At 59.3% G+C, this 55,152-nt stretch carries 56 protein-coding genes, 4 tRNA genes and 1 pseudogene; 28 read left to right on the forward strand and 33 right to left on the reverse strand.

Annotated elements, in window-relative coordinates; all coding sequences use genetic code 11:
- A complete protein-coding gene (tuf, locus tag AF71_RS08545; protein WP_018857113.1) occupies nucleotides 1-1,176 on the reverse strand; it encodes an elongation factor Tu in 1,176 nt (391 codons plus the stop codon).
- 266 nt (nucleotides 1,177-1,442) lie between these two features.
- On the opposite strand from tuf, the gene AF71_RS08550 reads away from it, so the two are divergent.
- Complete coding sequence (locus AF71_RS08550) at nucleotides 1,443-1,952, forward strand: hypothetical protein (protein WP_169681013.1); 510 nt, start codon at nucleotides 1,443-1,445, stop codon at nucleotides 1,950-1,952.
- 63 nt (nucleotides 1,953-2,015) lie between these two features.
- Here AF71_RS08550 and AF71_RS08555 read toward each other — a convergent pair.
- Nucleotides 2,016-2,089 (reverse strand) — tRNA-Gly (locus AF71_RS08555).
- A gap of 26 nt (nucleotides 2,090-2,115) precedes the next feature.
- Nucleotides 2,116-2,200: transfer RNA gene (locus tag AF71_RS08560), tRNA-Tyr, on the reverse strand.
- A 206-nt stretch (nucleotides 2,201-2,406) separates the two neighbouring features.
- Between AF71_RS08560 and rlmB the strand changes: the two genes are divergently transcribed.
- The 3 genes from rlmB to AF71_RS08575 all read left to right on the forward strand — a co-directional run bounded on the left by rlmB (nucleotide 2,407) and on the right by AF71_RS08575 (nucleotide 4,020).
- Entirely contained in the window at nucleotides 2,407-3,297 is an 891-nt protein-coding gene (gene rlmB / locus AF71_RS08565; protein ID WP_018859847.1) for a 23S rRNA (guanosine(2251)-2'-O)-methyltransferase RlmB, read from the forward strand.
- A gap of 166 nt (nucleotides 3,298-3,463) precedes the next feature.
- Nucleotides 3,464-3,619: a hypothetical protein gene (locus tag AF71_RS08570; RefSeq protein WP_018859846.1), complete on the forward strand. Its 156-nt coding sequence runs from the start codon at nucleotides 3,464-3,466 to the stop codon at nucleotides 3,617-3,619.
- A 325-nt stretch (nucleotides 3,620-3,944) separates the two neighbouring features.
- A tRNA-Thr gene (locus AF71_RS08575) sits at nucleotides 3,945-4,020 on the forward strand.
- Nucleotides 4,021-4,090: 70 nt separating this feature from the next.
- Here the strand turns inward: AF71_RS08575 and ilvD are convergent.
- A complete protein-coding gene (gene ilvD, locus AF71_RS08580) occupies nucleotides 4,091-5,764 on the reverse strand; it encodes a dihydroxy-acid dehydratase (RefSeq protein ID WP_169681015.1) in 1,674 nt (557 codons plus the stop codon).
- A 234-nt stretch (nucleotides 5,765-5,998) separates the two neighbouring features.
- Nucleotides 5,999-6,100, reverse strand: a pseudogene (locus AF71_RS08585) (recombinase family protein); the annotation flags it as partial.
- Between the two features lie 64 nt (nucleotides 6,101-6,164).
- Here AF71_RS08585 and AF71_RS08590 point away from each other — a divergent pair.
- Nucleotides 6,165-6,962: a lytic transglycosylase domain-containing protein gene (locus AF71_RS08590; protein WP_169681017.1), complete on the forward strand. Its 798-nt coding sequence runs from the start codon at nucleotides 6,165-6,167 to the stop codon at nucleotides 6,960-6,962.
- A 223-nt stretch (nucleotides 6,963-7,185) separates the two neighbouring features.
- On the opposite strand, the gene AF71_RS08595 is transcribed toward AF71_RS08590, so the two are convergent.
- Complete coding sequence (locus AF71_RS08595; RefSeq protein WP_029792832.1) at nucleotides 7,186-7,638, reverse strand: pyridoxamine 5'-phosphate oxidase family protein; 453 nt, start codon at nucleotides 7,636-7,638, stop codon at nucleotides 7,186-7,188.
- Nucleotides 7,639-8,051: 413 nt separating this feature from the next.
- Here AF71_RS08595 and AF71_RS08600 point away from each other — a divergent pair, with 413 nt between their 5' ends.
- From AF71_RS08600 to AF71_RS08615, 4 genes are all read left to right on the forward strand, one after another.
- On the forward strand, nucleotides 8,052-8,570 hold the full coding sequence (locus AF71_RS08600) for an Hsp20/alpha crystallin family protein (RefSeq protein WP_029792831.1): 519 nt from the start codon (nucleotides 8,052-8,054) through the stop codon (nucleotides 8,568-8,570).
- Between the two features lie 95 nt (nucleotides 8,571-8,665).
- Complete coding sequence (locus AF71_RS08605; RefSeq protein WP_018859840.1) at nucleotides 8,666-8,959, forward strand: hypothetical protein; 294 nt, start codon at nucleotides 8,666-8,668, stop codon at nucleotides 8,957-8,959.
- A 398-nt stretch (nucleotides 8,960-9,357) separates the two neighbouring features.
- Nucleotides 9,358-10,131 (forward strand): NAD kinase, encoded by a 774-nt coding sequence (locus tag AF71_RS08610; protein WP_018859839.1) that lies wholly within the window; start codon nucleotides 9,358-9,360, stop codon nucleotides 10,129-10,131.
- A gap of 3 nt (nucleotides 10,132-10,134) precedes the next feature.
- On the forward strand, nucleotides 10,135-10,650 hold the full coding sequence (locus tag AF71_RS08615) for a hypothetical protein (RefSeq protein WP_025661208.1): 516 nt from the start codon (nucleotides 10,135-10,137) through the stop codon (nucleotides 10,648-10,650).
- A gap of 98 nt (nucleotides 10,651-10,748) precedes the next feature.
- Here the strand turns inward: AF71_RS08615 and prfB are convergent.
- From prfB to AF71_RS08630, 3 genes are all read right to left on the reverse strand, one after another.
- Nucleotides 10,749-11,880, reverse strand: a protein-coding gene (prfB, locus tag AF71_RS08620; protein ID WP_169681019.1) for a peptide chain release factor 2 whose coding sequence is annotated in 2 segments (ribosomal slippage) — nucleotides 10,749-11,810 and nucleotides 11,812-11,880 — 1,131 coding nt in all. Because the reading frame shifts where the segments join, the coding sequence is not laid out codon by codon here.
- 100 nt (nucleotides 11,881-11,980) lie between these two features.
- Complete coding sequence (locus tag AF71_RS08625) at nucleotides 11,981-14,428, reverse strand: penicillin-binding protein 1A (RefSeq protein ID WP_018859836.1); 2,448 nt, start codon at nucleotides 14,426-14,428, stop codon at nucleotides 11,981-11,983.
- A gap of 241 nt (nucleotides 14,429-14,669) precedes the next feature.
- Nucleotides 14,670-15,824: an N-acetylmuramoyl-L-alanine amidase gene (locus tag AF71_RS08630; protein WP_245268031.1), complete on the reverse strand. Its 1,155-nt coding sequence runs from the start codon at nucleotides 15,822-15,824 to the stop codon at nucleotides 14,670-14,672.
- A 746-nt stretch (nucleotides 15,825-16,570) separates the two neighbouring features.
- Between AF71_RS08630 and AF71_RS08635 the strand changes: the two genes are divergently transcribed.
- Nucleotides 16,571-19,411 carry a ribonuclease E/G gene (locus AF71_RS08635; protein ID WP_169681021.1) on the forward strand — a complete coding sequence of 947 codons (2,841 nt, stop codon included), beginning with the start codon at nucleotides 16,571-16,573 and terminating at the stop codon, nucleotides 19,409-19,411.
- Nucleotides 19,412-19,468: 57 nt separating this feature from the next.
- Here AF71_RS08635 and AF71_RS08640 read toward each other — a convergent pair whose 3' ends face one another.
- The gene (locus tag AF71_RS08640; RefSeq protein WP_029792690.1) at nucleotides 19,469-20,200 is read right to left on the reverse strand and encodes an NYN domain-containing protein; all 732 of its coding nucleotides are present in this window, start codon (nucleotides 20,198-20,200) and stop codon (nucleotides 19,469-19,471) included.
- A 181-nt stretch (nucleotides 20,201-20,381) separates the two neighbouring features.
- Nucleotides 20,382-21,485, reverse strand: a complete 1,104-nt coding sequence (locus AF71_RS08645) for a COX15/CtaA family protein (RefSeq protein ID WP_169681023.1) — start codon at nucleotides 21,483-21,485, stop codon at nucleotides 20,382-20,384.
- 113 nt (nucleotides 21,486-21,598) lie between these two features.
- Between AF71_RS08645 and AF71_RS08650 the strand changes: the two genes are divergently transcribed.
- Both AF71_RS08650 and AF71_RS08655 read left to right on the forward strand, forming a co-directional pair.
- Nucleotides 21,599-21,808 carry a DUF2842 domain-containing protein gene (locus tag AF71_RS08650; protein ID WP_018859831.1) on the forward strand — a complete coding sequence of 70 codons (210 nt, stop codon included), beginning with the start codon at nucleotides 21,599-21,601 and terminating at the stop codon, nucleotides 21,806-21,808.
- 118 nt (nucleotides 21,809-21,926) lie between these two features.
- Nucleotides 21,927-23,168 carry a GNAT family N-acetyltransferase gene (locus tag AF71_RS08655; protein ID WP_018859830.1) on the forward strand — a complete coding sequence of 414 codons (1,242 nt, stop codon included), beginning with the start codon at nucleotides 21,927-21,929 and terminating at the stop codon, nucleotides 23,166-23,168.
- Here the strand turns inward: AF71_RS08655 and AF71_RS08660 are convergent, their stop codons facing one another.
- Nucleotides 23,169-25,313, reverse strand: a complete 2,145-nt coding sequence (locus tag AF71_RS08660; protein WP_169681025.1) for a Wzz/FepE/Etk N-terminal domain-containing protein — start codon at nucleotides 25,311-25,313, stop codon at nucleotides 23,169-23,171.
- A 192-nt stretch (nucleotides 25,314-25,505) separates the two neighbouring features.
- Between AF71_RS08660 and AF71_RS08665 the strand changes: the two genes are divergently transcribed.
- The 5 genes from AF71_RS08665 to AF71_RS08685 are packed head-to-tail and all read left to right on the forward strand — an operon-like array spanning nucleotide 25,506 to nucleotide 30,437.
- Nucleotides 25,506-26,081: a polysaccharide biosynthesis/export family protein gene (locus tag AF71_RS08665; RefSeq protein WP_025661216.1), complete on the forward strand. Its 576-nt coding sequence runs from the start codon at nucleotides 25,506-25,508 to the stop codon at nucleotides 26,079-26,081.
- Nucleotides 26,082-26,087: 6 nt separating this feature from the next.
- Complete coding sequence (locus AF71_RS08670) at nucleotides 26,088-27,257, forward strand: glycosyltransferase family 4 protein (protein WP_018859827.1); 1,170 nt, start codon at nucleotides 26,088-26,090, stop codon at nucleotides 27,255-27,257.
- Nucleotides 27,258-27,314: 57 nt separating this feature from the next.
- Nucleotides 27,315-28,874, forward strand: a complete 1,560-nt coding sequence (locus tag AF71_RS08675) for an undecaprenyl-phosphate glucose phosphotransferase (protein ID WP_169681027.1) — start codon at nucleotides 27,315-27,317, stop codon at nucleotides 28,872-28,874.
- Nucleotides 28,871-30,133, forward strand: coding sequence for an O-antigen ligase family protein (locus AF71_RS08680; protein ID WP_169681029.1), 1,263 nt, complete (start codon nucleotides 28,871-28,873; stop codon nucleotides 30,131-30,133). The genes AF71_RS08675 and AF71_RS08680 overlap by 4 nt, the downstream gene beginning before the upstream one ends.
- A 10-nt stretch (nucleotides 30,134-30,143) precedes the next feature.
- Complete coding sequence (locus tag AF71_RS08685; RefSeq protein ID WP_018116340.1) at nucleotides 30,144-30,437, forward strand: DNA-binding protein; 294 nt, start codon at nucleotides 30,144-30,146, stop codon at nucleotides 30,435-30,437.
- Between the two features lie 24 nt (nucleotides 30,438-30,461).
- Here AF71_RS08685 and AF71_RS08690 read toward each other — a convergent pair whose 3' ends face one another.
- The 3 genes from AF71_RS08690 to AF71_RS08700 all read right to left on the reverse strand — a co-directional run bounded on the left by AF71_RS08690 (nucleotide 30,462) and on the right by AF71_RS08700 (nucleotide 31,361).
- Entirely contained in the window at nucleotides 30,462-30,674 is a 213-nt protein-coding gene (locus AF71_RS08690; RefSeq protein WP_018859824.1) for a hypothetical protein, read from the reverse strand.
- Nucleotides 30,675-30,851: 177 nt separating this feature from the next.
- Nucleotides 30,852-31,067, reverse strand: coding sequence for a hypothetical protein (locus AF71_RS08695; protein WP_029792597.1), 216 nt, complete (start codon nucleotides 31,065-31,067; stop codon nucleotides 30,852-30,854).
- A 217-nt stretch (nucleotides 31,068-31,284) separates the two neighbouring features.
- Nucleotides 31,285-31,361: transfer RNA gene (locus AF71_RS08700), tRNA-Pro, on the reverse strand.
- Nucleotides 31,362-31,830: 469 nt separating this feature from the next.
- On the opposite strand from AF71_RS08700, the gene AF71_RS08705 reads away from it, so the two are divergent.
- From AF71_RS08705 to AF71_RS08715, 3 genes are all read left to right on the forward strand, one after another.
- Nucleotides 31,831-32,208 carry a hypothetical protein gene (locus AF71_RS08705; RefSeq protein ID WP_037090569.1) on the forward strand — a complete coding sequence of 126 codons (378 nt, stop codon included), beginning with the start codon at nucleotides 31,831-31,833 and terminating at the stop codon, nucleotides 32,206-32,208.
- A gap of 249 nt (nucleotides 32,209-32,457) precedes the next feature.
- Nucleotides 32,458-32,820: a CAP domain-containing protein gene (locus AF71_RS08710; protein WP_246733624.1), complete on the forward strand. Its 363-nt coding sequence runs from the start codon at nucleotides 32,458-32,460 to the stop codon at nucleotides 32,818-32,820.
- 168 nt (nucleotides 32,821-32,988) lie between these two features.
- Nucleotides 32,989-33,141, forward strand: coding sequence for a hypothetical protein (locus AF71_RS08715; RefSeq protein ID WP_018116344.1), 153 nt, complete (start codon nucleotides 32,989-32,991; stop codon nucleotides 33,139-33,141).
- A 4-nt stretch (nucleotides 33,142-33,145) separates the two neighbouring features.
- On the opposite strand, the gene AF71_RS08720 is transcribed toward AF71_RS08715, so the two are convergent.
- The 7 genes from AF71_RS08720 to AF71_RS08750 form a co-directional block, all read right to left on the reverse strand.
- Nucleotides 33,146-33,811 carry an HAD family hydrolase gene (locus tag AF71_RS08720; RefSeq protein WP_018859821.1) on the reverse strand — a complete coding sequence of 222 codons (666 nt, stop codon included), beginning with the start codon at nucleotides 33,809-33,811 and terminating at the stop codon, nucleotides 33,146-33,148.
- A gap of 125 nt (nucleotides 33,812-33,936) precedes the next feature.
- Nucleotides 33,937-34,479, reverse strand: a complete 543-nt coding sequence (locus tag AF71_RS08725; RefSeq protein ID WP_018859820.1) for a MerR family transcriptional regulator — start codon at nucleotides 34,477-34,479, stop codon at nucleotides 33,937-33,939.
- Between the two features lie 217 nt (nucleotides 34,480-34,696).
- Complete coding sequence (locus AF71_RS08730; protein WP_007531489.1) at nucleotides 34,697-35,035, reverse strand: integration host factor subunit alpha; 339 nt, start codon at nucleotides 35,033-35,035, stop codon at nucleotides 34,697-34,699.
- 107 nt (nucleotides 35,036-35,142) lie between these two features.
- Nucleotides 35,143-36,114: a beta-ketoacyl-ACP synthase III gene (locus AF71_RS08735; protein WP_026372141.1), complete on the reverse strand. Its 972-nt coding sequence runs from the start codon at nucleotides 36,112-36,114 to the stop codon at nucleotides 35,143-35,145.
- 19 nt (nucleotides 36,115-36,133) lie between these two features.
- The gene (plsX, locus tag AF71_RS08740; RefSeq protein WP_025661225.1) at nucleotides 36,134-37,180 is read right to left on the reverse strand and encodes a phosphate acyltransferase PlsX; all 1,047 of its coding nucleotides are present in this window, start codon (nucleotides 37,178-37,180) and stop codon (nucleotides 36,134-36,136) included.
- A gap of 103 nt (nucleotides 37,181-37,283) precedes the next feature.
- A complete protein-coding gene (locus tag AF71_RS08745; protein ID WP_018116898.1) occupies nucleotides 37,284-37,838 on the reverse strand; it encodes a DUF177 domain-containing protein in 555 nt (184 codons plus the stop codon).
- A gap of 10 nt (nucleotides 37,839-37,848) precedes the next feature.
- On the reverse strand, nucleotides 37,849-38,439 hold the full coding sequence (locus AF71_RS08750) for a ubiquinol-cytochrome C chaperone family protein (RefSeq protein WP_192241830.1): 591 nt from the start codon (nucleotides 38,437-38,439) through the stop codon (nucleotides 37,849-37,851).
- Nucleotides 38,440-38,618: 179 nt separating this feature from the next.
- On the opposite strand from AF71_RS08750, the gene AF71_RS08755 reads away from it, so the two are divergent.
- Nucleotides 38,619-39,155, forward strand: a complete 537-nt coding sequence (locus tag AF71_RS08755) for an outer membrane protein assembly factor BamE (protein WP_018116900.1) — start codon at nucleotides 38,619-38,621, stop codon at nucleotides 39,153-39,155.
- 70 nt (nucleotides 39,156-39,225) lie between these two features.
- On the opposite strand, the gene AF71_RS08760 is transcribed toward AF71_RS08755, so the two are convergent.
- The 3 genes from AF71_RS08760 to AF71_RS08770 form a co-directional block, all read right to left on the reverse strand.
- On the reverse strand, nucleotides 39,226-41,361 hold the full coding sequence (locus AF71_RS08760) for a sodium-translocating pyrophosphatase (RefSeq protein ID WP_018859200.1): 2,136 nt from the start codon (nucleotides 41,359-41,361) through the stop codon (nucleotides 39,226-39,228).
- A 207-nt stretch (nucleotides 41,362-41,568) separates the two neighbouring features.
- Complete coding sequence (nusB, locus tag AF71_RS08765) at nucleotides 41,569-42,051, reverse strand: transcription antitermination factor NusB (RefSeq protein ID WP_018116902.1); 483 nt, start codon at nucleotides 42,049-42,051, stop codon at nucleotides 41,569-41,571.
- A 3-nt stretch (nucleotides 42,052-42,054) separates the two neighbouring features.
- Nucleotides 42,055-42,510 carry a 6,7-dimethyl-8-ribityllumazine synthase gene (locus AF71_RS08770; protein WP_016553506.1) on the reverse strand — a complete coding sequence of 152 codons (456 nt, stop codon included), beginning with the start codon at nucleotides 42,508-42,510 and terminating at the stop codon, nucleotides 42,055-42,057.
- Nucleotides 42,511-42,842: 332 nt separating this feature from the next.
- Here AF71_RS08770 and AF71_RS08775 point away from each other — a divergent pair, with 332 nt between their 5' ends.
- From AF71_RS08775 to AF71_RS08785, 3 genes are all read left to right on the forward strand, one after another.
- Nucleotides 42,843-43,193: a hypothetical protein gene (locus tag AF71_RS08775; RefSeq protein WP_169681031.1), complete on the forward strand. Its 351-nt coding sequence runs from the start codon at nucleotides 42,843-42,845 to the stop codon at nucleotides 43,191-43,193.
- Between the two features lie 99 nt (nucleotides 43,194-43,292).
- Nucleotides 43,293-43,796 carry a cupin domain-containing protein gene (locus tag AF71_RS08780; RefSeq protein WP_018859197.1) on the forward strand — a complete coding sequence of 168 codons (504 nt, stop codon included), beginning with the start codon at nucleotides 43,293-43,295 and terminating at the stop codon, nucleotides 43,794-43,796.
- A 25-nt stretch (nucleotides 43,797-43,821) separates the two neighbouring features.
- A complete protein-coding gene (locus AF71_RS08785; RefSeq protein WP_169681033.1) occupies nucleotides 43,822-44,358 on the forward strand; it encodes a GNAT family N-acetyltransferase in 537 nt (178 codons plus the stop codon).
- Here AF71_RS08785 and AF71_RS08790 read toward each other — a convergent pair.
- From AF71_RS08790 to AF71_RS08820, 7 genes are all read right to left on the reverse strand, one after another.
- Nucleotides 44,321-44,941, reverse strand: coding sequence for a riboflavin synthase (locus tag AF71_RS08790; RefSeq protein ID WP_169681035.1), 621 nt, complete (start codon nucleotides 44,939-44,941; stop codon nucleotides 44,321-44,323). The genes AF71_RS08785 and AF71_RS08790 overlap by 38 nt on opposite strands.
- A complete protein-coding gene (gene ribD / locus AF71_RS08795; RefSeq protein ID WP_169681037.1) occupies nucleotides 44,941-46,050 on the reverse strand; it encodes a bifunctional diaminohydroxyphosphoribosylaminopyrimidine deaminase/5-amino-6-(5-phosphoribosylamino)uracil reductase RibD in 1,110 nt (369 codons plus the stop codon). The genes AF71_RS08790 and ribD overlap by 1 nt, the downstream gene beginning before the upstream one ends.
- Nucleotides 46,051-46,053: 3 nt before the next feature.
- Nucleotides 46,054-46,530: a transcriptional regulator NrdR gene (nrdR, locus tag AF71_RS08800; RefSeq protein ID WP_007531462.1), complete on the reverse strand. Its 477-nt coding sequence runs from the start codon at nucleotides 46,528-46,530 to the stop codon at nucleotides 46,054-46,056.
- A 9-nt stretch (nucleotides 46,531-46,539) separates the two neighbouring features.
- Nucleotides 46,540-47,838 (reverse strand): serine hydroxymethyltransferase, encoded by a 1,299-nt coding sequence (gene glyA, locus AF71_RS08805; protein WP_018859193.1) that lies wholly within the window; start codon nucleotides 47,836-47,838, stop codon nucleotides 46,540-46,542.
- 177 nt (nucleotides 47,839-48,015) lie between these two features.
- On the reverse strand, nucleotides 48,016-49,320 hold the full coding sequence (locus AF71_RS08810) for a L,D-transpeptidase family protein (protein WP_018859192.1): 1,305 nt from the start codon (nucleotides 49,318-49,320) through the stop codon (nucleotides 48,016-48,018).
- A 624-nt stretch (nucleotides 49,321-49,944) separates the two neighbouring features.
- Nucleotides 49,945-50,460, reverse strand: coding sequence for a MarR family winged helix-turn-helix transcriptional regulator (locus AF71_RS08815; protein ID WP_018116896.1), 516 nt, complete (start codon nucleotides 50,458-50,460; stop codon nucleotides 49,945-49,947).
- Between the two features lie 130 nt (nucleotides 50,461-50,590).
- Nucleotides 50,591-51,028, reverse strand: coding sequence for a DUF6163 family protein (locus AF71_RS08820; protein WP_169681039.1), 438 nt, complete (start codon nucleotides 51,026-51,028; stop codon nucleotides 50,591-50,593).
- 135 nt (nucleotides 51,029-51,163) lie between these two features.
- On the opposite strand from AF71_RS08820, the gene hemB reads away from it, so the two are divergent.
- The 4 genes from hemB (at nucleotide 51,164) to AF71_RS08840 (ending at nucleotide 54,555) form a co-directional block, all read left to right on the forward strand.
- Complete coding sequence (gene hemB / locus AF71_RS08825) at nucleotides 51,164-52,177, forward strand: porphobilinogen synthase (protein ID WP_018116894.1); 1,014 nt, start codon at nucleotides 51,164-51,166, stop codon at nucleotides 52,175-52,177.
- Nucleotides 52,178-52,252: 75 nt separating this feature from the next.
- Nucleotides 52,253-52,711 carry an RDD family protein gene (locus tag AF71_RS08830; RefSeq protein WP_018116893.1) on the forward strand — a complete coding sequence of 153 codons (459 nt, stop codon included), beginning with the start codon at nucleotides 52,253-52,255 and terminating at the stop codon, nucleotides 52,709-52,711.
- A 179-nt stretch (nucleotides 52,712-52,890) separates the two neighbouring features.
- Nucleotides 52,891-53,667: an arginyltransferase gene (locus tag AF71_RS08835; RefSeq protein WP_018116892.1), complete on the forward strand. Its 777-nt coding sequence runs from the start codon at nucleotides 52,891-52,893 to the stop codon at nucleotides 53,665-53,667.
- Nucleotides 53,668-54,555: a DMT family transporter gene (locus AF71_RS08840; RefSeq protein WP_018859191.1), complete on the forward strand. Its 888-nt coding sequence runs from the start codon at nucleotides 53,668-53,670 to the stop codon at nucleotides 54,553-54,555. It begins immediately after the preceding gene.
- On the opposite strand, the gene AF71_RS08845 is transcribed toward AF71_RS08840, so the two are convergent.
- The gene (locus tag AF71_RS08845; RefSeq protein ID WP_018116890.1) at nucleotides 54,494-55,027 is read right to left on the reverse strand and encodes an SRPBCC domain-containing protein; all 534 of its coding nucleotides are present in this window, start codon (nucleotides 55,025-55,027) and stop codon (nucleotides 54,494-54,496) included. The genes AF71_RS08840 and AF71_RS08845 overlap by 62 nt on opposite strands.
- Nucleotides 55,028-55,152: the final 125 nt, after the last annotated feature.

Here is a 55,152-nt window from a genome sequence, read left to right on the forward strand (position 1 = left end):
TTACTCGACGATCGAGGCGACGATGCCGGCGCCGACGGTACGGCCGCCTTCGCGGATAGCGAAGCGCAGCTTTTCTTCCATCGCGATCGGAACGATCAGCTCGACGTCTACAGTGACGTTGTCGCCAGGCATGACCATTTCCGTGCCTTCCGGCAGGGTGACGATGCCGGTGACGTCCGTCGTGCGGAAGTAGAACTGCGGACGGTAGTTGGTGAAGAACGGCGTATGACGGCCGCCTTCTTCCTTCGTCAGGATGTAGGCTTCAGCCTTGAACTTCTTGTGCGGCTTGACAGAGCCCGGCTTGCACAGGATCTGACCACGCTCGACGCCGTCACGGTTCACACCGCGAACCAGAGCACCGATGTTGTCGCCAGCCTGGCCCTGGTCGAGCAGCTTACGGAACATTTCAACGCCGGTAACCGTCGTCTTCGAGGTCGGGCGGATGCCGACGATTTCGACTTCTTCGCCAACCTTGACGATACCGCGCTCGACGCGGCCGGTCACAACCGTACCACGGCCCGAGATCGAGAACACGTCTTCGATCGGCATCAGGAACGGCTGGTCGATCGGACGCTCAGGCGTTGGGATGTAGGCGTCAACAGCTGCCATCAGCTCGCGGATCGCGTCTTCGCCGATCTTCTTGTCGGAGTCTTCGAGAGCGGCAAGAGCCGAGCCCTTGATGACCGGAATGTCGTCGCCCGGGAAGTCGTAGGACGACAGAAGTTCGCGAACTTCGAGCTCGACGAGTTCGAGAAGCTCGGCGTCGTCAACCTGGTCGACCTTGTTGAGGAACACGACGATCGCCGGAACGCCAACCTGGCGAGCAAGCAGGATGTGCTCGCGGGTCTGCGGCATCGGGCCGTCGGCAGCCGAGCAAACCAGGATCGCGCCGTCCATCTGCGCAGCACCGGTGATCATGTTCTTGACGTAGTCGGCGTGGCCGGGGCAGTCAACGTGGGCATAGTGGCGGTTCGGGGTCTCGTATTCGACGTGTGCCGTCGAAATGGTGATGCCGCGAGCCTTTTCTTCCGGAGCCGCGTCGATCTGGTCGTACGCCTTGAACTCGCCGAAGTACTTCGTGATCGCTGCCGTCAGAGACGTCTTGCCGTGGTCAACGTGGCCGATCGTGCCGATGTTAACGTGCGGCTTGTTGCGCTCAAACTTACTCTTTGCCATTTGAATGCTTCCTGTGAACGAAATGGATGACCCCGGCGAACCGGTTTAGTGCCGCCGTTTAAGGCTTTCGGGGAAATTGCGCAAGACCTATTTGCGGACCGTATTCCTAGCCTGCGGGCGCATATGGGAAGGAAGCGCCCGATCGGCAATATCCACCGGAGATGGCAGCGAAGATATATTCGCGAAGAACGGGCGCGACGGCGCCAAGGATATGATAGTACATCGTTTGCAGCCCTTACGCGGAAGCACTGCTCGGAGACACCGCAATGGAACCAAAGGAAATTGCAAAACGATCCGCAGGCAACTTTCTGATCTTTGCCGCTTGCGCATTCATATTGTGGGTTCTTGCCGCTGCGATCGACTGGGTCGCGCAGCTTGCACGCCTCTCCTCGCCCGAGCGGCTCCCGGCTCTGGCGACATCGATCGTCAGCTCTTCGACGCTGCAAGCGATCGTCGCAATATGGCTGCTCACAGCGGCATTTGCCATCGCCTTCCCAAAGATGCTGACGCCACTTTCGGCCACCACGACGCTGATGTTCGACGTGGGATACGGTATTCTCGGCGCCCTCACCGGCTTCGGCATCGCGATCGGTCTCTTCGGTGGCGGCTGGTCGATCCTGTTGCGCGCCGTGATCTACAGCGCCCTCATCGCCATCGGCTTCGTTGCTGTCCGCATATGGCTGTCGAGAGAGGATATCAGCACCAACACCCAAAAGCGATGGACGATCGCCGGCATCATCGCGCTGGCCTCGCCTTTCGTGCTGCTCTGGGGCTAGAGGTACGCATAGCGACCCGGCTCGCGCAAAGCGTTACAGCAACAACAGGACACTGCGAAAATCTGGAGCGGGTAGCGGGAATCGAACCCGCGTATTCAGCTTGGAAGGCTGCTGCTCTACCATTGAGCTATACCCGCGGGGTGGTATCCGATCCAATGACGAATGGTGGAGAGAGTTGGATTTGAACCAACGTAGGCTGAGCCAACGGATTTACAGTCCGTCCCCTTTAACCACTCGGGCATCTCTCCAGTCTTTTCGTCCGGATCGTGAGACCAAGCTCGTCAGACTTTCGAAGCGTTGCCGCCCCTCGGTCTGCGCCGCGTATATGACCGGACGATTTACGCATGTCAACACGATGACGACGGAAAAAATGTGAAAAATTTCATCGACCGTGGAAAGCCGGGGTCCTGAAAGAAATCCTATGCGGAAAGAAGCACGCTCGCTATAAAGCCGCATGAGCAAAGACAAGAAAACCGGTGGCAAGCCCACTGACGAAAAATCCGCCAAGGACACGCATTACGCAACCCTGCGCCGCGCGCATCGTGATAGCAAACGCGAACGCGGTGAGATTCCGACACCGCCGCCACAGAAGCGCCGGCGCGGTGCCGAGGACTGGAAGCCTCCTGCACTCGCGCCCGAGCAGGTCTATCTCTACGGCCTTCATACGGTTCGTGCCGCGCTTGACAACAAGGAGCGCCGGAACGTCAAGTTGTCGGTGACCCAGAACGCGCTTGCGCGTCTGGAGATCGCTGCCGACGCGCTCGGCATTCCGGTCGAAATCGTCGCTCCGCACGATATCGACAAGGTCCTCGGCCCGGATGCCATCCATCAGGGTGTCATGCTGGAAACGCGCCCCCTGCCCGTCCGCCGGCTGGAAGCACTGAAGGACAGCCCACTGCTTCTCGTGCTCGACCAGGTAACCGATCCGCACAATGTCGGCGCCATCATGCGTTCCGCCGTGGCCTTCAATGCAGGTGCCGTCATTACCACACAGCGCCACAGCCCGACCGAATCAGGCGTGCTGGCGAAATCAGCCTCAGGTGCACTGGAACTCATCCCCTATATCCAGATCACGAATCTTGCCGACGCTCTTGGAGAACTGCACAAGCTCGGCTTCTTCACGATCGGCCTCGATTCGGAAGGACCGGCGCCACTCGAGGGCACATTCTCGGGTGACAAGGTGGCGCTCGTGCTGGGTTCCGAAGGTAAGGGGCTACGCCAGAAGACGCGCGAAACTGTCAGCGCGCTTGCCAGGCTAGACATGCCGGGTGCGATCAAGTCACTCAATGTATCTAATGCTGCGGCGATCGCTCTTTATGCGGCGAGGCAGCATTTGAAAATTTGATAGAGTTGGGGGATCGCGGCGAAAGGCGCGATCTTTCTCTTCCATATGCGGGATGATAGCAGCGCCGCAAAGCAACTAGGAAGCCAGCAAACTGCTGCTCGTCTCGGTTTTGACTCTGCTCTTTTCCATGCTGCCCCGCATTCGAACAGGAGGAACATATTTCCATATGGCCATCCGCTCCCTCGTCATCGGCACTCTGTTCGTCGGCGTATTTGTTGCCATCATTCTCAGCATCGTCTGGATCGACAAGTCGCAGCCGATTCACGAACTCGCTCCGCTGGCGCCCGCCCCTGAACGCCCTATTCCAGCACCCGTACAGTAGATCGTGTAGCTATCATCAGGGGAACCGACGGTCGGCCCCGCGCGTTGGCTTCGCACGATTTAGGAGAGAAATGTGCGGGTAATGATCGCTATTATCGTTTTCATGGTTGCTTCGGTGCTGAGCATTGCAATCATGTCGCCGTTGGGTGCCGGAGAGACCGGTGACGCCTTGCAAACGAGCGTGCGGCAGACTGCGCCTCGGAACTAGCAAAGTCGGGTCTGCGGCGTTCGCAACGCAAACTCCGATGCAAGGTCGGACGAACGAAATCACGATCGCGCGGATTTCTTCTTTACAGGACGGCAGAATCTGGTACTTGGCAGGCATCGCCCTTGTAGCTCAGTTGGTAGAGCACCTGATTTGTAATCAGGGGGTCGCGGGTTCGAACCCTGCCGGGGGCACCACTAATTTTGCACGAAATCAGTGACTTGATAACTAATTCGCCTCAGTTGGCGCGTTTTTTTTCATGTGACCTCAACCCGTCACGGCTCCCTCGTTCGCTGGTCGGACCAAGGCCGCAAACTTGGCGAGGACGCCGTGCCTGTAGCGCGGCGGAGGCTGGCTCCAAAGGCTTCGGCGTCTCGCAATCTCTTCATCTGGGACGTCGAGCTGCAGAAGTAGCTGATGGGCGTCGATGGTGATTTGGTCGCCGTCCTTGACAAGTGCGATTGCCCCCCCCTCGAAGGCTTCGGGCGTGACATGCCCGACCACCATACCCCATGTGCCGCCGGAGAACCGCCCATCTGTGATGAGGCCGACGCTCTCTCCAAGGCCACGTCCGATGATAGCGGAGGTCGGGGCAAGCATTTCCGGCATTCCCGGACCACCCTTCGGCCCGAGGTAACGCAGGACCAGAATGTCGCCGGCCTTGATTTTGTCCGAGAGAATAGCATCCATTGCGGATTGCTCGTCTTCGAAGACGCGCGCCGGGCCGGCAATCACCGGGCTCTTGAGCCCGCTGATCTTTGCCACCGCCCCGCCCTCTGCCAGATTGCCTGTGAGTATGGCGAGATGTCCCTCGAGATACAGTGGCGCTGAGAGCGACCGGATAACGTCCTGGTCCGCACGAGGCTCGTCGGGCACGGCCGAGAGTTCGTCAGCGATCGTCTTGCCGGTGATCGTGAGACAATCGCCGTGCAGAAGGCCCGCATTCAACAGTAGCTTTAGGACTTGAGGAATGCCGCCGGCAGCGTGGAGATCAACAGCCATATAACGGCCGGATGGCTTGAGATCGCAGATTACTGGTACCCTACGGCGTATCCGCTCGAAATCCTCCAGCGTCCATTCCACCTCGGCCGCATGCGCAATGGCGAGATAGTGCAGCACCGCATTCGTTGAACCTCCAGTGGCCATGATGAGCGCCACGGCATTTTCAATCGACTTCCGCGTGACGATGTCGCGTGGTCGAATGCCGGCCTTCACCGCTTCCACCAAAACGCGCGCGGACTCGACCGTGCTATCGATCTTTTCTTGGTCGGGATTGGCCATGTTGGAGGAGTAGAGCAGCGACATGCCGATCGCCTCGAAGGACGAACTCATGGTGTTCGCGGTGTACATGCCGCCGCAAGAGCCGGTCGTCGGGCAGGCATTGCGCTCAATGCCCTCGAAATCCTCAGCGCTCATCTTTCCGGCCATGTAAGCGCCGACGGCCTCGAACGCGGACACGATGGAGAGGCTCTCGCCCTTCCATCGACCCGGCTTGATGGTGCCGCCATAGACATAGACGGCCGGAACGTTAGCGCGGAGAATGCCGATCATACCGCCCGGCATGTTCTTGTCGCACCCGCCGAGCACTAGAACGCCATCCATCCATTGGCCCTGCACCGAGGTCTCCACACAATCGGCGATAACCTCGCGCGAGACGAGAGAATATTTCATGCCCTCCGTTCCCATGGCCATGCCGTCCGAGATGGTAGGCGTGCCGAATATCTGCGGATTGGCTCCGGCCGCCTTGATGGCGGCTATCGCCGCGTCGGCAAGCGGCTGGAGGCCGGCATTACATGGCGTGATCGTCGAGTGCCCGTTGGCGATGCCGATCATCGGCTTGTCGAAGTCCCCTTTGGTATAGCCCAACGCATAGTACATCGCGCGATTGGGCGAGCGAGCAATGCCTTGGGTGATATGCCGTGAACGGTCATTGTGAGCCATAAGCGCCTCCCGCTAGCCAAACGGAACCATACTCTATTGGAAACCAAATACGCTGTGAAATATGCTTTTTGCCTCCAACTAAGTCGCCGCATATCAAAGGCTGCCGATGGAACTGAGACAGATCTGCCAAATTTGTCGCCGTCGACGAGAAGCTGCAATTTCCTCGGCGTCTTGGACTCGGTCAGCAACCGCCGGTCTTCCGCTTCGCCAGAGTCGCCATCAGGTCCGCGTTCATCGCGCCAGGCGGTCCAGTTTCGTCACTAGCACCGTATCGCCCTCACGTGCATAGTAGAGGCACCTTCTCAGTTCCTTTCGCTTCCCGGTCAAGCCGGTTTCGTAAGTGAACGAGTGACGTCATGCGGCCGGATGCATGATGGTTCAGACCCACGAGGAGAGCGACATGGCATTCTTTGCTAAGGGAGTTTTGCTTGCTGCGGCGGGCGCCATCGCCTTCTGCCTTCTGGCGTGCGTTGCGCAGGCGGCATCGTGCGGCAAAAGCGCTGCCGGGTTTGAACAGTGGAAAGTAGAGTTTGCCGAGACGGCAAAGGCTGCAGGCGTCAAGGGGAAGGGTCTTGCAGCGCTTGCCGGTGCGAAATACGCCGTAGGAACCATTCAGGCCGACCGCTCCGTCAACAAGGCTTTCAGCGGCTCGGTCGCCGACTTTATGAGACGACGCGGTGGGTCCGCGATTATTTCCAAGGGCCGTTCGCTTAAGACGGCGAATGCAGCGCTCTTCGACAGCATCGAGCGCAACTACGGCGTGCCCGCCGGCGTGCTTCTCGCCATCTGGGGTATGGAGACCAACTTCGGCGCCTCTATGGGCAACCAGAACACAGTTTCGGCAATCGTCACGCTCGCGTACGATTGTCGCCGCCCGCAATTCTTCGCGCCCCATGCTATCGCGGCGCTCAAGCTAGTCGACAGCGGCGTGCTGAGTGCCGGCTCGGTCGGCGCCATGCACGGCGAGATCGGCCACACAGGGTTCCTGCCTGGGAATGTCCTGAAATACGGCGTCGGAAACAGGAACATGCGCGACAAGAGCACGGCGCTGATGTCCACGGCCAACTTCCTCAGGGCGCACGGCTGGGGCGCCGGCGAGGACTATCAGGGCAATATCGGCGCCATCGCCGGCTGGAACTCCGCGAGTGTGTATCAGCAGGCGATCGCCCGCATCGGCGAGGCGATCGACGGCGGTTAGATCCTGCCTCCAGTTACAAAGCCGCCATGCGCCGAGTCAGAATGTTATTTGCGTGGAAGGGGTGCGGAGGACGAGAATGCTCGGTCTGTGGCTAATCTCTCAGGCTACCAGCGACTCGGTTGGTCTCGTGTAATGGGCACGTGATCGCCGATACAGTCGATTGGCTTCCTCCGTCAAAGGGTGCGCAGACATTGCGGAAACCTCGAGGGCCGAGGCGTTGTCACTAAAGGGCCACGACCCGACCGGAGACATCGTCCGTGTAGATGCAGTAGAATAGGTGGGCAGATGCAGACGCAGTCGGTAGTTCGCGAGGCTCAAGCGAGCCGATCTCCCACCAGTCCAAGTGTCTCTGCAAAAGTGACCACGCGTGCAGGCGCTCCTCGTGCCAGACATCATCGTCCGGCAGTTCCTGGAAGTGGCCGTTCAGCACGACGCTCCTCCATCCGCCCTTCCCCCACTGCTCCTCCACCTGGAGGCAGACTCTTGGATTCAGCCGCATCCACTCCACTTTTCGTCCTGGCATCGAAAAACTGTAGGCTACTCGTGATTGGAACGCAAAGTAGATTGGGACCACGTAAGGCCGGCCTTCGTTACTGCAAGCCAGATGACCAAAATGCGCCCGTTCCAGCATTTCCAAGCATTCTACATGGCTCATACTCCTGAGTGTCGTTGACATGTCTGTCTCTCCCATTCCTCCGAGGAATACTCGACGGGCCGCAAAACGAGGACACCGCTTACATAAATCATCCTCCTTTTTTGCTGGATCTGCATTGTGCTGGATCAATTTCCAATCCTGAAACGTGTACGGATAGGGCAGAGGATATCGCTCGGCGCACTGCAAAACGGATGGTACCGAACCGCGTCTTCGACCGATGTTCTATTCGACCGATGTTCTAAATGTGCGTTCTCCGGCGGACGGTTCGACCGATACTGCGTTAGACTGAGTCCGCGCGCCAATTAATTTCCTGTGTTCTTGACATTGATCAAAGTCACTTGCCCACCCGCGTGCTTTAATGACTGCGCTCGATGTCGAGCGAAACGCAATGATTAGATCCGGCTTCCGGACCTCTTGGCCAACAGGAGATGATCATGCCCGATATGTTCCCCATTAAGAAAGAACAGAAGACCACGACGCCGGCTCCCGGCGGGATGTGGTCTCCATTCGACTCACTTCGTACCGAAATCGACCGGCTGTTCGACGACTTCGGCCCTTCCTCATGGCGTCCGCTCTCAGGTCAGCTCCTCGGACGCACGACTTCTGCTGCCGACTGGGTCGTGTCTCCCGCGGTGGATGTCGTCGAGAAAGACAACGCATTCGAGATCACCGCGGAAGTTCCCGGCCTCGACGAGAGCAACATAGACATCAGGCTTTCGAACGGCGTGCTGACCATTCGGGGCGAAAAGACGGAGGAAAAGGAATCGAAGGACGAGGCCTACCACCTTTCGGAGCGCCGATACGGCTCCTTCCAGCGCTCGTTTCGGCTTCCTGACTACATCGAGGCAGATAAGATCGCCGCCGCTTTCGCGAAAGGCGTCCTGAAGGTCACGCTTCCAAAGGCTGCCAACACCGGGACGAACGACCGCAAGATCGAGGTCAAAGCCACATAGCCTTGGAGCGTGCGAAGGGGCGGCTGTCGACCCTGGGCGGCCCCTCTGGCGTATTTCTTCATCGTTTCGTCGATCAAGGCCATGGGAGGTTTGTCATGCTGTCGCCCGATAGAGATTTCAAACCCGGCGGTGAGCGTTTTGCCATTCCAACGCAGGGAGAAGTCGAAGGCAAGCTGCTGGTTTCAGAGATCGTAGCAGTGGCTTGTCTCCAGGAGCTCATGAAGCTCAAGAATACTGCCGCGATTGCAAGGGTTCACCGACGCGTCCTGCACGAACTCAAGGAGAAATGCCAAGTCCTGAAGTTATGTGTCACCGACGAAAGAGCCGTCGTCGAATATGCGGAGCAGGTGTTAAAGTGCGCTGTGGCAGAAGCAGGCGGCTGTCGCTAACGCCTCCAGATACGAGCCTCGATACATGCGTGGCACGCTACCGCAAAGAAGGGCGATTATAGACGCCAACTTGGCATTGGAGCACGTTTCAAAACGTTCTGTATCCATTGTCACTACGAATGCCTCGGCAAGCCTGCGCGTACGGTCTCGCTATCGACGGAGAGTACGCAGTGCCGCCCCACGCCAGGATTGACGCCATCTGCCTTGTCGACGAAAGATGATCCGAGGCTTGCCCGGCTCGAGTTCCGGGCCTTCCACAGCATACGCCTGAAATCGAGCAGCGAAGAATTGACGATGGCTCCAGCCGGCGCTGCAGATGCACTTGACAAAATCGGCTTTTATTGGCGCCTAGACGCCAAGACTATGTTATCGTTCGTTGAATACGTAAAAGGAATTACATGGGCCGTTCGTTTCAGACGCTTTCCTTCCTTGCCTCCTCGGCGACAGAGGCGCTGGCGGCTCGGGAAGAGTTGATAGGCATTTATGGTGACGTGCCCCCTGAAGAGGCCGACGTGATCGTCGCCCTCGGCGGCGACGGTTTCATGCTGCAGACGCTGCATGGCACGATGAACTCGGGCAAGCTGGTCTACGGCATGAATCGCGGCTCCATCGGCTTCCTCATGAACGACTATCGAACGGAAGATCTGCAGGATCGAATCTGCACAGCAGTCGAAAATGCCTTTCACCCTTTGCAGATGACAACGGCGAATTCCGACGGCACGAATTCGACAGCACTTGCCATCAACGAAGTCTCGCTGTTCCGGCAATCCTATCAAGCCGCCAAACTGCGGGTCGAAGTGGACGGTGTCGTGCGACTCGACGAGCTTATCTGCGACGGCCTGATGGTGGCCACGCCCGCGGGTTCGACGGCCTATAACCTCTCCGCGCATGGACCGATCCTGCCGCTTGACGCCCCTCTGTTGGCGATGACTCCGGTCAGCGCGTTCCGGCCGCGGCGCTGGCGCGGCGCCCTTCTGCCCAACAAGGTGACGGTCGATATACACATACTCGAGGCGGAGAAGCGGCCGGTCAACGCGGTCGCTGACAACACGGAAGTGAAATCGGTGCTGCATATTCGCATCGCGCAATCGGAACTTACGACCGCGCGCATTCTCTCCGATCCCGATCGATCATGGTCCGATCGTATTCTTGCGGAGCAGTTCGAGGACTGAGACATGAGCTTGCGACGAACGACGCTTTGTACCTTGCTGCTAGCCGCGTCCACCCTCTGCGCGCGAGGCGTTGAGGCAGAAGACGCGATCCTACCGGCTTCAGTCATCTTCGCGACCAGCACCGGTTACTGGGAAGACGACGGGGCGGCGCCGGCCATTCAACGATCACCTTCGGCGCCCCAAACTGCGGCTGCCGTTCCCGCTCCCGCAAAACCGCGCCACGGCTACTACAAGCTGTTTGCCGTCAGGCAGGCGGACCGCACCGCCAAGATATATTTGCAGCAAATCGAGCAGAGCGACGCTGAGCCGTCCATCACCTCGACGGTGGAGTTGCAGGAACTCAGCGATCTGAAGCCGTATGTCACCGACATCAGGCCCGAAAACTCCTCCGGCATGCTCAAGGAGCCCGGCCTTTTTGCAATGGTCTACCTGAAGACCGATCCGGATGCGGAATCGGAGACTTGGACTGTCGTCATCGACGAATTTGGTGAGGTTACCGTCGGCAAAGCCAGCAACTAGTCGAAGCCGTTGATTTGTCGCTGGAGAACTTCCGGTTTTCCCGCTTGAATCGAAAAGGCCCCATTCGGGGCCTTCTCTATGTTCATACGTTTGAGCGGTTACTCGACGTCGTCGACGACAGCGTCCGGCTTGCCGCTGATGCGGTGAGCGAGAGCGGCTTCCATGAACTCGTTGAGCTCGCCATCCAGCACGTCGCCCGGCGCCGTGCTCGCCACGCCCGTCCGCAGGTCCTTGACCAGCTGGTAGGGCTGCAGCACGTAGGAGCGAATCTGGTGACCCCAGCCGATGTCGGTCTTCGAGGCTGCCTCGGCGTTCGCCGCTTCTTCGCGCTTCTTCAACTCGGCTTCGTACATACGAGCACGCAGCATGTCCCAAGCCTTGGCCCGGTTCTTGTGCTGCGAGCGTTCCTGCTGGCAGGAAACCACGATGCCGGTCGGGATATGCGTGATGCGCACGGCCGAATCGGTCGTGTTGATGTGCTGACCGCCCGCTCCCGAGGCGCGGTAGGTGTCGATGCGGCAGTCGCTCTCGTTGACCTCGATGTTGATCGAGTCGTCGACCACGGGATAGACCCAGATCGAGGAGAACGAGGTGTGGCGCCGCGCGTTGCTGTCGTAGGGCGAAATACGCACCAGGCGATGCACGCCCGACTCCGTCTTCAGCCAGCCATAGGCGTTGTGGCCTTTGACCAGCAGGGTTGCCGACTTGATGCCTGCTTCTTCACCATCGTGCACTTCAAGAAGCTCTACCTTGAAGCGCTGACGCTCCGCCCAGCGGGTATACATGCGCAGCAGCATGTTGGCCCAGTCCTGGCTTTCCGTTCCGCCTGCGCCGGAGTGGACTTCGAGATAGGTATCGTTGCTGTCGGCCTCGCCCGATAGCATCGCCTCCACCTGGCGGCGGGCGGCTTCAGCCTTCAGGCTCTTGAGCGCGTCTTCGGCGTCCTTGACGACATTCTCGTCGCCCTCTTCCTCGCCCATCTCGATCAGTTCGACGTTGTCGTTGAGCTGCTGCTCGAGCTGCTTCACGCCGTTGATGCCGTCATCTAGCTGCTGACGCTCGCGCATCAGCTTCTGTGCTTCCGAAGCATCGTTCCAGAGGGTCGGATCCTCTGCCTTGTTGTTCAACCAGTCCAGTCGTCTTATCGCCTGGTCCCAGTCAAAGATGCCTCCTCAGCAGGGTGATAGCCTGCTTGGTTTCATCGACTACGTTCTGGATTTCCGCTCGCATTTTCCTGCTTCTTCGCGTTGCTTGAAAAGTTGCCCGTCAAATAATTGTGGCGGCTGCGGATGTAAAGGGCCGCAACCGCCACAACGGGTCAGGGAAAAGGTTAGTAGAGGCCGCCGGCGCCGGACTGGACGGCCTGGTTGGCCTGCGGCGACGTCCGCAGAATTTCTTCGGGCGCCATCGCATTGTCCATGCCGATAACAGAGAGGCTGTCGGCAGGACCGGTACCTGGCTTGAAGGCCTCGATAATCGTGTTCGGGTCGCCCTGAACCGCAGCCATGCCGGTCTTGCGGTCGATCGGAATGAGGTTCATGCCCGCCGGAATGACAAACTTAGATTCCGGCATGTCCTTCACAGCAACCTGCATAAACTCGTTAAAGATCGGCGCAGAAAGCGAGCCGCCTGTGCCACCGCGTCCAAGCGTCGACGGCGAGTCGAAGCCGATGTAAAGGCCGGCGACAAGATCTGGCGTGAAGCCGACGAACCACGCATCTTTTTCATCGTTGGTCGTACCCGTCTTGCCAGCAACGTCACGCCCGCCGAGATCGACCTTGCCGGCGGCCGTGCCGCGCTGGATGACCCCCTGCAGCATCGAGGTGATCTGGTAGGAGGTCATCGGGTCGAGAACGGTTTCGCGATTGTCGACGACGTTGGGCTCGTCCTGGTTATGCCAGTCGCTCGCATTGCAGCCCTCGCAGACGCGCTCCTCGTGCTTGAAGATCGTACGGCCATAGCGGTCCTGGATCCGGTCAACCAGGGTCGGCTTGATCTGCTTGCCGCCATTGGCGATGACCGAATAAGCCGATACCATGCGCAAGACCGTGGTTTCGCCGGAACCGAGCGACATGGCGAGAACCGGCATCATGTGATCGTAGATCCCGAAGCGTTCTGCATATTCGGCGACGACATTCATGCCGAGATCGTTGGCAAGGCGCACCGTCATGCGGTTGCGCGAGTGCTCGATCGCGAAGCGAAGCGTGTTGGCGCCACCACCCTCGCCTTCATAGTTATCCGGTGCCCATACCTGGCCATTGCCCGTCTGGATCGACAGCGGATCGTCGCTGACAACCGACGCCGGCGTATATCCATTGTCCATGGCCGCCGCATAGACGAACGGCTTGAAGGACGAACCCGGCTGGCGCATCGCCTGGGTCGCACGGTTGAATTCCGACTGCGCGTAGGAGAAGCCGCCGACCATCGCAAGCACGCGACCGGTCTTCGGGTCCATCGCGACGAGACCGCCTTCGACCTTCGGCGGCTGGCGAAGCCGGTAGGACTTGGAACCTTCGTCCCCCAACCGCTCGACGTAGACGACATCCCCGGCTGACAGAACGCCGTCGGGCGACTTTGCTGTCTTCCGGCCGGAAGCCGAGCGATATGCCCACTGCATATTCTTGGCCTCGATGGCTCCACGCTCGCGCTCGGAAGGGATCTTGCCCGCGCCATCCTTCGGGGGCTGCAGCCCGATGTCGACGCCGTCGGCCGATACGGCCAGCACGACAGCCAGTCGCCATTCTGGCACGTCCGTCAAAGCCGGAATATCGGCCAGCGCCTTACCCCAGTCAGCAGCCGTGTCGATCTGCTTGATCGGACCGTGGAAGCCACGACGCTCATCGTAGTTGGTCAGACCATCCTGAAGGGCCTTGCGCGCAAAGACCTGCAACGCGGGGTCAAAAGAGGTACGAACGGACAATCCGCCTTCGTACAGCATCTTCTCGCCGTACTGGTCGATCAACTGACGGCGGACCGCCTCGGCGAAATAGCCGGATGCAAAAAGCGAGGGCCCGCTGCTGCGACCGGTGACACCGAGCGGCTGTTTCTTGGCCTCGGCACCATCGGACTGACTGACATAGCCATTCTCGACCATGCGATCGATGACCCAATTGCGGCGGGTGATCGCTGCTTCGGGATGGCGGAAGGGATGATAGTTGGCGGGACCCTTCGGCAGGGAGGCAAGATAGGCAGCGTCGGCGACCGTCAGTTCGTTCACCGACTTGTTGAAATAGGTGAGCGAGGCGCTCGCGATACCGTAGGAATTCAGGCCGAAGAAGATCTCGTTCAGGTACAGCTCAAGGATCTTGTCCTTGCTGTAGGCTTGTTCGATACGGAAGGAAAGGATCGCTTCCTTCGCCTTGCGCTCCATCGTCTGTTCGCTGGAAAGCAGGAAGTTCTTGGCAACCTGCTGCGTGATCGTCGAACCGCCCTGCGTCGGACCGCCGGTCAGATAAGCAACCAGTGCGCGCGCAAAGCCGGTAACATCGATGCCGGGGTGCTGATAAAAGTTCTTGTCTTCAGCAGACAGGAAGGCCGCCTTGACGCGGTCGGGAACAGCCTGGATCGGCAGGAAAAGTCTGCGTTCCTTTGCATACTCCGCCATTAGCGCACCGTTGCCTGCATGAACGCGGGTCGTCACCGGCGGCTCGTAGCTGTTCAGCACTGCGTAGTCCGGAAGGTCCTTCGTGACGGTTGCCAAGTAAACGGCAACAACAGCCGCCACGCCCAAGAACAGGACGCAAGCCACTCCGAAGAAATATCCAAGAAGTCTAATCATATTTAAGCTACCGGTATCTCAATCATCGATCAGCGCGACATAACAATCGCAGGATCGGGGCATCTTGCATGTCGGGCGACTTACTCCATGAGCGTTTTCGCCACAAGCCGATTCCGTTTCATCTATGGAAACACAAGGCTGAGTAACGGCGTGAATGTGAGTAAAATAGGGCCTTGAAGCGCTATTCCCACATTGCGATCGTGTTACACCAGAAAGTGTCACATCTGCGCCACGGCTGCAATCAGCCCCCATTTGCAACCATCGCCGTGCGGTAGTGCTTGACGGCCTCCGTCAGCAGGTCGGCCATCCTTCCCCGCCATCCGTCATCAAGCAGGAGCTTTTCGTCGTCCTTGTTGGAAAGGAAGCCCAGTTCCAACAGGATAGACGGCACATCCGGTGCCTGCAGAACGCGGAAGCCCGCATGGCGGTGTGGATTGTTGATCGTCCCTACCTGATCCTTGAAGGATGTAAGCACGCTTTCAGCAAGCGAAATAGAAAAAGCCTGCGTTTCGCGGCGCGTCAGGTCGAGCAGAATATCGGCGACTTCGGGAGGCTCAGCCACGGTCTCCTTGCCGGCAATCTGGTCGGAGAGGTTTTCGCGGTCGGCGAGATCGGCGGCGAGCTTGTCGGAGGCCCTGTCGGAAATCGTGTAGACTGTCGCGCCGCGAATATCCTTTTGCTTCAGGGTGTCCGCATGCATCGAAATGAAGAGGCCCGCATGGTTCTGGCGGGCAATCTCCACACGCTCGGAGAGCGACAGGAACGAGTCATCCTTTCGCGTCAGGAACGCCTTGATGCCGGACTCGCGGTTGAGGCGATCGGCGAGCGCCTTGGCGAAGGCGAGCGTTACGTCCTTCTCCTGCGTCTTGGTATCGACGCCGATCGCACCAGTGTCGATACCGCCGTGACCAGCATCGACAGCGATGATGAAATCTCCATCAGCCGGTTTCTCCGGCGCAGGAATGGCGCTCGTCGTCTGTTGGGACGAAGGATCGCTCCAGGACTGGGCCTTGACCAGTTCGGCAAACTTCTCGTTGTCCGTCATTGCCGCATCCAGGACGAGACGGTGCCCCTTGCCGTCCTCATCTTCCTGGACCTTGGCGACTTCCATCTTCACCGGCTTCTTGGCGGTCAGCACGATACGGGCGCTGTCCTCGTCCATCTTGCCGTAGCGTATGTCCTTGAAGAGACCCCTCGCCGCGAGATCCGCAGCTGGGAAGCCGAAGGCTGTCGCAGGCAGGTCGACGACGATGCGTTCGGGATTGGCGATATAGTGGACGGAAAAATCGGGAGCCCGATCGAAGTCGATGACAATGCGCGTACGTGCATCGTCGCCGATGATTCGGGCGCCATAGGCGAGCAAGGGGTCGGCCTTCGCTGCTTCGTCTGCTCGCACCTCAGGAAGAAATGCAAAAGCCGTCGCGGCCGCGGCAACGGCCACCACGCCGGTAAACCTTATTTTCCGCCATCCGGATATTACCGTCGCGGGTCGTACCCTCTTAAACAATCGACCGCCACACCTTAAATATCATTCCGATCAACTTCTCCCGGCAAACGCGAGATCGCCGGTATCAGCGACGTTCGCGGCCACGGAGCCGAATCGGCGCCCTTAATCCCCGACTTTGTATGCCTTCCAAAATCCATCAATATTATGGCACATTTGGCTTTTCCCTTGCTATTGTGACAGAGAAAACATACAAGGATTTTTAGGGTAGAAGTGCTGACGGGATAGAGTCGCCTGCACGGCAGCCAAACCGCAAGGGAACTGGCGCCACAACCGGCAATCGTCCGCCGTCTTATGTGTTTCCACTCGAAATTGGATCCTGAATTTTCCGGCGTATGCGGGAACTTCATCGGTGGATAGCCACCAACCGCTCTTTACAGAGAGAGCAAACTCATCGGACCTGAACAAGGTCTTAGTTTTGTCGATCTCGCTTGGTCTTTGATGGTGTCGCAGCAGGTTTTATCTGAAGTCTACAGGCCCCGGGAGAACATCTCCCCCGCTGCTGTCTGGCTGCTGCCTTCCACACCGCACCAATCGCGACTTTCATTATCCGGCGCTGCAACGACGAGCCGCCTCTCCTCTGTCTCTTCGACACAAGGGGATGCCGACGTTCGGCCGCGCCGAGGAGCACAGCTTACATGGCAGACAAGATGCTTATCGACGCGTCTCACGAGGAAGAGACGCGCGTTGTTGTCGTTCGCGGAAACCGCATAGAAGAATTTGACTTCGAGTCACAGCACAAGAAGCAGATCCGCGGCAACATCTACCTCGCAAAGGTAACGAGGGTTGAACCCTCGCTGCAGGCCGCGTTCGTTGATTACGGCGGCAACCGGCACGGCTTTTTGGCCTTTGCCGAAATTCACCCCGACTACTACCAGATCCCGCTTGCCGATCGTCAGGCCCTGCTTCGCGCCGAAGCTGAAGAGCATCGCCGCGACGACGACGTCGAACACGTCGAGACGGCGCCGGTCGATCTCTCCACCCAGGAACAGCCCGAGGTTGGCGTAGCCGCAACTGCCGAAGCGCCGGCAGCGGAAGCCGCTCCCGAAGAAGACGGTGCCGTAGCAACCGAAACGGTCGAGGCCGTTGCGGAAGTCGCCGAGGAAGCACCCGTCAAGAAGGCAAAGCCCCGCCGCAGCCGCAAGAAGGTGGCGCCGGCTGCTGAAGCGCCTGCCAGCGACGAGGCTGCCAGCGAAGCCACCGCCGACAACGACGATGAAGGCTCGTCGGGCAACGAGATGGCCGCAATGGTCGAGACCGACTCGATCTCCGAAGAGGTCGACGCCCGCCGCCGCAGCGATGACGACGATGACGACGATCACGACCACGAAGAGGAAGTGATCGAATCCGTCGGCGCCGAAGACGCCATGGAGGAGGTTCCCGATCGCGTCCAGCGCAAGCCGCGCAAGCAATATCGTATCCAGGAAGTCATCAAGCGCCGCCAGATCCTGCTGGTGCAGGTGGCAAAGGAAGAGCGTGGCAACAAGGGCGCTGCCCTGACGACCTATCTTTCGCTGGCCGGTCGCTACTCCGTCCTCATGCCGAACACGGCGCGTGGCGGCGGCATCTCCCGCAAGATCACCAATCCGCAGGACCGCAAGCGCCTGAAGGAAATCGCGCGTATGCTCGAAGTCCCGCAGGGCATGGGCGTCATCCTGCGCACCGCCGGCGCGAATCGAACCAAGGTCGAGGTCAAGCGCGACTTCGAATATCTGATGCGCCTGTGGGAGAACGTCCGCACGCTGACGCTGCAGTCGACCGCTCCCTGCCTCGTGTATGAGGAAGGCTCGCTCATCAAGCGCTCGATCCGTGACCTCTACAACAAGGATATCGGCGAGATCATCGTTGCCGGCGAGGAAGGCTATCGTGAAGCGAAAGACTTCATGAAGATGTTGATGCCGAGCCACGCCAAGGTGGTTCAGCCCTATCGCGACATCCACCCGATCTTCTCGCGCTCCGGCATTGAGGCTCAGCTCGACCGCATGCTGCAGCCGCAGGTAACGCTGAAGTCGGGCGGCTACCTGATCATGAACCAGACCGAAGCGCTGGTTTCGATTGACGTCAACTCCGGCCGCTCGACGCGCGAGCACTCGATCGAGGACACTGCTCTGCAGACCAACCTCGAAGCGGCGGAAGAAATCGCTCGCCAGCTTCGTCTGCGCGACCTTGCCGGCCTGATCGTCATCGACTTCATCGACATGGAAGAAAAGCGCAACAACCGCGCTGTCGAGAAGAAGCTGAAGGAATGCCTGAAGAACGATCGCGCGCGCATTCAGGTCGGCCGTATCTCGCATTTCGGTCTTCTGGAAATGTCGCGCCAGCGCATCCGCGCATCCGTTCTTGAATCGACGACGCAGGTCTGCTCGCATTGCGGCGGTACCGGCCACGTCCGTTCGCAGTCCTCCGTTGCTCTGCATGTCCTGCGCGGCATCGAGGAGTACCTGCTCAAGAACACCACGCACAACATCACGGTTCGCACGACGCCTGATATTGCGCTGTACCTGCTCAACCACAAGCGGCAGACGATCGTCGACTACGAAGCCCGCTTCGGTGTGTCGATCATTATCGACGCGGATGGCTCGGTCGGCTCGCAGCACTTTGCGATCGACCGCGGCGAGCCGGTCGAGAACCCGGTCAAGATCGAGACCCTGTTCAACTTTGCTGCCATCCCCGATGACGAAGACGACGATATCGTGGTCGAAGTCGACGAGGAGGAAGAAGAGGAACTGGGGGCCAAGCCGGCCGCAGCCGAACGTCCGGCTCAGCGCGCCGAAGGCGATGGCGAGGGCCGCAAGCGCAAGCGTCGCCGTCGTCGTCGCGGCCGCAACGGCAATGGCGAGGCGGTTGCTCCCGACAGCGTTTCGGCTGATGCGGTGGAAGGCGACCAGATCGACAGCGATGACGAGGAAGAAGGTGACGAAGGCGTTGCCGCCACCTCGGAAACGCGTGACGAAGGTGATGAGAGCCAGCGCCGCAAGCGCCGCCGTCGCGGCAAGCGCGGCGGCCGCCGCAACCGCGAGGAAGGCGGCGAGCAGGAGGCTTCTGCAGCGGAAGCGGCAGATGACGATGCCGAAGATGGTGAGACGGAAGTGACCACCGTCGAGGTGATCGAAGCCGCCGCCGAGGAAGCAGTCGAAGCTCAGCCGGCGATGGCCGCTGTTGAAACGGGCGCCTCGGTTACGGAAGACGTAAAGCCGAAGCGTGCACGTCGCAGCCGCAAGGCATCGCCGGTCGAAGAGCCTGTCGTCGAAGAAGCATCGACGGAGGCAGCACCGGCCGCGGAAGCCGAAGTCGAGGCTGTATCCGCAGACCTGGCTACGCCCGCAGTCGAAGAATCGAAGCCTGTGCGCGCCAACAGGGAGTCGAACATCTCCTCGTCTGAACCAACGGTTAAATCGACGCGCAGCGATGCTGCCGAGACCGAAGGTGACGGCAAGCCGAAAAAAGCTGGCTGGTGGCAGCGCCGCGGTTTTTTCTAAGACTGATTTTCGGTGATAAGTAACAGGATCCGACTGCGGTGACGCAGCCGGATTTTTTTATGCTTTTGGCGATGGCTGTTTCACCCGGATACGGAGCGGCTTGCCTTCGACAGTGTTCATGTCGAACGCGTTCGTCTTCTTGACGAGGTCGCTTAGCTTCCGGAAGCCATATGTCCGAGGATCGAAGTCCGACGCCAGATTTGCGAGCTGCGCTCCAACCGCACCGAGCGATACCCATCCATCTTCACTCTCCATCTGAGCGATGACCTTCTTGATGACGGGCGTCGCTGCGCTCGGCTGGCGTAGGGAGGGCGCTTGCGTAACCTCCCTGCCGTTTGATGTGACCGTGGGCACCAGGTTTTCGGTATAGATGAATCGACGGCATGCCTGCCGGAAACTCTCCGGTGTCTTCTGCTCGCCAAATCCGAAAACATCGATGCCCTGCTCACGGATTCGCGAGGCAAGTCGCGTAAAATCGCTGTCCGAGGATACAAGACAAAAGCCGTCGAAACGGCCACTGTGCAGCAGGTCCATGGCATCAATGACAAGAGTGATGTCGGAAGCATTCTTGCCGGTCGTGTACGCGAATTGCTGCTGAGGGACTATCGCGTGTCGCGCCAGCACGTCGTTCCATGCTTTTGAACAGGAACTGGTGAAGTCGCCATAAATGCGCCGAACGCTTGCCTCGCCGATCTTGGCTATCTCCTCGAATAAGCCAGCAGCGATTCTTGCGGAAGTGTTGTCAGCATCGATAAGTACGGCCAGTCGTGGCGAGCGGGGTTCGGGCATTCAACGGCTCCAGTCCCTCTTGATAGACCCAACGTCCACCATCAACGAACCGACTATTTCTTGCAACCAGTAGTAATTAAACCGGTAAACAACACGTCGACGGCCTCAAATGAGGCTGGCGGCATTTGCCATCTGATGCTTGACGTTCGAACGGGACTTTCGCTGATCCCAGCGACGCGCCTTAGTCCCGCTCGGCAATCATGGTCTCGCGCGGATACTCTCCATAGAACCCCCGCCAATTGGCGATGGCGAAGCCAAAGACCACCAGCGCTCCCGCCTGATGCAGCAGCCCCCAATGAAGAGGGACCTGCAGCAGCAAGGTCGCGATACCAATCGCCGCCTGTATTGTCACCAGAACAAACAGGACGACGGTGCGCCGGGCATGCGTCGTGGAGGGCGCTGCGGTCAGAGCTATGATCATGTTGATCAGCGTCAGCGCAAAAAGGGTGTAGGCGCCCAGCCGATGAACGAACTGCACGGTCTTGGGGTTCTCGAAGAAATTGATCCAGGCCGGTTGCTGGATCAGCAGATCCGAGGGCACGACGGCGCCATCCATCAATGGCCAGGTATTATAGGTGAAGCCGGCGTCGAGGCCTGCGACGAGCGCTCCGAGGTAGATCTGGAAAAGCGCAAACACCGCGATTGCGCCCGCCCAGACATGCGAGCCTTGTGTGGGCGCCTTGTCATCGGAGTGAGGGGAAAGCCCTCGCATGATCCACATGCAGGACGCGAAGATAAGACAGGCCATGATCAGGTGCGTTGACAACCTGTATTGGCTGACGTCGGTTCGGACGGAGAGTCCTGACGACACCATCCACCAGCCGATCGCACCCTGCAGTCCACCCAGCATGAGAATTCCGAAGAGCGGCCAACGCAATCGTCTCTCCACCTTTCCCGCCAACCAGAAATAGAGCAGCGGCAGCGCGAAGATGACACCAATGCCACGTGCGATCAGGCGATGGGCCCATTCCCACCAAAAGATGCCCTTGAACTCGTCGACCGTCATTCCGCTGTTCATCTGCTGATATTCGGGAATGCGCTGATAGAGCCTGAACTCCTCGTCCCACTGCGCGGCGCTGAGAGGCGGAATGACACCATGGATCGGCTTCCATTCGGTGATCGAAAGCCCCGAATTCGTGAGCCGGGTGGCTCCGCCGATGATCACAAGACAGAACAACGCCAGGAGCACAAAGCCCAGCCAGATGCGAACGGCCCGGCGATTGCCATCCTGCCGGCGTATCTCACGCAGTATTTGCTGTTCGGTGGTCAAGTTCGCGATCGCCATGGCTGCTCCTTACGTACGGTAGTTGATTTGCCTGAGCGGCTCATGCAAAACAAGCCCCGAACCTTTGCGGCATGCCGTCGCGGCAATCGGAACACCAGTTTGAAAGATATTTGATGCCTGTCCGCCTCCGCAAATTCATCGGTACGATCCTGATCGTCGTGCTCGTGCTCGCCTATGCGCTGCTCGCAAACACGATTGCGGTCGCCACGCTCGGTGACGCGCCATGGTGGGGCCAGCTCCTGTACTTTTTATTGACCGGCCTGCTGTGGGTGCTGCCCGCGATGGTCATCATCAAATGGATGGCCGGGCCGAAGCAGCAGTGATCCGTTAACGACGGGATAACCGTGATCGATGGAAAGCAAGGTTTAGCGCCGCTCATAAACCAAATGGACGTTCCGTTGGACTATTCTTCGCGCCTGCAAGTCAGTCCGGAGAAAATCAGTGCAGGCGCAGAAGCTTCCTGTTTCAGATAGGGCACACCATTCAACGGAACCCGACGCCGGTATTTCCGAATGGCTGGCGCCGGATGCGCAGCTTGGGGCGGCAGAACTCGATATCGCCGTCCTGGATAGCTTGGCGCCGCTGGAGACCGTTTGGCGCGCGCTCGATTGCGACAACCTGAATTCTCTTCACCAAGGCTATGACTGGTGCATGGCGTGGACCAAGGCCTTCGGACACCAACTGTCGATCGTCTGGGGCAGGATTGGCGGAGAGACTGCATTCATTCTACCGCTAGAGATAACCAGCTTTCATGGCTTCCGGACCGCCAGATTTATCGGCGCCGATCACAGCAACATCAACACCGGCCTCCTCTCAACGCGCTTCATTGAACTTGCCGACAATCTGGAGCCTCAAAAGCTTGCGATGTCTCTGCGCCGTGCTCTGGCCGGACGCGCCGATCTTCTGCTGCTGCAGAATGTTCCGTTGGAATGGCGCGGCCGACGTAATCCCCTGGCATTATTGCCGATGGTCCAGAACCAGAATCACGCCTACCAGCTTCCACTTCTCGACAAGATGGAGTCGACGCTTCAACAGGTGAATGCCAAGGGCCGACGCAAGAGGTTCCGGGCGCAGCTGCGGCGTTTTGAGGCGCTCGGTGGCTTCGACTACATCTCCAGCGGCACCCCGGATGAACAACACCAGTTGCTCGATCGCTTCTTCGAACAGAAACGTGAGCGTCTCAAGGCGCTCGGGTCGCCTGACGTATTTGCAGACCCGGAGACCAAAGCGTTCCTGCACGGCGCCATCGACATCCGCGACCGCGACCGCGGGATGGTGGGACTGGAAATGCACGCAATCCGCCTGAAGGGCGAACATGACGGCCGCATCGCCGCGCTCGCCGGTCTTTCTCGCAAAGGCGACCACATCATCTGCCAGTTCACCGCCTTCGATGAAAGCGCGGCGCCGGAGACGAGCCCTGGCGAATTTCTGTTTTGGCAGATGGTAGCCGGCCAGCACGGCAAGGGCGTAAGACTGTTCGATTTCGGCCTTGGCGACCAGCGATACAAACGCTCATGGGCGCCTGTAGAGACTGAGCATCATGACGTCGTTCTGCCGCTTTCGCTCCGCGGCACCGTGGGTGCCGCAATGCACCGGGCCATCACGCGCGGCAAAGGCTTCATCAAGTCTCAACAGAGGCTCTACGCCGTGGCCCAGCGCCTGCGCCGCGTTATCGGCGTTTGATTACGCGGCACGCCGCGAGATTGGGTTCTCGATGGACTCGTTGCTATCGGACATCAGAACGACGCGTTCATAACCGGCGGCTTCGAACTCGGTCATGACAGTCACGAACTCCTGCTCGACGATCTCAGGCATCGAGAGAATGATCTCGACATCCTTGCTTTGGGTCAGCCTGGAAACGCCGGCCACGTCGGCGGCGCCGCATTCCACCATCACCAAATCATAGGCCGAGATCAAAGCGTCCAGCAGCAGAGACAAGCGATCGGCACCGCGCATTGCCCGGCGCGGATCGCTGATGCCCTGCGGAATGAAATGCGCGTCTGAGCGGCTGTCGCCGTGGATCGTATCGCCAAAGGCTGCATCGCCGCAGAGCAGATCGGTTATGCCGAGCATCTTGCGGTCCTCAGCCATGAGGTTTGTCGGCAGACCGGAACCGGTCATGTCGACCAGAATGACCCGCGAGCCATCCTCAGCCAACTTGCGCACAAGGGACACGGTCGCCGCCGAGCCGTCGTCGCCGGTTGGAGAAATGGCGATAGCCAGAGGCGCCCTGCTACCTCGAAGGTAGTCCGAGACGGATGCAATCGAGAATTCGTTTGTTTCAACGATTTTCTCGTCCTCAGCCTGTTCGGCCACCGGCTCGTCGTCTGCGGGCGTGGCCAACAGGCTCGGTGTGCCCACGCGATTGACGGAGCCGGTGGTCGCTGATTGAGGTTCCCCATCCTCGCGCTCTTCCTCTTCGCTTAGCCCAACCGGGCGGAGCGCCCGGCCGCTGAAGAGTTCGGCGAGCATGATCACAATGGACGTCATGATGAAAGTTGCGAAGGCCGCAACGATGACGATCGGCAGAACCTTCGGGAAATAGGGATCGACGGGCTGTATGGCCTTCGACACGATGCGGGCGTCGGCCGGGCTTGAGTTCTTGTCGGCGCGCGAGGCGGCCTCCCGGTAGCGAGAGAGATAGGTCTCCAGAAGCTGGCGCTGCGCGGTCGCTTCACGCGTCAAGGCGTTGAGGCCAACCTCGTCCTCGCCGGCCTGGGCGCTGTTCGCCTTCAGACTGTCGACCTGCTGCTCCAGTTCCTTTTGGCGAACAGCAGCGACCTTCGCTTCGTTTTCGATGCTTGCAAGGATCTTCTGCGTCTCCTGGCGAATCTGGACCTTGATATCCGAAAGCTGCGCGCGGAGGCTTTTGAGGCGGGGATGGTTGTTGAGCAACGACGTCTGCAGGTCGGATATCTGCGACTGCAGCCCCGACTCCGTGCTCTTCAGTCGCTGGATCGACTGAGACGACATGATGTCCTGCAGCGTGTCGGACGGCTCACCTGACGAGAGAGCATTGCGGACGGACTGGGCACGCGCCTCGGCGTTTGCGCGATCTCCCCGGACCCGGGTGAGCTCAGCCGAAATGTCGTTCAATTGCTGTGTCGCGAAATTCGAGCCGCCGTTGGTCGGAAGCAGTCCGTGCTCAGCACGGTATTCCGCCACCTTCTGCTCGGCGTCATTGACCTTCTGGCGGAGGTTTTCGATCTCGGGCTCCAGCCAGCGCGTTGCCTCGGAATTCGAGTCCAGCTTGGCGCCGCTCTGCGTGGCGAGATAGACCGCCGCCATCGCGTTCGGGATTGTCGCCGCGAGCTTGGGATCCTTCGACGTAAAGGTAATGCCGATCACCCGCGATCCCGGCACCTGATAGACTTGCAGCCGCTCGGTGAAAGCGTCGATCACGCGCTCTTCGGGGGGATTTTCATATGGATTCTTCTTGAGGTGAAGGGCGACCAGGATGTCGGTGAGCGCCGAGCCATTCGCGGCAGCGTCGAATTCCGGCAAATCGTAGAGCTTCTGGCCGTTGATGACCTGCTTGATGAGATCCGCGGACTGCAGCAGCTGCACCTGGCTTGCAATGTTGAGCTCGTCCAGCAACGGACCAGAATTGGTGTCGTTCACCTGCGCATTGGCGAAAGCAGGAGCACGCGGCTCGATCAGGATGCGCGTTTCGCTTCGGTATTTGGGGGAGATCATCTTGGCGCCCGTGAAGGCGACCCCTGCCCCCAACGCAATAATCGCCAAAGCCTTTAGCCGGCGCGCCCAGACGGCGCGGACCAATTGTCCGAGATCGATGTCCACATCCTGATTACCCGATACGCCGGACATGCTGGTACTCCGAGAACAAACGTGGCCGCGAGGGTAAATGACTATAGTAACCCAACGGTTAATGCTTGCTCGGGCAATCCCGGCGACACGTCGACTGGCCGAAGCCAAAAAAATCGGCGCTTTTTACCGACCATTAACCCTAACGGATTGATAACGGCTGAGACCTATTTCGTTTTCCGATGAGCAGACGCGATGCCTTTCGCACAGCCCAAGTTCTTGATGGCTCTGAGCCTCGCCGCCATGACTGCGGTCGTGAGCGGCTGCAATAGCTACAAGCCTGCCCCCCAGGCTTTCAATCAGGCGACGATCCAGCCCTATTCGCTTGATAGCGGCGACCGGCTGCGCATTACCGTGTTCGACCAGCCAAGTATGACCAACACTTATACGATCGACCAGGCCGGCTATATCGCCTTCCCGCTCATCGGGCAGGTGCCGGCTCGTGGACGGACGCTGCAGCAGTTGTCGGGCCAGATCGCGCAGAAGCTGAGACAGGGCTACCTGCGGGACCCTGATGTCACGATCGATGTCGACCGCTATCGCTCGATCTTCGTCATGGGCGAAGTCGGTCAATCCGGCCAATACGCCTACGTTCCGGGAATGACGGTGCAGAATGCCGTTGCCATTGCCGGCGGCTTTACGTCGCGCGCCAACCAGGGCGCTGTCGACGTAACCCGGAAGGTCAATGGGCAAGTGATCACAGGTCGCGTCAACATCTCTTCGGCGATCGTCGCCGGCGACACGATCTACGTTCGCGAACGACTGTTCTGATCCTCGATGACCGAACAACCCCCCCTCCGCATCCTCCATTGCTTCAGATCACCGGTCGGCGGAATTTTCCGCCATGTCCGCGATCTGGTGTTGGAGCACAGCAAGGCGGGGCACGAAGTCGGCATTCTTTGCGACAGCTCAACGGGCGGCGAGCATGAAGACCGCTTGTTCGACGAGATTCGTCCCTACCTGGCGATGGGATTGACCCGCATGCCCATGCGGCGGCACGTCAGCCTCTCCGACATCGGAGTGATCTGGGATACGTACAAGAATATTAAAAGTTTGCGGCCGGATGTGCTGCACGGTCACGGCGCCAAAGGCGGTGTGCTCGCGCGGCTTGCCGGCTCGGCCTTGCGGGTAAACAGGTATCGCGTAGCCCGCCTCTATACTGCGCATGGTGGAAGCCTGCATTATTCTCCGAGGTCGCTCGTAGGGCAATTCGTGCTCCGCATGGAGCGTCTGCAGGAGTACTTCACGGACGCCCTCGTCTTCATCTGCGAGTACGAGCGCGAAGCCTATACGAGGAAGGTCGGGCGGCCGCGAACGGAAACGCGGCTGATCTACAATGGCCTTGCGGAGCGCGATTTCGAGCTCATCCCAACGCGTTCGGATGCCGTGCATTACATCTACGTCGGCATGCTGCGGGACCTAAAGGGTCCCGATCTCTTTGTGGAGGCCTTCGCGAAGGCGGAGCGCATTCTCGGACGCCCACTTTCGGCCGTGATGGTCGGCGACGGGCCCGAGCGCGACAAATACCGAGACATGATGATCGAGCGTGGTTTGGGCAAGCGCATCAGCATGCTGCCGGCGATGCGCGTTCAGCAGGCGTTCGCGATGTCACAGAACCTGGTCGTTCCGTCGCGCGCTGAAGCCATGCCCTACATCGTGCTCGAGGGTCTCGGCGCCGGGAAGACCATCATCGCAACTCGCGTCGGCGGAATTCCAGAGGCGCTGGGCAAAGACAGCCCTGCACTCGCCAACCCCGAGGATACCGACGATCTCGCACGCGCCATGGCGGACGCGATCCGCATCCCGGGCTGGCATGATGCGGCGATGCCGTCGATGGAACAGGTGAGGTCGGTCTTCTCGGCCTCGATCATGGCCAACGATGTCCTGAAATTGTACCACGACCTCCTGGATCCCCAATCGAAGCAAGCTATTGCTCTTGCTTCGTAAAAGTTTTCTTAGGGGCTTTCTGTTATTGCCGGCGTGATAACCAGCGGCGGTAGCCTCATGAACAAGGCAGAGAAAAGCGAGCAGTTTGACCTGGAAGCGCTGCGGAAGCAGGTTTCCGACATCCATCGACGCGACGAAGGCGCGGATGGAACGGTTCAACCGGAGCCGATCAACGCCTATGCCCGTCAGATCGCCGAGCAATTCAGCACCGGAAACCGCTCGCCGGCCATCATTATCGGTCAGTTCCGACTTTTTGAATTCGCCTCACAGTTTCTCGTCGGGTTGCTTGCATTCCTCCTCTGGCCCGGGAACGGGGGCGAAACCCTTGCAGGGCGGGCGATCGCTGCCACCGTTGTTGCGGCACTCCTCGTCAGTGCGCTCCAGACGGCCGACACCTACTCCATCCCAGCGCTCCGCGCCCGCATGCGCCTGCTGCCGCGAGTCCTTGCCATGTGGGCATCCGTCTTCCTGATTGTCACGGCTGCAAGCGTACTCTCCGGCAACATCGGCCGGGCACAGCCGCAAGCACATTTTGCGTGGTTCATTGCCGGCGCAATCGTCCTCCTCGCCGCTCGCTTGTTGACGGCCTACGGTATCCGCAACTGGTCACGCAATGGCATCATGGAGCGCCGCGCGGTGATCGTCGGTGGCGGGGCACCGGCCAAGGAGTTGATCCGCATTCTCGAACAGCAACCCGACAACGACATCCGGATCTGTGGCATTTTCGACGACCGCGGCGAGAAACGGTCGCCGATCATGGTCGCCGGCTATCCGAAGCTCGGAACGGTCGCCGAACTGGTCGAGTTTGTACGCATTACCCGTATCGATATGCTGATCATTTCCCTGCCGCTTAGCGCGGAGGCCCGCATCCTGCAGCTGCTGAAGAAGCTTTGGGTGCTGCCAGTCGACATTCGCCTTGCCGCGCACGCAAATCGCCTGCGCTTTCGCCCGCGTGCCTATTCGCACATCGGGTCTGTCCCGATGCTCGATATCTTCAACAAGCCGATCAGGGACTGGGACTCGGTTGCCAAGCGCTGTTTCGACATTGTCTTTACGCTGCTCGCCCTGGCGCTCCTCTGGCCGATCATGCTTGCAACGGCAATCGCCATCAAGGTCACCTCGAAGGGGCCGGTCTTCTTCATGCAGAACCGTCATGGCTTCAACAACGAGATCATCAGGATCTTCAAGTTTCGCTCAATGTATGCCGACAAGGGTGACCCCACCGGACGTGCCGCGGTCACCAAAGGCGATCCACGCGTCACACCCGTCGGACGCTTCATCCGCAAGAGTTCGATCGATGAACTGCCGCAGCTTTTCAACGTGTTGAAGGGTGACATTTCGCTGGTTGGCCCGCGCCCACATGCCATTCTGGCCCAGGCGAAGGACCGCCTCTTCGGCGACGTCGTGGAAGGCTATTTCGCGCGTCATCGCGTGAAGCCCGGGGTGACGGGTTGGGCGCAGATCAACGGCTGGCGCGGCGAGGTCGATCACGACGACAAAATCAAGTTCCGGACCGCCTACGATCTCTACTATATCGAGAACTGGTCGCTCTGGTTCGATCTGAAAATCCTGTTCCTCACGCCCTTCCGGTTGTTCAATACGGAAAACGCCTATTGAACGCGGCCTCGGCGACACATCTTCGCGTTGCTCAACCGCAACGAGCAACGGTGCGGCTGATCGGTTCGGCGATGGTTGCCTTTGGTGTCTTTCTCTCCGGCTTCGTTATCGATGAGCCGGCGCCCTACGAGCTGTGGATGGCCGCCCTTCTCGGCATCTGGTTCATCCTCGGTCTCAGGATTTCACGCTTCACAGCGCCGCTGCTTGCCCTGCTGCTTGCCTTCAACATCGGCGGCATGCTCTCGCTGACCCAGATGAAGGACCTCGGGACCGGGCCAATGTATGTCGCGGTCTCGACGTTCCTCGCATTGACTGCGATCTTCTATGCCGCGATCGTCGAGGACAGCCCTCGGCGCCTGCCGCTCATCTTCAATGCCTGGGCGTTCGCCGCCGTTATCACCTCCCTGCTCGGGATACTCGGCTATTTTCACGCCTTCCCCGGCGCAGAGGTCTTCACGCTCTACGATCGTGCCAAAGGCGCCTTCCAGGACCCGAACGTATTTGGCCCATTCCTGATCCCGCCATCGCTCTACCTTGTCCACGCCATTCTTGTCAGCAATCTGAGGACGTCGCCGATCAAAGCGGTAGCGCTCTTGATCCTGGCACTGGGCGTTTTCTTGTCGTTCTCGCGTGCGGCCTGGGGCCTCTTTGCCGCCGGGATTCTCCTGCTGATCTTCTGCATGCTACTCAAGGAACGCAGCGGCGCGTTTCGACTGCGCATCCTGATTCTGTCGCTTGCGGCGATCATGTTGCTGGTTGCGTCGCTGGTCGTCGCGTTGCAGTTCCCGAAGGTCAGTGCGCTCTTTTCGACGCGCGCCCAGCTCGTGCAGCAGTATGACGGTGAGCACCTCGGTCGCTTCGAGCGCCACCGCATCGGCTTCACGATGATGATGGAACGACCGCTCGGAATCGGTCCGCTGGTCTTCGGCACGATGTTTCCGGAGGATGAGCACAATGTCTGGCTGAAGTCGCTGACGAGCTACGGCTGGCTTGGCTTTGTCAGTTACGTCACCATGCTCTGCTGGACAATCTATCTCGGGTTCAGGAACCTGCTGAAGGATCGGCCTTGGCAGCCCTATCTGATGATCGCGTGGATCGGAGTGCTAGGGCATGTGGCAATCGGAAACGTCATCGACATCGATCACTGGCGACATGTCTATCTGCTTTTCGGTGTGGTCTGGGGCTGCGCCGCGCTGGAACAGCGCCATAGACGCAATGGCGCTTCACATCGGGCTTGCGAACGAGCGCCGACGCGCTAGTCTTTGATTCATGATCACAGCGACACAAATGCGCGGCGCCCGCGCGATGACCGGAATGAGCATCGAGCAACTGGCAACCGCCTCAGGTCTGCCCGCTGCCACCATCGAAATAATGGAGCGCGATGAGCGGGAAGGCGAGCCGCATGCGCTGCTCGCGGTCAAACAAGCGCTGGAGGCGGCGGGCATCATCTTCATCGCCAGCGGCAACCATGACGAAGGCGGACCGGGCGTCAGGCTGCGAGCACGTACCGGGATCGACGAAGGGATCCGCCCGGAAAATCTCAACGCGGCAAACGACGACTAGTCGGGCGCTCTTCAGGTTCCGAAATTACAAATAAGCCCTTGCGAGGGCGGCAAGCTTGCCCTTGTCCCTAACGCCCTGTCGGTAGAGCTGGATCAGGAGCGCGCCGATGACTTCGGCAGCCGGTGTATCGCGCGCAAGTCCCCTGTCCCGGCAGACATCGTCAAGTACTCCGGACAGGAGGTCTAGATCATCCGAGAAAAGTGGCAGGTCACGTGGAAGAACTGGGGATTTAAGCATCACGCCACAGGTTCCATGAGGGCTAATGACACCACTAGCATTGACGTCGACCGCCCATCCATAGCCGACGATGCGGGCACTATGCGCCCGAGCCGGTGATTTATCAACCGAACATTTCCAACGGAAACATATATGTGAACGGCGTGTTTCAGGCCGGTCTGATGGGCGACTTCCGCCTCAATTTTTCAGCCGCTCAAAGGCAAGCTGCGAATAGATTGAGTCCTCGATGATGACCGTTGCGCCGACCTTGACCAGATAGGTCTCGGCGAGGTCCGTCAGTGCCAGTGCGACTTCCTGTTCCGACCAGCCCGACGATATGGCCTTCTCGACCAGAGCCTCGAAGGACTCCGCCAGAGCTTCCCGGCATGTTTCGCTTGCCTCGCGGTTGGCCATAGGTCGTCCACCAACAGTTGTCGAACATATATTACATGAAACTAATAATTATTCGAGTGATTAAGAAATTTTTCTATCAGCGATATATCCGTGCTGCCCCGACATCAGAAACACTGACAGGAAAAGGGCAACTGCGTCGCAGTTGATTTTCGGCAAGGCTAGCCATGAGAGAGAGATCACCATCGGCTGCTGGGGGTGCCGAAGGTTACTATGTAAATGGTCGGGGCGACTGGACTCGAACCAGCGACCCCTTGACCCCCAGTCAAGTGCGCTACCGGGCTGCGCTACGCCCCGACCTGCCGAAACGGCCTGATCCTGTTAGTATTTTGGAATTTCCGGCGCAAGGGAAAAATCATGCATGAGGAATAAAAAGGAACGAAAGCCGGGGATAGGTGGGGTTGCAACAGAAGTTCCACGGCAGTTCCGCTGCCGTCCGTGAGACCTGCGTCTCACAGCAAATCAGGCCAGCGAGCGTCTTTTGCATGTCGGCAATCAAATATGTGCGGTCCCTCCGATAAAAGATGCGCGCACTCAGAGTGGCGATCGCAATCGAAACGCTTGCCGGCAGTGACGAAAGGCTTTGAACGCGAGGCTTGACTAGAGGCAAAGAGAGTCACAAACTTCTGAATTGTAAGTAGCCTGTTTCGGACCCCGGCTCATAGTTCCCATCGAGATACGTCGAAATACTGGCTTGATTTAGCAACTGCTAGAAGAGATTTTCTTGGCGGGGGGCCTGTCGTTTGACGCCCTCATGGGGGAGCACATGAAGAGAATCATGATCGCCGGCCTTTTGTTGCTTAGTTCCTGCGGAAGCGTCACTCAGCAGACAATCCCGTATACCCTCTCGGAGGGCGAGGTTTCTGCCATTCAGAACACAGTTCGAAGCTACCTCAAAGATCCCTCCAGTGCGACGTTCAAGAGCATGATGGCGGCACAGAGACAGCCCGGGATCGTCTATGTTTGCGGCATAGTGGACTCCAAGAACAAGGGCGGTGCCTTTACTGGCGGAGAGCCCTTCGCCGGTGTTTTGAGAAACACAAGTGCGACGGGAAGAGCGGCCTTTTCGTTTACCCTGACGGCCCAAGGCAGCGCACAAACAAACTTCAACAATATGTGCCGGCAGAATGGGGTCGTCAGCTGACGCTTGTCCTCTGAGCGTCTCCTGACATCACCCAGCTGGCCAGCTCGTTGGAATCTACATTTCGGCTCGACATCGAAAATCGAGGCGTCATGCCCGTTTATGGTTGCCTGGATCGTTTGCTTTGTGTCTGCTCAGGCCCGCCAAAGGCGAATTCTTGCCAAGATGGAAAATCCGACAATGAAGACGCTACAGACAATAGCAATTGTGGTTCTGAGTTCGGCATGCATTAGCGCAGCGCAACCACCAACGATGACAGGCGATTTTGGCTCCCAGACGCTCGCTCTCATCAATTCGTATAGGGCGAGCCGTGGCCTGTCTCCCCTCGCCGCAAATGGCACTTTGAAAGCCCTGGCGCAGCAGCATAGCCGCTACCAGGCAGCTCGGCGAAGCATGAGCCACTATGGTTTCCGCCAGAGATCGGCTCAAGCCAGAGCCGCTGGGCTCAGTGTGGTATGTTCAGAGAATGTCGCGATGGGGTATACGACACCGCAGCAGCTTTTTGCTGGCTGGAGGCGCTCCTGGGGCCATAACACGAATCTGCTTCGACCTAATCTGCGATACGCGGGAGTGGCCACTGTCGGAGGCTACTCGACTTTCTTCGCTTGCCAGTAGCATCATCTCGATTTTGATTTTTGCCAACGCCGGGAAGTGTCAGTGCTCGGTCGTGGTCGAAAACGCTTGCTCGATCGGCCCTCCGCGAATAAGAAACCTCGGAAACGCGAGACTTTGGATAAGACCATGCAGATTGAGATCCCCTGCCCCAAATGCAGGAACACCCGAATGAAATTCGAGCGGCCCGAACCGCTCGACACCGATATCCTTACCTGCTTCACCTGCGGACATGAATTGGGAACGCTGGGTTCGGTAAAGGCAAAAATGATTGCTGCTTTCGAGCGCATGAAGAAGCAGGCGCAGCAACAGCGCAAGCACTAGCGCGCTATCTGACCAGCGCAACGCGCCCGTCTGGGCCGGTGTCGACACGCCACTCCCGATAGTCGGAGATCGAAAAGTGCGGCGTTGCGAACGGCGTCGTATGCGTCTCGGTGATGACTGTCACATCCGCGCCCGCCGCTTCGCCTGCGAGAATTCCGGCAACGGCATCTTCGAACACCAGGCATTTCGTCGGATCGACTCCGAGGCGCTTGGCCCCCAGCAGGTAGCACTCCGGGCTCGGTTTCCCGGCTACCACTTCTTCACCGCTCACCATCGCCACGGGCGTCGGAATGCCTGCGGCGGCCATGCGCCGCCGGGCGAGTTCGATCGGTGCCGAGGTTACGATCGCCCACTTTGCCGGTGGAATGCTGTTCAGGAAATCGATCGCGCCGGGGATCGAGACGATACCTCCAACGTCCTCCATCTCCTCCTTCAGTAGCTGCTTTGCCTCATACTCCGGATCGACGCCTGGCAACGCCAGCTGGCGAATGACGTCGGAGGCGCGAATGCCATGGATCGTCTTGAGGAAAACCTCTGGCTCGAGGCCATGCCGCATAGCCCATTCCGTCCAGACGCGTTCGACCACCGCGATCGAGTTCAAGAGCGTGCCATCCATATCGAACAGGAAGGCGTCATAGAATTTGCCGGGAACGGAATGAGACGCGGTCACGAAGGTTTCCTTGGTACTGACTGGAATTACGCTCGCCGCCGACTACGATGCGTTTGGCAGAGGCCGTCCGAACGCGCGGGCGATGCTTCACTAACTAAGCCATCGAGGCGCTCCGGTAAATTGGATCAGCGAACTTGATCCAACAGGCGCTTGCATTCGAGGAGATCGTAGAGTGCTTCCTGAAGCAGCGCTCGATCCTCCTTGCCGACGCTCGACTTGCCGATCGAGATTTCCGGGGATTCTTCATCGCCACCGCCGAAATTGAAGAAGCGGCGTGTGATCGGCGGCTTCGCGCGGCCAACCACCTGATCCTCCTCGGACATTCCGACCCGTGGCTCGGCCGCATCACCGCCCTCCGGCGGGCCGCCCGTCAGCGCCTGGACGCTGGCGAGATCGCCATGCCCGATGGAGATGACAAACTTGTTGCCGTTGGTCTTCAGAAGTTTCTGCACGCCCTTGATGGTGTAGCCGTGATCATAGAGCAGGTGGCGAATGCCCTTCAGAAGATCAATATCCTCGGGCCTGTAGTAGCGGCGGCCGCCGCCGCGTTTCATCGGTTTGATCTGAGGAAACCGAGTCTCCCAGAAGCGCAGGACATGCTGTGGAAGGTCTAGGTCGTCCGCCACCTCGCTGATGGTGCGGAACGCATCGGGGCTCTTATCCAACATCCTTACTCCCTACGCGGTCTCGGGGTGCGCCGCGCGTCTGTTCGGCTGACAAGGCGCAGCTGTGTCTCACGAACGTCAGAACCGAGCCGCGACTCATCATATTTCAACGGTTTGACGCCGCGAATTCAAGTCACCTCTTGAATACCGCACAGATCGTTCAGGGAAGATTGCAGGTTGTTGTCGTCGAGCGAGAGGGACCTCCCTCTCCTCAGCCCAATCAGGAAGCCGGATTTGCGGCCTTCTGCTTGGTCTTGCGCAGAGTATGCGCCTTGAGGATCCGCGTCTTCAAGACATTGGAGGCCTTGAAGGTCATGACGCGTCGGGGAGAAATCGGTACTTCCTCGCCAGTCTTCGGATTGCGGCCGATGCGCTCATTCTTGTCGCGCACCTGGAACGTCGCAAAAGACGAGAGCTTGACGGTTTCGCCGCGAACAATCGCGTTACAAATCTCGTCAATGACAGTTTCCACGAGCTCAGCAGATTCGGTTCTTGAAAGACCGACCTTACGAAAAACTGATTCCGCCAGGTCTGCTCGCGTCACTGTCTTTCCGGTCATGGTTTCCCCGCCCATTTGCCAATTATATTATGAAAGCGGACAAAGAGTATTTGTCTTGCGCCTCACGGTCAAGCTCTTGTTCGTCGGTAGTTTTTTGGATTTTCGGGTTACCAGCGCAGGAGTGCTGCGCCCCAGGTGAAGCCGCCGCCCATCGCTTCCAACATCACCAGATCGCCTTCCTTGATCCGGCCGTCGCCAGCGGCCGTGGCCAGCGCGAGCGGAATCGACGCGGCAGACGTGTTGCCGTGGAGATCAACCGTAATGACTACTTTCTCAGGTGCAATATGCAACTTCTTGGCGGAACCGTCGATGATACGGCGATTGGCCTGGTGTGGCACGAGCCAGTCGAGATCGTCGGCGGTCGTTCCCGTGGCGTCGAAGGCGGCCTGAATGACGTCAGTGATCATGCCGACTGCATATTTGAAGACTTCGCGGCCCTCCATGCGCAGCTTGCCAACCGTGCCAGTCGTCGAGGGACCGCCATCCACATAGAGCTTCTCCTTGTGGGAGCCATCGGAACGCAGGTGCGCCGTCAGCACGCCACGATCAGCGGTCGTGCCCTTGCCCTCGGCAGCCTCCAGCACGATCGCCCCGGCGCCATCGCCAAAGAGGACACAGGTCGTGCGATCGTTCCAGTCGAGAATGCGCGAGAAGGTCTCGGCGCCGATTACCAGCACGCGCCTGGCGAGACCGCCCCTGATAAAGGCGTCGGCCGTTGTCACAGCATAGACGAAGCCTGTGCAGACGGCCTGTACGTCGAACGCAAAGCCATGGTGCATGCCCAGGCGGTTCTGGATATTGACGGCAGTCGCCGGGAATGTGTTGTCGGGCGTCGAGGTGGCACAGATGATAAGATCGATATCAGCTGGCGTCAGGCTTGCCTTGTCGAGCGCAGCACGCGCCGCAGCTTCGCCGAGCGACGATGTCGTCTCGCCCTCGCCCGCGATGTAGCGTTGGCGAATGCCCGTACGCTGGACAATCCATTCGTCCGATGTGTCCACGACATCTTCCATGTCGCGATTGGTCATAACGCGTTTCGGAAGTGCGGCTCCGAACCCGCGAACAACTGAACGGATCATATTGCTTAAACCCCGTCGCTCATGCGGCTTCCGGCCCGATCGGGGGCAGCCGCTTGGCATGATACTTTTGAAGATCGTTTTCTATTTTCTGATTGAGGCCATTCTTGGCCATGTCGTAGCCGACCTCGATGGCGGCAGCGATGCCTTCGGCATTGGCGCCGCCATGGCTCTTGATGACGACGCCGTTGAGGCCGAGGAAGACGCCGCCGTTCACACGGCTCGGATCCATCTTTTCGCGCAGCATGTCGAAGGCGCCCTTGGCGAAGAAGTAGCCGATCTTGGCAAGCAGCGTGCGCGACATTGCAGCGCGCAGATACTCACCGATCTGCCGCGCTGTACCTTCGGCCGCCTTCAAAGCAATATTGCCAGAGAAGCCTTCGGTCACGACGACGTCGACGGTACCCTTCCCCAGGTCGTTGCCTTCGACGAAGCCATAGTACTCGAGCGAGTCGATGTTGGCCTCACGGAGCAGGCGCCCCGCTTCCTTCACCTCTTCCTGGCCCTTGATCTCTTCGACCCCGACATTCAGCAGGCCAATCGACGGACGCTCGATCTCGAACAGCGCACGGGCCATTGCCCCGCCCATGAGCGCGAAATCCATCAACTGCTGCGAATCCGCGCCGATCGTCGCGCCCACGTCGAGAACGATGCTCTCGCCCTTCAAGGTGGGCCAGATGGCAGCGATCGCCGGCCGCTCGATATTGGCCATCGTACGCAGACAGAACTTGGCCATCGCCATGAGCGCGCCGGTATTGCCGGCCGACACCGCGACGTCGGCTTCCTTCGTCTTCACCGCTTCGATCGTCCGCCACATGGTGGAGATATAGCGACCGCGACGGAGCGCCTGGCTCGGCTTCTCGTCCATGCGGACGGCCAGCTCGCAGTCGTGGAAAACGGTCTTTTCCTTGAGCTTCGGAAACCTGTCGAGAACCGGCTCGCACTGTTCCTTCAGTCCATACATCACGAAGAAAATATCGGGATGTCTTTCCAGTGCCTTGGCGGCGCCGGGGATGACAACCTGGGGACCAAAGTCGCCACCCATGAGGTCGATAGAAATTCTGATCACGCGTCCCTGATCCTTGTTTTTCGCCTCCGGCGGGCGAAATTTCGGCCAAAATACCGGTTTTCCCGTCGCTTACAACTGAATTGTGTCAAATCCCCAACGGGGTTCAGTCCTTTTTCCAATCCTTCAGCACGGCGAAGGCAGACGGCTTTTTATCGTTCTCTCCAGTGTCTTCTATGTGACCGGAGAACTCCACACCGGGCTTGCGCGGATAGGGATCGATCGCAAGAGCTGCGAATTCCGTAACCACCTCACCTGCGTCAATCGTATCGCCGGTGAAGCTTTCGGGAAGGTCCGGGCCATCGGGGTCCAGCACCATTTCGCCGGCATCATTGGCGGGCCGGCGCGCAAGCTTGGAATTCTCCGGCACGAAGATCTGCTCGAAGCTCTCGTCGATCTCCGATGGGACCGGATCGAGGGTCACGACGCAGGACTGGACGATGTTGGCACGCACCCTGCCCTTGATGCGCACACCATCCCGCTTCCACCGACCGATCTGGAGGTCAGCACCAAAGCTGTCCACCGATAGGACACTCCAACTGTCCGCAAGGGCTGCCAATTCGCGCTTGTCGGCCTCCAGATGCACCTCGACAGGATTGGCCGATATATGACCTACATTTACGAGGTAGGAGAACGGAACGTCGTCTCTTTTGTTTTTCATCGTCTCTTCCTCACGCTACCTTCGGAAGTGTCGCCGAGCCTGTCGCTATGACGTCCTCCGACTGAGACAAAAGATGGTCTTCGGCAACAAACATCCAGTCCGCGAGACCGCGCATATCCACCGGCTCATTCGCCTTCGGATGAATGTTTCGCACGAGCGCCGCAGCGAGTCCTTCGGCATCCCCGGTGTCCATCGCCTTGGCGTAGGCCTCCAGGCGGCCATAGAACATGCCGGCCAGCTTCTTCATGCGTTTGGGAACCGTGTTGTCACCGATCCCCAATTCACGGATGGAGTAGTCGATATCCTGGAAGAAGGCGTCGACGATTTCCTGCGCGATCTCCTGGCCGCTCGTCCCGGAGGTTCGTGTGCGCCGGAAGAAGAGGATCATCACCGCCGAAAGCATCTCGAAACGCCCCATCACCGTATCCGGGACATTCAAGCGCTCATAGAATTCCGGCATCCGTGCGGCCGACGTCAGTGCCTGATATTGCCGATCTACGATTACCTGGTTGTTGTTTTTCTTGCCAAAGAGCCCGAAGATCATCGTTTTTTCCGGAAAGGCCTCATTCTGGGCGCCAAGCGGCGTCCGGCCTTGTTGCATGATTTCGAAAGCTGGTTTACCGAAGCAGGCGCGAATTGCAATGCCGAAGGTGGCCACTTTCGGGACAGCACCCCTTCTGTCCGCATGAGCCAACGGGATGTCTCTCCCCGGAATGGCCACAATGGTTTTGCATCAGCGATCTGAGGCCGGTGGCTGCCATTCATAATTTTAGGGAGTAGATGTCGTTGACGAAACGGTATTTCAAGTCTGACAAAAAATTCCTCAGCAATGCCGCTATTGCCATCATGATCGCCTCCGCCGGACTTTCAGGCTGCCAGACACAAACCGTCCTCAACGGTGGATATGTCGCCGACGAGCAGTCGCTGAATCTCGTCCCAGTAGGATCGAGCCGCGAGCAGGTTCTCCTATCCCTCGGCACCCCGTCCACGACGGCGACGTTCGATGGCGAAGTCTTCTACTACATCTCGCAGCGCCGCGAGCGCTCCATGGCCTTCCAGAAGCTGAAGGTGGTCGATCAGAGCGTGCTGGCGATCTATTTCGACAAGGACGGCATCGTTACGCGCCGTGCGAACTACACCCTCAAGGACGGCAAGATTTTCGATACGATTACCCGCGTCACCCCGACGGGCGGCAAGGACTTCACCTTCCTACAACAGCTGCTATCGGGCGGCAGCGCGGCGAACGCTGCGAAGGGCCTCTTCGGTGGCGGCACCTCGCAGCCGGCCTCGCCGCAGAACCCGGCCAGCCTCCGCTAAAGCGGGAGCGAACTCTCAAAGAAAAACCCGCCGGATCGCTCCGGCGGGTTTTTAGTTTCGGCGATGTGCCTCAAGCCAGGACGGCGAGAAGCAGAAGAGCGACGATGTTGGTGATCTTGATCGCCGGGTTAACGGCAGGACCAGCCGTATCCTTGTAGGGGTCGCCGACCGTGTCGCCGGTCACCGATGCCTTATGCGCGTCGGAGCCCTTCATATGGCGAACGCCGTCCTTGTCGACGAAGCCGTCCTCGAAGGATTTCTTGGCATTGTCCCACGCGCCACCACCCGAGGTCATCGAGATCGCGACGAACAGGCCGTTGATAATAACACCGAGCAGCGATGCGCCCAGCGCCGCGAAAGCGGAAGCCTTCGAGCCCGAGATGATCAATACGCCAAAGTAGACGACGATCGGGGCAAGAACCGGCAGAAGCGAAGGAATGACCATCTCGCGGATGGCTGCCTTGGTCAGCAGGTCAACCGCCCTGCCATAGTCTGGACGCTCGGTCCCTGCCATAATGCCGGGCTTCTGCTTGAATTGACGGCGAACCTCTTCGACAATTGCGCCGGCCGCGCGGCCGACGGCGGTCATCGCGATGCCACCGAAGAGATAAGGAATGAGACCACCGAAGATCAGTCCGGCAACGACGTAAGGATTGGAAAGATCGAAGGAGATGTCGCCAATACCTGCAAAATAAGGGTACTTGTCGCCGTTGGCGGCAAAGTATTTGAGGTCGTAGGAATAGGCCGCAAACAGAACCAGGGCGCCGAGGCCAGCGGAACCGATCGCATAGCCCTTGGTAACGGCCTTCGTCGTATTGCCGACTGCGTCGAGCGCGTCGGTCGACTTGCGTACTTCCGGCGGCAGGTGGGACATTTCCGCAATGCCACCGGCATTGTCCGTCACCGGACCGAAAGCGTCGAGAGCAACGATCATGCCGGCAATGCCGAGCATGGCGGTAACCGCGATGCCGGTGCCGAAAAGGCCGCCGAGCTGATAAGTCGCCAGGATGCCGCCGACGATGACAATCGCCGGGAGGGCTGTCGATTCCAGCGACACCGCAAGACCCTGGATGACGTTCGTGCCATGGCCGGTCACAGAGGCCTGGGCGATCGAATTGACTGGGCGCTTGTTGGTGCCGGTGTAATATTCGGTGATGACAACAATCAGTGCTGTGACGAGCAGGCCGATCAGACCGCAGACAAAGAGATGCGTGCCGGTAATGTCCTCGCCACCGACCGAGCCAATCGAACCCCAGCCGATGGTTAGTGATGTCGCTGCGCCAAGGCCGATGATCGACAGCAGGCCGGTGACGATGAGACCCTTGTAAAGGGCGCCCATGATCGAGCCATTGCTGCCGAGCTTGACAAAGAACGTACCAATGATCGAGGTGATGATGCAGGCGCCGCAGATCGCAAGCGGGTAGAGCATCGCCGATTCAAGAACGGGTGCGCCGGCAAAGAAGATTGCGGCGAGAACCATGGTCGCGACGACGGATACGGCGTAGGTTTCGAAAAGGTCAGCTGCCATGCCAGCGCAATCGCCGACGTTGTCGCCGACGTTATCGGCAATTGTCGCGGGGTTGCGCGGATCATCTTCCGGGATACCCGCTTCGACCTTGCCGACGAGGTCACCGCCGACGTCAGCGCCCTTGGTGAAGATGCCACCGCCGAGACGGGCGAAGATCGAAATCAGCGACGCACCGAAGCCAAGCGCGACGAGGGAATCGATGACTTCGCGAGAGCTGCCTTCGTGCCCAAGCACGACAGTCAGCACGTAGTAGTAGATCGACACGCCAAGGAGCGCGAGACCGGCCACCAGAAGCCCGGTGATGGCACCCGACTTGAATGCAATCTCAAGTCCGGCGGCCAGGCTCTGGGATGCCGCCTGCGCCGTGCGAACATTGGCGCGCACCGAGACATGCATGCCGATGAAGCCAGCAGCGCCTGACAGAACAGCGCCGATGAGGAAGCCGATTGCAGCCGTGCCGGAGAGCAGCAGCCAGGCTGCAATGAAAACGACGATGCCGACGATTGCGATGGTCTTATACTGGCGCGTCAGATAGGCCTGCGCACCCTCACGAATATAGCCTGCAATTTCCTGCATGCGCTTGTTACCCTGATCGGCGGCAAGCACCGACCGGGTTGCCCAGATGGCATAGACCACCGAGAGCAGACCGCATGCTATTACCCATAAAAGAATGCTCATTTCGCTCTTTCCTCCAAAAGAGCCGGAGCTCACTCCCTCTCCGGCTGCGAATACGCCGACTCGATTTCCTCCCACAGAAATGCTGCAACGCCGGGCGGAGATTGCGTGGAGGAAAACGGCGCGTCAAGCCCGTAAGAGCCAAAAGCCCTTGCAGCACAATGGGAACGGAGGATTCTTGGAGGTCGGGCCTGCCGACCCGGCAGAACGCTACTTCTTGGCTTCGCCGCGCACCTGCTTTGCGATGCGGTCAAGCACGGCGTTGACGAGCTTCGGCTCATCGTCGCTGAAGAAGGCCTGAGCGATTTCGACGTATTCCGTCACGATGACCGCAACGGGAACATCCTTGCGTTCGAGAATCTCGAAGACGCCGGCACGGAGGATCGCGCGGACCGTGCTATCGAGACGCGACAGCGCCCAGTCGTCCTGTAAGGCGGACGCAATCATTGGGTCAAGGCGACGCTGCTCCCGCACGACGCCTGATACGATCGAGCGGAACCAGGAGGGGTCGGCCTTCAAATAGGTCTCACCGTCAAGTTCCTGGCCCAGGCGATGCGCCTCGTATTCAGCCACGATCTCCAGCACGCCGGTGCCGCCAATATCCATCTGGTAGAGCGCCTGAACGGCAGCAAGGCGCGCAGCACCTCGCTGGTTTGCAGCCTTGACCGGACGCTCCGAGTTCTCGTTGTTCATTCGTTATGCACCCAACTTCTTCTTCAGCTCTATCATCGTAAGAGCTGCGCGGGCGGCAAATCCGCCCTTGTCCTTGTCCGAACGGCGGGCGCGAGCCCAGGCCTGATCGTCATTCTCAACAGTCAGAATGCCATTACCAATGGCAAGGGATTCGCTCACGGCCAGATCCATCAGCGCGCGAGAGGATTCGTTCGACACGATATCGAAATGGTAGGTCTCGCCGCGGATGACCATACCGAGGGCGACGTACCCATCATACTGCGTGCCCTCATTATCTGCTCCGTCGAGCGCCATGGCAATCGCCGCCGGAATCTCGAGAGCGCCCGGAACGGTGACGACCTCATAGGTCGCGCCCGCCTCTTTCAAGGCGAAGGTCGCGCCTTCAAGCAGGGCATCGGCCATGTCGTCGTAGAAGCGTGCTTCGACGATCAAAATGTGGGGAGCGGTTTCTCGCGCCATGCTTCACCTTCAGTAGCTAGAGGACTTCACCATTCGGCAGGCCGCGGTCAAAACACGCCGCGACCCGAATGGCAAGCAAATTCCGACCATGGTTGGATGCCGAATCCGGAATCCCGGCAACGGCGGAGCGGGCAATTCTTGCGTCATTTTGTGCCGGCGTCGGACCGGCGCCTCGAAGATGGCAAATGAAGGGCAATTCGCATGAACAATATGTGACTAAATTCCAGATACTTATGAATTGAAGGCGGATGACCCGATTACCAATTTCATCTGCGTAACGCTGACGATCCACTGCCGACGGTCGATCGTCAGAGCAGATGAAAGGATACCCCATGAATCGCATTGCAGCCATCGCCTCCGCAGTCGCTACCCTTGCCTTTGCAGATGCCAGCCGTGCCGAAAGTCTCGACATGACGACCCCGTCGGGCATCGAACGAACGCTCCGCAGCTTCAGCGGCGCAAATCTCGATATTCGGCAGGTGGCCGACCACGGCAGTTCGAAAAATATCGGAGCGCCCAATTCATTTGCCGCACACAGTGTCCACGACATCCAAGTGATCCGTGCGGCCATTGCCGTCAACAAACCCCTTATGCATCAGCTCAACGCCAGAGGTGTGCTGCTCGGGAACATCGTCAACGCTGATCAGGCCGCGAACGGCGGTATCACGGTCTACTATCGATAAGGTCAAGGGCGACAGCGGAAGACTGTCGCCCGTCACGATGCTTTGCGGGTTGTATTTTCTCGCAGGATGATGCCTTTTCTCCGGAAACAGGAGAAGACAATGTCCGGCGTATCGAAGCCCGTCATCAACGTCGCTGATTTGAAGCTTGAGCACTGGAAGCAAGGGGATCTGTACGAAGGGACGGATGTCTCATTCGGCTCGCTTCTCGGCCTTGCAGGTCTCGGCATAAGCTACAACGAGGTCCCGCCCGGCAAATCCAGCTGTCCATTCCACAACCATCACGTGGAGGATGAGCTGTTTTTCGTCATCGAAGGCACCGGCGAATATCGTTTCGGTCCTGATCGCTATCCGATCCGGAAGGGTGACACGCTCGGCGCTCCAGCCGGGGGACAAGAGACCGCCCACCAGATCATCAACACTGGTTCGACGCCTCTGATCTACCTCGGCATTTCGACAATGGCGAAAACCGAGATTGTCGAATATCCCGATTCCGGAAAGTTTCTCGCCAAGACCAATCGCGACGAGGGACAAGCGAACCGCTTTCGCTTTATCGGCAGCGAGCATGGCAAGCTGGACTACTGGGACGGCGAGCCGGGTGCTTGACCTCCATCCGAGGGAACACTTCAAGATGACCAGCATTCCTACCATCGAGACGGCGCGACTGCTGCTACGTCCGCACACCGTTGACGATTTTTCTGACTATATGACGATGTGGAGCGACGAAGCGGTGGTGCGCTTCATCGGAGGTGTCCCCTCCACCCGCGAACAGGCCTGGGCACGCATGCTGCGTGTCGCCGGCATGTGGCATCACATAGGTTTCGGATTTCTGGCGATCGAGGAAAAGCAGTCAGGGCGTTTCATCGGGGAAGCAGGCTTCCTCGATATGAAACGGGATATGCACCCCGTTTCCACGGAAGGCACTCTGGAGACCGGTTGGGGACTGATGCCCTTCGCGCAAGGGCACGGCTACGCCAGCGAAGCGCTCACGGCGCTGATCGCCTGGGCGGAAGAGCGGTTCCCCTCCAAGCCAATGACCTGCATTATCGACCCGGGGAACGATCCCTCGCTGCGCCTGGCGCACAAGCTCGGCTTTCGCGAAGTCCAGCGATGCAACTATAATGGAGAGGTTATTCTGCTTTCGCGGTCGGGAACTCCGCCAGCCTAGCGGCATAGCGCGCCATGGTATCGACTTCGAAATTGACGAAGTCGCCTGCCTTGCGTTCGCCCCAGGTCGTGACCTCAAGCGTGTGACGGATCAGCAGGACGTCGAAATCGGTACGGTCCACCGCGTTGACGGTGAGCGACGTGCCATCCAGAGCGATGGAGCCCTTAGGTGCAACGAACTTGGCGAGATGCTCAGGCGCACGCAGGCGAAAGCGCGTCGCATCGCCCTCTTCCGTCACCGAGAGGATCTCGGCCTTGCCATCAACATGACCGGAAACGATGTGGCCGCCGAGTTCGTCGCCGATCTTCAGCGAGCGCTCGAGATTGATGCGGGTACCTTCCTTCCACGTCCCGATCGTCGTCAGGCGCAGAGCCTCTTCCCAAGCTTCGACCTCGAACCAGCGGCCGTTGCTGCCCTCGCCGGGCAGGCCGGTCACCGTCAGGCAGATACCGGAGTGCGAGATCGAGGCGCCCATGTCGATGGTCGCCGGATCATAGGCAGTGGCGACACGCAGCTTGATGCCTTCCTTCAATGGGGAAACAGATTCGATCTTGCCGACGTCGGTGACAATTCCGGTAAACATCAAAGCTCTCTTTCGTATTCGTCCAGGCGATCGTCGCCAAACATGAAGGTGCCCCTGTGCAGGAATCCCGATGGCATATCGGTCTTCTGGACCGGCGATTCAATACCGTCCTGCCCGATCACCGCAGGGCCTTGATAGAGGAGGATGCGGTCGATGTAACCGGCATCCAGGAAAAGCTTCGCCGTCCGCGCGCCGCCTTCGATGACAAGCGAAGAAATTCCGCGCGATGCTAGTGCAGGCAGCAGTTGGTCGGGCCGGTAGGGACTGCATTGGACCACTTCGACGCCAGCCTGATCCAAAGCGTCTCGTCGTGCGAGAAAGGCCTCGTCCTCGCTATTGTCGAAGCGGGGCGGTTCGGCCGCGACGACGATCAATGGCACCTGCTTGGCCGTAGCGACCAGCTTGCTGTCCAAGGGCAAAGAGAGATCTTCATCGAGCACGACACGAACCGGTGAGCGGGCCTCAAGTCCAGGCGTGCGAACGGTGAGCAAGGGATCATCGGCGATCGCAGTCCCGATCCCAACCAGAATCGCATCGGTTTCGGCGCGCAGCTTCTGCACCTCTACCCGTGCCGCAGGCCCGGTGATCGCAATCTGCCCCTCGCCCTTTTTTCCGATCATGCCGTCAGCGGAAACCGCAAGCTTGAGAGTCACATAGGGCCGGTTCTTCGTCTGCCGTGTGAGGTAAGCAGCAAGCGAACGCTTGCCTTCCTTTTCGAGAATTCCTGACTCGACCTCGATCCCCTCATCGCGCAGCATGGCAATGCCCCTGCCCGAGACACGCGGATCCGGATCGGTGACGCTTATCACCACACGACCAATGCCGTAGGCAATCAGCGCCTCCGCGCAGGGTGGTGTCTTGCCGTAATGCGAGCAGGGTTCGAGCGTGACATAGGCGGTGGCGCCGCGCGCCAGTTCGCCGGCTTCGGCCAGGGCCTGCGGTTCGGCATGGGGACGCCCGCCGACTGCCGTCACTGCACGGCCGACGATCTGACCGTCACGCACGATCACGCAGCCGACGGAAGGATTGGTAGATGTCTGGCCGAGATGCAGGAGACCCAGGCGGATCGCCTCTTCCATGAAACGCGCGTCGTCTTCCGAAGCGCTCATGAGCTAGTTGTCCAGGGGATCGCGGGCGATCTTGGCGTTGATCTCGGAAATGACTTTCTCGAAATCCTCGGCATGCGAAAAATCCCGATAGACAGAGGCATAGCGAACGAAGCCAACATCATCTAGGCTCTTCAATGCTTCCAACACCTGAAGGCCGATCTGCTCGGAGCTGATCTCGACTTCGCCGGAGCTTTCAAGCCGTCGAACGATGCCGGATACCGCACGTTCGATGCGGTCGCGGTCGACGGGACGCTTGCGCAGTGCGATCTCGAAAGATCGCACCAACTTGTCGCGGTCGAACGGTACCTTGCGGCCGGTCTTCTTCGACACCATCAGCTCGCGCAGCTGCACGCGCTCGAAGGTCGTGAAACGACCGCCGCAATCGGGACAAATACGCCTGCGGCGGATGGACGTATTGTCCTCCGCCGGGCGTGAATCCTTGACCTGTGTGTCTTCCGATCCGCAGAATGGGCAGCGCATGCGCTATCCTTAGCCCATGTAATCATACATTGGGAAGCGGTTGGTCAGCTCGACCACCTTGCCGCGAACGGCTGCTTCCACGGCTGCGTTCCCCTCGTCGGAGTTGGCGACCTTCAAGCCGTCGAGAACCTCAACGATGAGGTTGCCGATTTCCTTGAATTCCGCTTCCTTGAAGCCACGCGTCGTGCCGGCTGGCGCGCCGAGGCGCACACCCGAAGTTACGAATGGCTTCTCAGGGTCGAACGGGATGCCGTTCTTGTTGCAGGTGATGTAGGCGCGGCCGAGGGCTGCTTCGGCACGCTTGCCGGTCGCGTTCTTCTTGCGAAGATCGACGAGCATCAGGTGGTTGTCGGTGCCGCCGGAGACGACATCGAGGCCGCCGGCGATCAGGGTTTCCGCAAGCGCCTTGGCGTTCTTGACGACCTGCGCGGCGTAGTCCTTGAACTCCGGCTCCAGCGCTTCACCGAAGGCGACGGCCTTGGCGGCGATGATGTGCATCAGCGGACCACCCTGCAGACCGGGGAAGACGGCCGAGTTGAACTTCTTCGCCAGATCTTCGTCGTTCGTCAGGATCACGCCACCGCGGGGACCACGCAGCGATTTGTGGGTCGTCGTCGTGGCAACGTGGCAGTGCGGGAACGGCGACGGATGCTGGCCACCGGCGACGAGACCGGCGATGTGCGCCATGTCGACCATCAGGTAGGCGCCGACCGAGTCAGCGATCTCGCGGAAGCGCTTCCAGTCCCAGATGCGGGAGTAAGCGGTGCCGCCGGCGATGATCAGCTTCGGCTTATGCTCTTCGGCCTTGCGGGCAACTTCGTCCATGTCGAGCAGGTTGTCGCCTTCGCGCACGCCATAGGACACGACGTTGAACCACTTGCCGGACATGTTGACCGGGGAACCGTGCGTCAGGTGACCGCCCGAGTTGAGGTCGAGGCCCATGAAGGTGTCGCCCGGCTGCAGCAGTGCAAGGAACACTGCCTGGTTCATCTGCGAACCGGAGTTCGGCTGAACGTTGGCGAAGTTGACACCGAAGAGCTTCTTGGCGCGTTCGATCGCCAGTTCTTCAGCGATATCGACGAACTGGCAGCCGCCATAGTAGCGCTTGCCCGGATAGCCTTCGGCATACTTGTTCGTCATGATGGAGCCCTGGGCTTCCAGCACCGCGCGGGAAACGATGTTTTCCGAGGCGATGAGTTCGATCTCGTGCCGCTGGCGGCCGAGTTCCTTGCCAATCGCGCTGAAGATTTCCGGATCGGTATCGGCAAGCGAGCGATTGAAGAAGGTCTGGGTGGAGGCATTGGTCATGAGCGGGCTCCTCAACTGGAATGCGCGAAGGTATTAGCGCCCCGCCCTTTCAAGGGCAATACGGAGAACGACATTTGCTAGGCAATCTACGCGCCGCGCGTTCTATGCCCGACAGGACAACAAAAAACCGCGCCAGAGAGGCGCGGTTTCTTCAAAATCAAACGCGATCCAATTGACTTATTGAACCGGCTGCTCCGTGGTTGCGGTCGTGTCGAGCGCAAGCTCGGCGTTGCCGTCGAGCTGATAGATATCGTCGCGGAACTGCACGACGCCATCCGGCATGCCCCAGGCGGAAATGTAGACGAAGTAAACCGGCACTTCTTCGGCGAGCTTGATCGGCGTGTTGACGCGGGTCGTGATGACCTGCTCCATCTGCTGACGCGACCACGGCGGGGTCTCGCGCAGCAGCCACGTCGTCAGATCGCGAACGTTCTGGACGCGAACACAGCCCGAGGACTCAAAGCGCATCAGCTTGTTGAAGAGACCCTGCTGCGGCGTGTCATGCATATACTCGCCGTTCTTGTTGTAGAAGTTGATCTTCGTGGACGCCATGGCGTTGATCTTGCCCGGGTCCTGACGGAACATGAAATTCGGAGCCTTCTCGGCATTCCAGTCCACCGTTTCCGGCGCCACCTCGTTGCCCTTTCCGTCGATCAGGCGAATGGCATTCTTCTCGAGATAGGTCGGGTCCTTGCGCATCAGCGGTACGATGTCTTTTTCGACGATCGAGCGCGGTGCCGTCCAATAAGGATTGAGGATAACTTCGTAGATCTTCGAGTTGACGAGATGCGTCGGACGGCTGAGACGGCCAACGACCGCAGCGTGGCGCGTCGCAACGCTGCCGTCTTCCACGGCCTCGACGTAGGCGGCCGGAATGTTAACCATCACGTGGCGGCGTCCGAGCTCTTCCGGGAAGGTCTGGATGCGGATGAGGTTGGTGTTCAGCTGCTGCAGACGAACATCGGCCGGAATGTTCATGGCCTTCAAGGTGAACTCGCCGATGACGCCGTCGGCCGGAAGGCCGTGGCGCGCCTGGAAGCGCTTGACGGCGCCGTCGACATAGGAATCAAACGCCGAAGACATGCCAGCCTCGCGCGGTAGGTCGCCTGTGATGGCAAGACGCTGGCGAAGGCTCTGGACGGCCGGGTCGGTCACGCCGATCTGCAAGCGCTGCTGGCTTGGGCTGACTTCGGGCCAACCGCCAGCCGAAGCGATCTGCTGATACTGGGCGATTGCCTGCTGGATGCTCGGCACCGACTGCGGCCCGAGAATCGGCGTGTTGGAAACGACAGCCGTTGCGGTGCGGGACGCAGCCTTCGCATCGAACTGATCGTCCCAATCGCCGCGTTGTGGAGCATTAATGAGCGAGTCGATCGCCGATTGCGCGAGTGCGGGGGCCGCCAATGCGCCCGCGCCAACCATTGCCGCAGACGTCAGAAACGCCCGACGAGAGAAAGCTTCAGTACCGATTTTCTTCGACATTCATCCCAACCACTAAATTGCCGCCGCTTGAGAGACCGGCAGCCTTCGCTATCCCTGCGAGAACGCAGATCTCTCTATCAACCCGTCGCTACGGCGCATCGCACAATCTCTCTGCCGGCGATCACATGATTGCGAGCAGGGAGCGCGAGGTTGTCAGACCTCAATTTGGGAAGCGCCCTTTGCCGTGTATTTCCGCTGACATGCTAATATGGCCAATTCGTGTCGCCCTGCACCACACTCAACCGTCGGTCGCGGGCGATGCGCAAAGAACCATATCCATCCACAGAAATGTGGCGGTTAATAGCGGCTAAAAAACGGCTTGAATACAGTCGATTATGCTTGCCTGCCATGCGTTGCAAAGATGTCACGACCTCGCAGACAAGGCGCGGATTACGCGCGTCCGGTCCGCCCACTGCCTGCAACAAATAGAGCTGACGTCGCGACCGCGTCGCGTGATTCCCGGGAAACCCCAAGCTCGTCGCGGAGGTCATTGTCCAAGTCGGCGACCGAGTACGCAGCCCGGCAGCTAGACGCTGCTAACGGCGAAAAGGCGCTACGGAATACCGTTGCGCCCTTTCGTGCCTTGGAGGTCCGATAAGCCAGCAGGGAAGTTGGCTTACGAGATTACAGGCGATAGAGGATCTGGTCGTTCCAGAAGCGGTCCAGACGGGTAAGCAGCTTGTTCATCTGCGTGAATTCGTCGGAGCCGATGCCGCCAACCTTGTCGATCGAGCCGACGTGACGTTCATAGAGCTTGGCGACGGTTTCAGCGATGTCCTGACCCGCTTCCGTCAGGCTGATGCGGACCGAGCGACGGTCGATGCGCGAGCGCTGATGGTTGATGAAGCCGAGATCGACAAGCTTCTTGACGTTGTAGGAAACGTTGGAACCCAGGTAGTAACCGCGGGAGCGAAGTTCGCCGGCGGTGAGCTCGGAGTTGCCGATGTTGAAGAGAAGAAGTGCCTGGACGGCATTGACGTCGCTGCGACCCTGGCGGTCGAACTCGTCCTTGATGACGTCGAGGAGACGGCGGTGAAGACGTTCAACAAGATGAAGGGATTCCATGTAAAGATCACGGATGCCTTGTTCCTGCTGGTCACGGAAGTTCGATACCGCCTGCGGCTTGATTTTCGTGTTCATGATGACTGCCTCACTGTTTTGTTTGGCGGTGTTGGTTTTCTTCCCGCCTTGAGACAGACCCTATCGAATACAAATAAAATTCTACTTAAACCGCAGGCTTAACAGTGCCTTACCGGAAACCCTAGATGTATCAGGGTAAATCAACGCTTACCTGCCGGCGCCGCTTGCGCTTTTCGTACCAGAGCGCAACACGGAATCCCAGGTAGACCAGGACGACCGCGGCATGCAGCAAAACGATCAGCCGGTTGGACCCGAAAACCTCCGGCATGAAGGCGTACATGATGATCTGTCCGCCTGCCGCGAGCACCCAGATAACCGGCCCCCAGGAGACGGCCAGCCATAGACCGAGAGAGGCGACGGGGAAGAGAACGGCGAGGCTGGTGCTTGCGACCTTCCACGGAAGGCTGAGCAGATCGAAGCGCCCTGCCCCGACCAGCGAATAGCCGACGAGCATCGCCCAATACTGCAATCCGAACCAGAAGCAGGAAACGGCGACAAGCCGCAGGAACAGGATGAAGAGAACGCTGGTCAGCGTCCGCTTAGGTATCGTCGGAGAATCAGCGTCCATGTCTCAAACAATAGGGTTGCCGTTGCGACTTCGCCAGCGCCTCCTCCATTGCGGCCAATCGTCCGGTTTGGATTTCGGCCACGCCATGATAATGAGCGCTTCGACAATTGGAATGGCAGAAAGCTGGAAACCACCATGCAGGACAAGACCCATCTCGTCGACGAGATTACCGGCCATCGGCGCATGCGCCGCAATCGCAAGGCCGATTGGACGCGGCGCCTCGTGCAGGAGAACCGCCTGACGGTCGACGACCTGATCTGGCCGGTTTTCGTCGTTCCCGGCACGGGCATCGTCGAAGCGATCCCGGCGATGCCCGGCGTCAACCGCATGAGCGTGGATAGGCTGGTCGAAGCCACCAAGGAAGCGGCCGATCTCGGCATCCCTGCGATCGCGACCTTCCCGAACATCGAAATGGAACTGCGCGACGAAACAGGCTCGAACAGTCTTGAAACCAACAATCTGATCAACCAAGCGACAATCGCAATCAAGAAGGCGGTGCCCAATATCGGTGTCATCACCGACGTCGCGCTTGACCCCTTCACGAGCCATGGCCACGACGGGATCCTGCGACAGGGCGAGATCGTCAACGACGAGACGGTCGATCAGGTTGCGCGCGCGGCCGTCATGCAGGCCGATGCCGGCTCTGACATCATTTCGCCGTCGGAGATGATGGACGGCAGAATCGGCGCCATCCGCCGCGCCCTTGACGCTGCCGGGCACCAGAATGTTGGTATTATGAGCTACGCCACCAAATTCGCCTCGGCATTCTATGGCCCCTACCGCGAGGCGATCTCCACCGGCGGTCTGCTCAAGGGTGACAAGAAGACTTACTACATTGATCCGGCAAACGGCACCGAAGCCATCCGCGACGCCGCGCTTGACGTGGAGGAAGGTGCCGACATGCTGATGGTCAAGCCGGGCCTGCCCTATCTCGACATCTGCTGGCGCATGAAGGAAGCCTTCGGTCTGCCGACCTTCGCCTATCAGGTTTCGGGGGAGTACACGCAGATCAAGGCGGCCGCGATGAACGGCTGGATCGACGGCGAGCGCGCCATGCTGGAAACCCTGCTCTCGTTCAAGCGTGCGGGCTGCGACGGCGTCCTCACCTACTTTGCAGTCGAGGTGGCAAGAATCCTAGCCAGGCGCTGATTGCGCGCCAATATTGCATTTGAGGGAAGCGATACCATATCAGCGGCATCGCTTTCTCGAAAGGAGACCGTAACGATGACGCTCACGCCCAATCCGCTCTATGCTGCACCGGACGACTGGCGCGCCTATAGCGGCACGCTGAGCCGTCGTGTCTTCGCATTCATCCTCGACTACGTGATCATTCTGCTGCTCTGCATACCGGCGGCGGTCATTCTTTTCTTCCTGTCGATCGTCACACTGGGGCTCGGATTCTTTCTCTACCCGGCGCTGTTCGTGATCGTTGCAGGCCTGTATTTCGGCTTTACGGTGGGCGGTTCCCAGCAGGCCTCATTCGGCATGCGCGCAATGGGCATTGCCATCATCCGCGTCGACGGGCAGCCGATGGACTTCCTGACGGCCATCGTTCACCTGGCGCTTTTCTGGATCCTGAACTCAGTCCTGACGCCGCTGATTCTGCTGGTTGGCCTGTTCACCGAACGCAGCCGGTTGATCCACGATTTTCTGGTTGGCACCGTCACGGTACGCACCGCCTGATCAGGCTCGCCACAAGCTAAAATAAACGCTGCTCCCGACCTTTGCCGGGAGCCTTTCGACGCCATATCCAAAAGTATGACGCGCGACATCGGGCAGGAGAACGGCCCCGCTGTTGACGTTTTTTATTCTTAAGTCATCCTGTCAGATAAGCAGCGAACCAAAGGAAATCTCCGCAACAGATGAATACGCAGACGACGCCATCACCGCAGTTCTACCTGACTGCTCCGGCTGCGTGCCCCTATCTGGCCAACGAGATGGAACGTAAGGTCTTCACGCATCTCGTCGGTCCCCGCGCAGCGGAGATGAACGATATCCTGACACAGGGCGGCTTTCGCCGGTCGCAGAACATCGCCTATCGTCCGGCCTGCGAGGCCTGCCGCGCCTGCATTTCCGTGCGCATCCTCGCACAGGAATTCCTGCCGACGAAGTCGATGAAGCGCGTGCTGGCAACGAACGCCGACATCATCTCCACGGAATTCCCTGCCCAACCTTCCAGCGAACAATATTCGCTGTTCCGACGCTATCTCGATTTTCGCCACCAGCAGGGCGGAATGTCCGACATGACGGTGCTCGACTATGCCATCATGGTCGAAGACACCCATGTGAACACCAAAATCATCGAGTATCGGCTTCGAAAGGAAGGGACGGGCCTGGAAGAGCGCCCGACCGGCGAGCTCTTGGCCGCCGCCCTGACCGATACCATGAGCGATGGCCTGTCCATGGTTTATTCCTACTTCAACCCTGACATGGATCGCCGCTCCCTTGGCACGTTCATGATCCTTGATCACATCAGGCGCACAAAGGCCTTGGGTCTTCCACACGTCTACCTCGGCTACTGGGTTCAAGGGTCGAGGAAAATGGACTACAAGACTCGCTTCCAGCCGCAGGAGCATCTGACTTCGCGCGGCTGGGAACGTTTCGATCCCTCCGTATTGCCCGAAAGCCCGCGCTACTAAATGCTCCTCCCCTCCCTTTCCGATCATCGGAAAGGCCTGCTGCTGACGGCAATCGGCGGCTTGGCTCTTTCCATGGACATTCCACTGGTGCGGCTTGCTCACGGCGACATGTGGTCGATCCTGGGCATGCGCAGCATCACGACGGTCGCCGCCGCGCTGCTGGTGATCTGTCTTATCAGATACGCCAAGGGAGCATGGCCCGTGCTCGTGCCCGGCAGGCACGGCCTTGCGACGGGACTGCTCTACGGCTGCTCGACGCTGACCTTCCTGCTTGCCGTCTTCAACACGGCGACGGCCAATGTGGTTTTTATCGTCGCGTTCAATCCGATGTTCGGCGCTCTCTTGTCATGGATTTTTCTCAAGGAACGTCCTACGGCATCCACGCTCGTCACCATGGCGGTCATGGTGTTCGGTGTTGGCCTGATCGTGCATGATGGATTGGCCGGCGGCCATCTCTTCGGCGATGCCATGGCACTTCTCAGCGCCTTTATCCTCGCATCGGCGATAACCATTGCCCGGGCGTCGCGTCGGGAAATGGGCTTCGTGCCCTTGCTTGCCGCCGCCCTGCCGGCGGCCCTCGGCTTTGCAAAGGCCCTGCCGGTCGGGCTAGCCATAGAGCATCCCGCCTGGATCATCCTCAACGGTACGCTTCTGATGCCGGTCGCCTTTTGGTGCCTAGCTACCGGACCACGCTATCTCTCCGCGCCCGAAGTCGGCATGTTCTATCTGCTCGAAACCATCCTGGCTCCGATCTGGATATGGCTGATCTTCGCGGAAGCCCCACCGACGATGACGCTCGTAGGCGGCACGATCCTGGTCTGCGCGATTATGCTGCACTCGCTTTGGATGGTTCGGCGGAAGCCTGCGCGACAATCTCTGGCACACTGACCACCTGCATCGCATCGAGTTCGCGCTCGAGCCCCTGCATGACGTGGACCCAGCCCTTCCGCGTCTCTTCTTCGAACTGGCCCCATTGGGCGCACATTTCGTGCGAGAGCGTCAACCGCGTGCCTTCGGCGAGCGGTTCGATGTCGATCTGTATTCGATCCGCATTGTGATCATGCTCGGCTGCCGAGAAGCAGAAGACCATCCGCCGCGGTCGGCGCAATTCGAGAAATACGCCGTAATGCACCGCATCGCCTGTCGGACGTCGGTCGATGACGAGAAAATGTCCGCCGACCTTTGGATCGATGTCGGCTCGGATAACGCGGCCTTCGTCGCTTGCGAAAAGGAAGCGTTTGGCGATCTGAGGGTTCAGCCATGCGTCGTAGACGGCGCAGGGCGAGGCATTGAATGTATGCGCAACGTTCAAAGTGATGGTATTGCAAGCACTCATCAACAATCCTCCGTGATCGGACATGGCACTCTCCAGGAGCACCACACTCGATCATTCCGTCCGCCTGCGGAATGACGTCTGTCCATGTTGTGATTACTGGCCAGAAGTAGAGGAGTTGCCCCGCTCGCCAAGAGCGAGGCGCAGAATTA

Origin of the sequence: Rhizobium sp. 57MFTsu3.2 (genome assembly GCF_012932765.1) — a bacterium.
Taxonomy (GTDB): Bacteria; Pseudomonadota; Alphaproteobacteria; order Rhizobiales; family Rhizobiaceae; genus Rhizobium; species Rhizobium altiplani.

Excerpts from the sequence above, each read along its gene's own strand:
- AF71_RS08705 (WP_037090569.1), top strand. The coding sequence starts at position 31,831 with ATGAAGAGAATCATGATCGCCGGCCTTTTGTTGCTTAGTTCCTGCGGA.
- AF71_RS08715 (WP_018116344.1), top strand. The coding sequence starts at position 32,989 with ATGAAATTCGAGCGGCCCGAACCGCTCGACACCGATATCCTTACCTGC.
- AF71_RS08570 (WP_018859846.1), top strand. The coding sequence starts at position 3,464 with ATGGCCATCCGCTCCCTCGTCATCGGCACTCTGTTCGTCGGCGTATTT.
- AF71_RS08730 (WP_007531489.1), bottom strand. The coding sequence starts at position 35,035 with ATGACCGGAAAGACAGTGACGCGAGCAGACCTGGCGGAATCAGTTTTT.
- AF71_RS08615 (WP_025661208.1), top strand. The coding sequence starts at position 10,135 with ATGAGCTTGCGACGAACGACGCTTTGTACCTTGCTGCTAGCCGCGTCC.
- rlmB (WP_018859847.1), top strand. The coding sequence starts at position 2,407 with ATGAGCAAAGACAAGAAAACCGGTGGCAAGCCCACTGACGAAAAATCC.
- AF71_RS08770 (WP_016553506.1), bottom strand. The coding sequence starts at position 42,510 with ATGGCGCGAGAAACCGCTCCCCACATTTTGATCGTCGAAGCACGCTTC.
- AF71_RS08625 (WP_018859836.1), bottom strand. The coding sequence starts at position 14,428 with ATGATTAGACTTCTTGGATATTTCTTCGGAGTGGCTTGCGTCCTGTTC.
- AF71_RS08690 (WP_018859824.1), bottom strand. The coding sequence starts at position 30,674 with ATGCTTAAATCCCCAGTTCTTCCACGTGACCTGCCACTTTTCTCGGAT.
- AF71_RS08835 (WP_018116892.1), top strand. The coding sequence starts at position 52,891 with ATGAATACGCAGACGACGCCATCACCGCAGTTCTACCTGACTGCTCCG.
- AF71_RS08735 (WP_026372141.1), bottom strand. The coding sequence starts at position 36,114 with ATGATCCGTTCAGTTGTTCGCGGGTTCGGAGCCGCACTTCCGAAACGC.
- AF71_RS08670 (WP_018859827.1), top strand. The coding sequence starts at position 26,088 with ATGACCGAACAACCCCCCCTCCGCATCCTCCATTGCTTCAGATCACCG.
- AF71_RS08640 (WP_029792690.1), bottom strand. The coding sequence starts at position 20,200 with ATGCCCGAACCCCGCTCGCCACGACTGGCCGTACTTATCGATGCTGAC.
- AF71_RS08695 (WP_029792597.1), bottom strand. The coding sequence starts at position 31,067 with ATGGCCAACCGCGAGGCAAGCGAAACATGCCGGGAAGCTCTGGCGGAG.
- AF71_RS08830 (WP_018116893.1), top strand. The coding sequence starts at position 52,253 with ATGACGCTCACGCCCAATCCGCTCTATGCTGCACCGGACGACTGGCGC.
- AF71_RS08550 (WP_169681013.1), top strand. The coding sequence starts at position 1,443 with ATGGAACCAAAGGAAATTGCAAAACGATCCGCAGGCAACTTTCTGATC.
- nrdR (WP_007531462.1), bottom strand. The coding sequence starts at position 46,530 with ATGCGCTGCCCATTCTGCGGATCGGAAGACACACAGGTCAAGGATTCA.
- AF71_RS08775 (WP_169681031.1), top strand. The coding sequence starts at position 42,843 with ATGAATCGCATTGCAGCCATCGCCTCCGCAGTCGCTACCCTTGCCTTT.
- AF71_RS08750 (WP_192241830.1), bottom strand. The coding sequence starts at position 38,439 with ATGCAACAAGGCCGGACGCCGCTTGGCGCCCAGAATGAGGCCTTTCCG.
- AF71_RS08635 (WP_169681021.1), top strand. The coding sequence starts at position 16,571 with ATGGCAGACAAGATGCTTATCGACGCGTCTCACGAGGAAGAGACGCGC.
- AF71_RS08675 (WP_169681027.1), top strand. The coding sequence starts at position 27,315 with ATGAACAAGGCAGAGAAAAGCGAGCAGTTTGACCTGGAAGCGCTGCGG.
- AF71_RS08785 (WP_169681033.1), top strand. The coding sequence starts at position 43,822 with ATGACCAGCATTCCTACCATCGAGACGGCGCGACTGCTGCTACGTCCG.
- AF71_RS08820 (WP_169681039.1), bottom strand. The coding sequence starts at position 51,028 with ATGGACGCTGATTCTCCGACGATACCTAAGCGGACGCTGACCAGCGTT.
- AF71_RS08590 (WP_169681017.1), top strand. The coding sequence starts at position 6,165 with ATGGCATTCTTTGCTAAGGGAGTTTTGCTTGCTGCGGCGGGCGCCATC.
- AF71_RS08745 (WP_018116898.1), bottom strand. The coding sequence starts at position 37,838 with ATGAAAAACAAAAGAGACGACGTTCCGTTCTCCTACCTCGTAAATGTA.
- AF71_RS08665 (WP_025661216.1), top strand. The coding sequence starts at position 25,506 with ATGCCTTTCGCACAGCCCAAGTTCTTGATGGCTCTGAGCCTCGCCGCC.
- AF71_RS08685 (WP_018116340.1), top strand. The coding sequence starts at position 30,144 with ATGATCACAGCGACACAAATGCGCGGCGCCCGCGCGATGACCGGAATG.
- AF71_RS08645 (WP_169681023.1), bottom strand. The coding sequence starts at position 21,485 with ATGGCGATCGCGAACTTGACCACCGAACAGCAAATACTGCGTGAGATA.
- hemB (WP_018116894.1), top strand. The coding sequence starts at position 51,164 with ATGCAGGACAAGACCCATCTCGTCGACGAGATTACCGGCCATCGGCGC.
- glyA (WP_018859193.1), bottom strand. The coding sequence starts at position 47,838 with ATGACCAATGCCTCCACCCAGACCTTCTTCAATCGCTCGCTTGCCGAT.
- AF71_RS08650 (WP_018859831.1), top strand. The coding sequence starts at position 21,599 with ATGCCTGTCCGCCTCCGCAAATTCATCGGTACGATCCTGATCGTCGTG.
- AF71_RS08790 (WP_169681035.1), bottom strand. The coding sequence starts at position 44,941 with ATGTTTACCGGAATTGTCACCGACGTCGGCAAGATCGAATCTGTTTCC.
- tuf (WP_018857113.1), bottom strand. The coding sequence starts at position 1,176 with ATGGCAAAGAGTAAGTTTGAGCGCAACAAGCCGCACGTTAACATCGGC.
- AF71_RS08760 (WP_018859200.1), bottom strand. The coding sequence starts at position 41,361 with ATGAGCATTCTTTTATGGGTAATAGCATGCGGTCTGCTCTCGGTGGTC.
- AF71_RS08600 (WP_029792831.1), top strand. The coding sequence starts at position 8,052 with ATGCCCGATATGTTCCCCATTAAGAAAGAACAGAAGACCACGACGCCG.
- AF71_RS08780 (WP_018859197.1), top strand. The coding sequence starts at position 43,293 with ATGTCCGGCGTATCGAAGCCCGTCATCAACGTCGCTGATTTGAAGCTT.
- AF71_RS08610 (WP_018859839.1), top strand. The coding sequence starts at position 9,358 with ATGGGCCGTTCGTTTCAGACGCTTTCCTTCCTTGCCTCCTCGGCGACA.
- nusB (WP_018116902.1), bottom strand. The coding sequence starts at position 42,051 with ATGAACAACGAGAACTCGGAGCGTCCGGTCAAGGCTGCAAACCAGCGA.
- AF71_RS08595 (WP_029792832.1), bottom strand. The coding sequence starts at position 7,638 with ATGTCAACGACACTCAGGAGTATGAGCCATGTAGAATGCTTGGAAATG.
- AF71_RS08710 (WP_246733624.1), top strand. The coding sequence starts at position 32,458 with ATGACAGGCGATTTTGGCTCCCAGACGCTCGCTCTCATCAATTCGTAT.
- AF71_RS08605 (WP_018859840.1), top strand. The coding sequence starts at position 8,666 with ATGCTGTCGCCCGATAGAGATTTCAAACCCGGCGGTGAGCGTTTTGCC.
- AF71_RS08755 (WP_018116900.1), top strand. The coding sequence starts at position 38,619 with ATGTCGTTGACGAAACGGTATTTCAAGTCTGACAAAAAATTCCTCAGC.
- AF71_RS08810 (WP_018859192.1), bottom strand. The coding sequence starts at position 49,320 with ATGTCGAAGAAAATCGGTACTGAAGCTTTCTCTCGTCGGGCGTTTCTG.
- AF71_RS08845 (WP_018116890.1), bottom strand. The coding sequence starts at position 55,027 with ATGTCCGATCACGGAGGATTGTTGATGAGTGCTTGCAATACCATCACT.
- ribD (WP_169681037.1), bottom strand. The coding sequence starts at position 46,050 with ATGAGCGCTTCGGAAGACGACGCGCGTTTCATGGAAGAGGCGATCCGC.
- AF71_RS08815 (WP_018116896.1), bottom strand. The coding sequence starts at position 50,460 with ATGAACACGAAAATCAAGCCGCAGGCGGTATCGAACTTCCGTGACCAG.
- ilvD (WP_169681015.1), bottom strand. The coding sequence starts at position 5,764 with ATGGCTCACAATGACCGTTCACGGCATATCACCCAAGGCATTGCTCGC.
- AF71_RS08725 (WP_018859820.1), bottom strand. The coding sequence starts at position 34,479 with ATGTTGGATAAGAGCCCCGATGCGTTCCGCACCATCAGCGAGGTGGCG.
- AF71_RS08660 (WP_169681025.1), bottom strand. The coding sequence starts at position 25,313 with ATGTCCGGCGTATCGGGTAATCAGGATGTGGACATCGATCTCGGACAA.
- AF71_RS08840 (WP_018859191.1), top strand. The coding sequence starts at position 53,668 with ATGCTCCTCCCCTCCCTTTCCGATCATCGGAAAGGCCTGCTGCTGACG.